Source organism: Cellulosimicrobium protaetiae (genome assembly GCF_009708005.2).
GTDB classification, from domain to species: Bacteria; Actinomycetota; Actinomycetes; order Actinomycetales; family Cellulomonadaceae; genus Cellulosimicrobium; species Cellulosimicrobium protaetiae.
Genome location: NZ_CP052758.1, coordinates 57672 through 115052 on the forward strand (window position 1 = coordinate 57672; position 57381 = coordinate 115052).

Genomic DNA, 57381 nt, shown 5'->3' on the forward strand with positions numbered 1-57381 from the left:
CGATGTTCCCCGCCCGAAGAGCGCGGCGAGGTCGCCGATCGCGAGGATGACGAGGTCTGCTTCGCCCGCCGCGCGCACAGCGGCGTCGATCCCTCGGGGATCGGGGTCGAGGATCGGCACGCCTTGCTCGTAGCGGATGTCGGCGAACGGCAATGTGTCCCTCAGCCCGTCGAGCAAGGAGGGGACGTCGACGCCGAGGTCGTCGTCGCTGTGGTGCACCATCACGTGGTTCGGGAAGGAGTAGCAGCCCAGGAACGAACGTGGCTCGTCCGCGGTCGGCCCGATGATGGCGATCCGACCCGCGAAGCGGTCGTTCAGCGGGAGCACCCCGTCGTTGGACACCAGCACGATCGACTTCTCGGCGACCTCACGAGCGAGCCTTCGGTTGTGGGCGCTGTCCAGGTTGATCGCGGTGCCGTCACCGGTGTGTGCGGGTACGGGCTCCCAGCCCGGGTCGAGCAGTCCAAGCCGGGCCTTCTGCGTCAAGACCCGCAGGACCGCGCGGTTGACGTATCGCACGTCGAGCTCGCCGCTCGCCACGGCCTCGGCGAGCCTGGCGTACCCGTCCGCTTCGGGAAGCTCGACGTCGATTCCGGCCACGAGGGCAGCAGCCCCGGACTGGGCGCGGTCGCTCGTGACCCGATGCATCAGGTCGAGGAAGGCCACGGCCCAGTAGTCGGAGACGACCGTTCCCTCGAACTTCCAACGATCGCGCAGGATCGTCGTGAGCAGCTCTGCCGAGGCTGCTGCGGGAACCCCGTCGAGGTCGGAGTAGGAGTTCATGACCGATCCGACCTGCCCTTCGCGCACGGCCATCTCGAATGGCATCAGAATGACGTCTTGGAACTCCCGCGGTCCGATCGAGACCGGTGCGTGGTTCCGTCCTGCGCGCGAGGCGGAGTAGCCGGCGAAGTGCTTGAGCGTCGCGATGACACCTGCCGACTGCAGGCCGCGCACGTAGGCCGTGCCGAGGGTGCCGACGAGGTAGGGGTCCTCGCCGATCGTCTCTTCGACGCGTCCCCACCGGTAGTCGCGCACGACGTCGAGCAGGGGCGACAACCCTTGCTGGATCCCGACTGATCGCATGTCGGTCCCGATAGCCGCCGCCATCCGCTCGATCAGCGACGGGTCGAACGTCGCCCCCCACGCGATCGCCGCGGGGTAGACCGTCGCACCGTAGGCGGTGAACCCGGTGAGGCACTCCTCGTGCGCGACGGCGGGGATGGAGAACCGTGAGGCGCTCATGATCTGCTCCTGCGCGCTGCGCAGCGCCTTGACGCCTTCCTCGGGCGATACGGGCGCGGTGCCGAACACGCGGGTGAGCTGGCCGAGCCCGTTCTCGATGACCGTCGCGAAGGGACGGTGGGCCTCGTCGAACGCGTGCTGCAGCGGGGCCACGTCTTGATGCTCGCCCTGCTCTGCGGTGTCGGGGGCGGACGTCGCGCGGTCCCAGTACCCTCCGAGCTGGGCGAGCTTCTCGGCGAGGGTCATCGCCTCGACGAGTGCGGTAGCCCGCTCGAGCGGGGATGCGGTGGTGTCGTGCCAGGGCGCGGTGGTGCTCACGGTGCTCCTCGAGAGTGCGGTGTTACTTGCCGAAGCCGGCGGTCAGCCCGGACACCAGGTGGCGGCGACCGATGATGTAGGCGGCGAGGATCGGCAGCACGGACAGCACGACGGCCGCCAGGACTGCGGGGATGTTCATGGTGAACTCGCCCTGGTAGGACCACAGGGACAAGGGGATGACGCGGGTCTCGGCGCTCTGCGTCAGGACCAGAGGGAACAGGAACCCGTTCCACACCTGCAGCGCGTTGTACACGCCGACCGTCACCACTGCCGGCTTGGACAGGGGCAGGACGAGGTTCCACAGGGTGCGCATCTCCCCCGCGCCGTCGACGGTCATCGACTCGAACAGCTCCTTGGGCACGTCGCGGAGGAAGTTCGTCAGGATCAGGACGGACAGCGGGATGGCGAATGCGATCGAGGGCAGGATCAGCGCCGCCAGGGTGTCGTACAGGCCGAGCTGGATGATGAGGTAGTAGACGGGGATGATCGTGGCCTGGATCGGGATCGCGATGCCGAGCAGGAACGCCTGGAAGATGCCGCGCGTGCGCGCGGTGTTCGAGCGCACGACGACGAACGCCGCCATCAGGGACACCGCCAGGATCGCCGCGACCGACGTCAGCGTGACGACCACCGAGTTGCCGAAGTAGCGCAGGAAGTCGTTCTCCAGCACCTCCCGGTAGGCGTCCAGCGTCGGGTTCGCCGGGAACGCGAGGGGGTTCTCGGCGTAGTAGTCCGAACGGGGGCGCAGGCTGGTGACGAGGATGTAGTAGATCGGCACGATGATGATCGCGAGCCACAGCCAGCCGCCGATGCCGGCGAGGACGTTGGGCCTGGTGGTCGTGCGGAGCATCATGCCCCTTCCATCTGGCTGTCCATGCGGTTCGCGCCGGAGAGCCGGTTGAGTCCGAGCGAGATCGCCAGACCGAGGACGACGAGGAACACGGCGACGACGCTGGCCGTCCCCATGTCGTAGCTGCGAAAACCACGCAGGTACATGTCCAGGGGCAGGATCCGGGTCGCGTTACCTGGGCCGCCGCCGGTCAGGACGAAGATCAGGTCGAAGTACGTCAGCGAGCCCACGATCATCAGCGTCGAGGAGGTGATGATCGTGTACTTCAGCTGGGGCAGGGTGATGTGGAAGAACTGCTGTACCGTCCCTGCACCGTCCAGGCGCGCCGCCTCGTACATGCTGACCGGGATCTGCCGCACCCCCGCCTGGTAGAGCAGCGAGTGGAACGGGACGAAGCACCAGGCGATGACGAACAGCACAACCCCGAGAGCCAGGCTCGGGTCTCCGAGCCAGTCCTTGGCCAACCAGTCGACCCCGAGCGCAGACCCGACCCCGAAGTTCGGGTCCAGCAGCGACTTGAACGCGATCCCGACCGCGGCCGCGGAGAACAGCAGCGGCAGGAAGAACAGCACCGACAGCACCGCGCGGTACCGCTGACGCCCAGCCATGAAGACGCCCAGGAGCAGCGAGAGCGGCGCCTGGATGAGCCAGGAGAAGACGGTGACCTTCACCGACAGGACGAACGCGTTGCGAGCCACCGGGTCGGCGACCACTGCGCTCCAGTTCTCGGTGCCCGCCCACTGCGGGGTCCCCAGCCCGTCCCACGACATGAACGACAGGACGACGACGCCGAGGAGGGGGACGAGAGCGAACAGCGCGAAGAACGCCAGAGCGGGCGCCGCCAGCCAGGTCGACGGACCGCGTCGACGAGCGCGCCGAGCAGGCCGGCCCGCGGCCGGGCGCACCGAGGCGCCCGGCCGGGACGTGAGGGACGTCGTGCTCATCAGCCGAGGGTGGCGTTCATCGCGTCGACGAACTGCTCGGGGCTGATCTGCTTGAGGAAGACCTGCGAGAGGTTGTCCAGCAGCGCCTGCGCCTGGTCCGCCGGCAGCGCCTGGTCCCAGGACAGCTGGAAGTGCGGCGCGACCTTGACGGTGTTGTAGACGAAGCTCAGGTACCCCGAGTCGTCGTCCGCCTCGGCGATCTTGTCCTCGAGACCGATCAGCGGCGGGACCGCACCCACCGACAAGAACTCGTCCACAGCCTCGTCGGAGTACGTCTCCTCGACCAGGTAGTCGACCGCGGTCTTCTGGGCTTCGGGGGACGCCGACGCCGAGACGGACCAGAAGTTCGCCGGGTTGCCGACGATGTTCGCCGGGTCGCCCTGACCGCCCTCGACGGCCGGGAAGTTGGCGAAGCCAAGCTTGCCCGACTCGACGAACTCCGGCGCGTTGTTCAGGAAGTCCGGGTACACCCAGCTGCCCTGGAGCACCATCGCGGCCTTGCCCGTGTGCACCAGAGCCGTGTCGGCGCCGGCGTCGGCTGCGACCGACCCGAAGCTGTCGCCGAACGCGCCAGCGTCCACGAGCTCCTGGATCTTCGTCAGCGCCTCCAGCACAGCCGGATCCGACCACGCGTCCGGCTCACCGTTCACGATGCGCTGGAACACCTCCGGCCCACCGATCCGATCGGTCAGGTACTGGATGTACATCAGCTCAGGCCACTTGCTCTGACCCGCCAGCGCGATCGGCGTCACGCCCTGCGCCGACAGCTTCTCGACCGCATCGAGCAGCTCGTCATACGTGGTGGGCACAGAGACACCGGCCTGGTCGAACAGCTCCTGGTTGAAGTACAGGAGCACCGGCTGGCTCTGGTTGTTCGGGACCGCGTACCACCCCTCGCCGCCAGACGGGTCGACAACAGACCCGTTCGAGGCGACCGACGGAAGGATCCGGTCGAGCAGCGGCGCCGCATCCTCGCTCAGGTCGACCACGGAGTCGTTGGCGACGTAGTCAGCCAACGTCCCGCCCGCCCAGGAGAAGATGAGCGTCGGGGCGTTGCCCGACCCCACCGCCGTGCGGATCTTCTCCTTGTACGCGTCGTTGGCGAACCACTCCGAAGAGATCTGCGCGTCCGGGTTCGCCCCGTTCCACCTCTCGAACGACGACCGGAAGACGGACTCGCTGCCGCCCGTCAGGGCCCACGCCGTCGCCTCGCCGCCACCGCCACTGCTACCGCCGTCCGGTCCACCGGGCTGGGCCCCGCCACCGCACGCCGCGACGGAAACCGCCAGGACACCGGTGACCAGGACGGCCAGTGACCGTCGTGCTGCGCTACGCCTCATTGCCTTGCACCTCTCACGCCGTTGTTGGAGGCGGATCAAGCGAAAACTTTTCCCCGGCTCGATCCGCGGAATGAGCGTGCTTGACGGCCGACTTTCGCGTCAAGCGAGGAGGCCTGGTTGGAAAATGTTTCGCATATAGGGGTTCTCACGTCGAGCCTCAGCGGACGTTTTGTACCGTTCGTCGTATGCTGCGTGGCACCTGAGGGCGCAGATCGTCGCCTCGGCGTCGTAACGTGTGCGAGGATCCACGGCAACCACATGAGCCGATCGCGAAAGATTCTCTTCGTTCGATGGTTGGCTGGAGTGTGTCTCGCGACGCTGAGAGGTCGATGGTCAGGGAGATGCGTGTTCATGAAGGACGGTCAGAGTTGACGCTCGGAGTGAGCGCGGACGTCGTGCCCGGTCCGTCGACTCGTCCAGCACCGGCCCTGGGGACGCATCGCGTCACCCTCAGCGCCGTCGCGAACGAAGCCGGTGTCTCCATCGCGACGGTCTCCAAGGTCGTGAACGGACGGTCGGGCGTCGGCCGCCAGACGCGTGCGCGGGTGGAGGAGGCAATCACGGAGCTCGGCTATGTGAGCCTGGGCGAGCGGCAGGCCTCGCTGCACGCCGCACGCGAGATGAGCGTCGAGCTGGTCGTCGACCCTCGTGATGTCTCCAACCCCTACCTCTCGACCTTCCTGGGCGGCGCGATGGAAGCGGCGGCGCTCCACCATGTGGCGCTCGTCCTGCGCAGTCTGGACGCGGCCAACGAGGCGAGGCAGGTCTCCTGGGCTCAGGACCTGGCCAGGGCTGGTCGAACCGGTGTCATCGAGGTCACCAGTGCTTACTCCGCCGAGCGTGAGCGAGCGTTGAAGCGAGCCGGTCTGCCCATGGTCCTCGTCGATCCGATCGACGTCCCACGAACGTCCACCCCCAGCATCGGAGCCACCAACTGGGCGGGGGCGTACGCGGCCACACAGCACCTGATCGAGCTCGGGCACACCGATATCCGCTACATCGGTGGCCCGCCGGGGGCGCGGTGTGACGCCGTCCGCGCGCACGGCTGGGCAGCTGCGATGACCGAAGCGGGCCTCGTCGCCGACATCGAGGCTGTCCCCAAGGGCTCCTACACCTTCGGCCACGGGCTGGAGGCGGCCACCGCGCTGCTGAGCCACGACGCACCGCCCACCGCGATCTTTGCCGGCAGTGACGCGTCGGCGACCGGAGTCCTCGAGGCGGCGCGCCGCCTCGGACTCGGTATTCCCGCTGACTTGAGCGTCGTCGGGTTCGATGACACCCTTCTCGCTCAGACCAGTGCCCCTCCCCTGACGACCGTCCACCAGCCCATCGCGGACATCGGGCGCAACGCGGTCTCGACGATCGTCCGCCTGGCCCGCGGCGAAGTGCTCGCGACCAAACGGGTCGAGCTCTCCACGCATCTCGTCGTGCGGGATTCGACGGCGCCTCCCCGCTGACGGGAGCCGCGCCCTCCGAGCGCTGACGGGAGCCGCGCCCTCCGAGCGCTGGCGGGTACCGGGAGGACCTGAACCCTTGGCCGATTCCTCAGCGAGCTGCTCGGGCGGCCGTGGGAACGGTGTAGGGTCGGCGCCCTGGCAGGCGCCGACCCTACAAGCCTTCCGCCCGCGGGGGCGGGCGGTTCACCTCGTTCGTCTCCCGCGCTCACCCCGCAGGGCAAGTCGCCGCGCCCCCCGAACGAGCGGTGTCACCCGCATGTCAGGGCGGCGTAGGACTCCTCGTAGGACTGAGCCTCTCCTGCACCGGCGGCTCCCGTGACCGTGACCGTTCCGGGATCGACCGACGCGGCACGCACCGCGAACGACTGGTAGGCGTTGCCACCGGCCGCGACGGACGCCACGGTCCTGGACCCGTACGCGGTGTCGAGCGTGATCGACACCGGGACGTCGCCGGTGTTGGTGGCGCGCACAGCGACGTACGCCTTGCCGGCCAGGCACCGCGGTGCGACCTCGACCTGCAGAGGCACGTCGGGTGCGGGGTCTGCCACCTGGACCGTGGCGGTCACGACGACCGCGGTCGTGCTGGACAGGACCTTGTCCTCGGCGCGGTAGTCGGTCGAGGCCGGGTTGCCGCCGTACGTGCCGGTCCAGTGGTTCTCGTTCGCCCCCAGGCTGCGCACCGTGCCGCGCACCTGGTGCTCGCCCGGACCAGCGGTGTCGAGGTCGGCAACGTCCCAGTCGACGGGCAGCGTCGAGGTGCCCCGACCGTACGCCAGGTTCACGTCGGCCGTGGCGGGCAGGGCGTCGCGGACGACCTGTTCTCCCGCACCGACCGGCACCTCGACCGCTCCGAGGTCCGGCTCGACCGCAGACGTCGCGTCGCCTGCCCGCACCGCGTCGTACTGCGCCGTGGTCAACGAGATGATCCCGCCGTGCTTGGTGTGCGGGGGCATGGAGAAGCCGGTCAGGTCGAGCTGGCTCCACCCGGCGTCGAGGTCTGAGGTGACCATGGGCCGGTACCCGGTGGAGGGGATCACGTCGACGTACAGGTACCACTTGTCTTCGGTGTTGCTCTTGAACGCGGCGGGCCCTTCGACGCCGCCGGGGTTGCCTCCGGACCACGCCGCTCCGATGCGTTGCTGGACGAGGTTCCACGAGGTGTCCGGCTGCCACCACGTCGGTGAGGTCGTGGACTCCATGTAGATGCCGGTGCCGCGTCCGTTGTCCTTCGAGATCCGGTACGTGGTGCCCTCGTTCTGGACGATGGTCGTGTCGATGACGTTCGCGCCGTTGTCGATGAACGTCCCGCCGTAGGCGTAGTCGGCCTGTGTGAAGTCGGTGGTGGCACCCCACAGGACCCGGCTGTACGTCGGGCTCGTGTGTGCGGTGTCGCCGGCGGGGTAGACGTTGGAGGACCAGTACAGGACGAAAGCGCCGCGACCGTCGCCGTAGTAGTTCTCGACCCAGGTGGCCTCCGGGGCCCACGCCATCCCGAGCTCGACGGCCTTGCGGCCTTCCTCGTCGAGCGCGACGTCGAACTGGCGGACATCGCTCCACGTCACCAGGTCGGTGGACTCCCACACGTTGAGCAGGGTGCTGCCCTTCGAGGACCAGTGGCACCATCCCGTGCACCCGGCCGTACCGGTGTCCCCGCCGAAGACCCGCAGATCGGTGGCGATGATGTAGTACGTCCCGGTCTCCGGGTTGTACGTGAGATAGGGGTCCCGCACCCCTGTGGTCCCCAGGTGAGAGGCGAGGATCGGCTTGCCGCCGTTGAGCGGCTCCCACTGCTCCGGGTCGTCCCCGCGAGAGACGTCGAGGTAGATCTTCTCCGCGTACCCGGCGGAGTCCTCGATGAAGTGGACCATGAGGTAGCCGTACGGATCATCGGCTGCAGGGCGCGGCGGCACCGTCGCCGTGACCTCCTTGGTCACCGTGAGGCCGCGCACCTGCGCCGTGGCCGTGAGCGCCACCTCGTCGGCCGGTTCCCCGGCCACCGGTGCCGTCACCGTCGCGGTGAGACCGTCGTCGCCGATCCGCACCGGCCCTTCCGTCGGGGCCGACCACGTCAGCGTCCCGCCGACGTCCGGCAGGCGCACGGTCGCGTCGGTCAGGGACAGCGTGTCGGGGACCGAACGCAGCACCTGCTCCTCGAGCGCGGCACGGTGCACCACGGCGTCGGCGTCGGAGACGGCGGCGACCTCGTCCGCGCTCAGGGCACGGTCGTAGACGCGGAAGCGCGACACGGCGCCCTTGAGGAGCGGGTCGGGGAACGGTGCCCGGCCGATCGTGTTCAACGACTGGTCGGCGATCGACCCGGGTTCCCAGCCGCCCGTGCTGGTCTGCCCGACCTGGACGCCGTCGACGTAGAACGTCAGGGTGTCAGCCGCACCGTCGATGACCGAGGTCACGGAGTACCAACGATCGGCCTGGTAGGCAGGAGCCGCGGACTGGGCGAACCGCTCGGCACCGGTTCCGACCTTGAGTCCGGCGCGTGTGCGCGCGTCACGCATCGAGGCGTACCAGTACGAGGCGGTGTTGTTGTCGGCACCGATGTTCCACAGGAAGTGGAACGACGACTTCATCGAGGCATCGATCTTGACCTCGGTCGTCACGGTTCCCGAGGTCGCGCCGGCCAGCAGATCGTCCGGGAGCTCGACCCATGTCCCGGTGGAGTTCTTTGCGCCACCGGAGAATACGAGCGCGTCGTCCGACCAGGCCGCACCGGCAGGATTGCGCACGGTTGCCGCACCGAGCTGCGTGCCGGCACCGTTCGGGACCGTCACCCCGTCGCTCGGGCGGGTCGTGAGGTCGTAGTCGACGACGAGACCGTCCGTCGGTACGACGGGATCGGCTTGGGCAGCACCGCTCGTGGTGAGACCGACCGCCGCGGCCAGGGTGAGGGTGAGCAGCGTGGCAGCGCCGCGTCGCGCTGTCGCTCGGTTCATGGAGGGACTCCTCTTTCAGTCGTTCAGGACAGACCGAACCTCTGGCGTTTCCTCGACGAGGCGACTTCTCACCGAACACGGGGCATCGAGGATCAGCAGCGACTCATAGTCGTGTCCCAGCGCGAGGAGAGGCAGGTGACGGCAGCTGGACGGCTGCTCTGCACGAGGCGCTGCCAGGCGTCGAGACCCCATCGCCAGCTCTCTTCGTCGAGACGGGACGGATGCCGCCAGTGGCACCCGACATTGCGGCCGGGCAGAGCTGCCGGACTCTGCCCTGGGCCGTTGTGGACAGCGAGACGCTGTCACTCGGCGGACCAGATGTTAGCGCTCACACGATCTGGCGTCTACCCCTACCCTTTTTGCCAGCAAGAACTCGTGACCTCATTGTGAACGCTCACATCGCGTGCTAGGTTCCTCGGCGAGGTCATCGACCCGACGAAGGAATGACTGCAGGGCAAGGGTGCCTGACGCGATTCCCGGTGATTCGCGAGGCGTCTGTGCCGACGTCGATCACTCCCCTGTTGTCGGTGGCAGACCACGTATTCGGCACGTCGGCGCACGCCGCTCGGCCGGGCCGGGCGACCACGTGCCGCCGCGCAAGTTCGGCGATGACGCCGAGGAATGGAGACAAGGATGATCAGGAACGCCCGCACCCGCGCTGTGCCGGCCTCGGTGGGACTGCTCGGTGGCCTGGTGATCGTCGGCGTCGGTGGCGTCGCCGTCGCTGAGGAGACCGGATCCGACGGAGTCGAGGTCGGTGTGACGATTCAGGAGCGTCAGGCCGGAGCCCTCTCGCTCAGCGTCGCCGCTGGCGACGAGACCCTCGTCGAGGTCGACGGCGCCTCTGACGACTACCGCGAGTTCACCGGCGTGCTGCCCGACGTGACCGTCACCGACACCCGGTCCGCAGCCCCCGAAGGCGTGTACTGGTACGTGACCGGGCAGGCGAGCGACTTCGTGGGTACCACCGGTCAGGATCCGATCACCCCGGACCACCTCGGCTGGGCACCAACCCTGGTCACCGAGGGCAACGGCGAGGTCGCCGAGGGTGAGGAGGTCCTCACCTCGATCGACGAGAGCACGAACCCGTCGGTGCCGAACAACGTCGGACTCGCGGGCGAGGAGCTGCTGCAGCTCGCCCTCGACTCGGAGGACGCTCGGGCAGCGAACGGAACGTGGACGGCGAACGCCGCGCTCACGCTGAAGACGCCGAACGATGTGGAGCCCGGCTCGTACTCCTCGACGCTCACGCTGACGCTGTTCGAAGACACGTACTGACGGGAGTCGGCGCGGGCGGGCCCACGGCTGGCCTGTCCGCGCCCCCTCGACCGCCCGCGCGACCGTCGCCGGCGACGCCTGCTCGATGACGAGAGAGAAGGAAGGCGAGAACGTGTCGAGACCGAGGTCGGCTCGCGCCGTCGCCCTTCGCAGTTCCGCACTGTTCGCCGTCGCCGCGCTCACGCTGATCATGCCGATGCCGACCGCAACGGCGGCACCGGACGGGGACGATGCTCCTGCCGTGCGGTGGTCGGTCGCGCCCGCCGACGCGTCAGGCGAGGACGGACGGTTCTCGATCCAGCACGAGGTGGAGCCCGGGGAGACGGTGACGGACCACATCACCGTCCAGAACCTCGGCGAAGAGGAGCAGACGTTCACGCTCTTGGCTGCCGACGGGTTCACCACGCGCAACGGGCGGTTCGACATGCTCGCCTCCGATGCGAAGTCGGTGGACGCCGGCACATGGATCGCCCTCCCCGACGAGGTGACGGTCGCCGGCGGAGACAGCGTCGTCGTCCCCTTCGACATCAGGGTCCCCGAGCGGGCCGAGCCGGGCGACCACCCGGCAGGTATCGCGGCATCCGTGGTCACGAAGCGGTCGGCCACCGACGGAACAAGCCTGGGTGTCGAGAGCCGCGTCGGGGTGAAGGTCATCACCCGCGTGGCAGGAGCGCTCACCCCGGCCCTGACCGTGGACGACGTCGACACGGACTATCACCCGTCCTGGAACCCGCTCACGCCCGGCGAAGCCACCGTGACCTTCACGGTCACCAACACCGGCAACACCAGGCTCGCCGTCACGGGACACGCGAGGGCCGGCACCGGTGAAGCGTCGTTCCCCACCCCGGACCAGCCGATCGGCGACCTGCTTCCAGGAGACACCCGCCAGGTCTCCGTGCTGATCGGCGGTGTCATCCCGCTCTTCTACGCCCCGGGACAACTGGTCATCACACCGCAGGCGGCCGCTCTCGAGGGGCCGCCGCCACCCGTCGAACCGGTCGCCGTCGACTTCGCCGTCGCTGCCGTGCCGTGGTCGCAGCTGCTCGTTCTCGTCGCGGCAGCGCTCGTCGTGCTCGCCCTGACGGGTTCCCGGCGGCGTGCCGAGCGCCGTCTTCAAGCCCAGCTCCGCTCGGCACGCGAGGAAGGTCGACGCTCCGCCCTCGTCGACGATCGCGTGCGCACCGGCAGCACTCGCTGATCCATCGATGCGCGCCAGGCATCGCCGCCTGGCAGCGCCGCGCGGCTGCACCGTCGGCCGCCCGAACCTAAACAAGGAGATGACGATGAAGCTTCTCAGAACGGCCGTTGCCGGGCTGGCCGGTGCCGCCCTTCTCGGGGCGGGTCTCGCCGGCCCCTCGGCAGCCGACGAGACCTCGGACGAGGGCCTTCTGGCGAACTTCACCTTCGAGGAGGCAACGGGGACCGTCGACGGCGGCGCGGCGACGGCCGCCGTGCACGGCACTGTGAATCTCGTCGACGGTCCCGACGGCAAGGCCGCGCGGCTCGGCCGCGACTTCTGGCTCGACGTCACGAACCGCGACGGCTCACCGGTGCTGGCCGGTCATGACGCCGTCACCATCTCCTACGACAGCAAGCCCGACAGCGCGGGGAACACCGGCTGGACCGTCTTCGCCGCGTCCGGCCCAGGAACCCAGACCTACGGCTCGGAGCACTATCTCGGGTACCTCGACCGGACGACCGGTCTGACGGTGGAACGCTATGCCAACACCGGCGGGCGAGACAGCACCGGGAACCTCACGAGCACGCGGCAGAACGACGGGTGGAAGCACGTCGACCTCGTCCTGGACGGGACGGAAGCGCGACTGTACGTCGACCAGAGGCTCGTCACCATGAACCGCGCGGGCAAACCCCTGACCGAGATCCTCGGCGATGCGGGCGGGATCCTCCAGGTGGGCAGAGCAAACTGGGGAGCCGGTGAGTACTACTCGGGGCTGCTCGACAATCTCCGCGTGTACGACAGGGCGTTGACGTCCGCCGAGCTGGGCGTCCCGCCGGCTCCCGTCGACCTGGCCGCGGCCATCGCGATCCCGTCGTTCGTGACCGACGACCTCCCCGCCGAGGTCCTGGGTCGCGAGGTCACCTGGAGCGCCACCGGGGAATGGGCGGACCTGGTAGCACCCGATGGGACGATCACCCACCCCGAGACCGGCTCTGCCCATGCCACCGTCACCGCGCACGTGGACGGCCTGGACGACCCGATCACCGGCGAGATCGAGATCCTCGCCGTCGGCGGTGCCGTCGCCTCCTACGTCAAGACCGTCACCACCACGAGCGGGGTGAAGGACGACCCCCTCGCCTACAACGATGATCGCCGCGCAGACGCCTGGTACGTCGCCGCACGCGCGCGGGGCGCGGAAGCGTGGGAGCCGTTGAACCGCTCCCAGGCGATCCTGTACGCCGCCTGGGCAGGAGACCAGGGTGCGCAGCCGAACGCGCAGCTCGGCTCGCCGACACCCCTCCGGTTCGCCGACGGCAGCCTCGGCGCCGTCGCAGCGCAGAACAACGCCACCGACTCGATCTACGTGTGGGACAGCCCTGACGGCGCCACGTTCACCAACCAGCGCACGGTCCGCGTCTCGGCGGACGGATCGCCCGTGAGCGACCCCAGGATCGTGCACGACGCAGCTGGCGGCGTCTACAAGGTCTTCTGGAACGACCCGCTGGACGGTGGTGGGCGCGTCGCCACCCTGGCGGACCTCGACGCAGACGCGGTCCCGTCGCAGGCCTCGCAGGCCGATCCGCGGCAGATGGGCGTGACCGGACCCGGGCTGCCGGCGTTCGCGGCGCAGGACGAGGCGAGCACCTTCTCTCTGACGCCGCAGGAGTACGACACGTTCGTGACGAACTACGTCGATCTGCGCAACACCGGTGTGGTCGAGCTCGACGACGTCGCGGTGGACAGCGGCCAGGACGTCACGGCCGCAGACCTTCCGGCCACCGCTCGGATGACCTACACCGACGGCTCGACCAAGGACCTGCCGGTCCGGTGGGACCAGGAGCAGCTCGAGGCCCTGGACTCCTCGACATCCGGGGAGTACGTGATCGAGGGCGCCGTGCAGCAGACCACCGAAGCCATGGTCAACGACGCGCGGGCCGACCCGCACCTGTTCTTCAACGACGACGACGGCTACTGGTACCTCACGGGCTCGCACTACTCGATCCCGTCCGACGCCCCCGACAGCCAGATCCATGACCGGAACGCCTACCGCAAGATCGGCCTCAAGCGGGCCCGGACGATCGAGGGACTGAGCGACGCCACCGAACAGATCGTCATCGACCCGGACGACGGCACCGTCGGGCACGAGGACCAGTACCCGAACACGTTCTACGGCTGGGGCGGCTATATCTGGGCGCAGGAGTTCCACAAGATCAACGGCACCTGGTGGATCGTCGCCGGCATGAACCGGGGCTACGCCCCCACCGGAGGCTGGTGCGACAACACCGTGATGATCCCCTACACGGGCGACGAGGCGTCCTTCGCCAACGGAGGATTCCTGAAAGAGGAGAACTGGGGCCAGCCCGTGGTCCTCGAGGGAGCCGCCTTCGACGTGTCATACCTCGAGCGCGAGGAGGACGGCGTGACGCAGGGCTACTGGGTGATGCCCCGCAACGCCGAGCTCTGGGTGGCGAAGGCGACCATGGGCGAGACCGGCACGGTCCCGCTCGTCGACGGCGCGATGAAGCGCATCTACGCCATCCACCAGCCCTGGGAGTACGGGAAGAGCGCACCCACACCCTCTGACACCAACGAGGGACGCGACCAGGGAATCGTCGAAGCCCCGTTCATGATCGAGCACGGTGACCACGTCTACCTCACCTACTCCGGCGGCACCGTCGACAAGTACTACGACCTGGGCCTCCTGCGCGCGCCGAAGGACGCCGATCTGCAAGACCCGAACAGCTGGACGGCGGTCGACTTCCCCGTGCTCGACGCGAACGACACCGCCGACGGGCAGATCGGCGGCGAGGCGCACGCCGGCACCGGGCACAACTCCTTCGCGATCGACGACACCGGCAACCTCGTCCTGGCCTACCACGCCCGCCCCTATCCCGAGCAGCACGGCGGCAACGGCGCAGGCGGCCTGTTCGACCCTGACCGCAACTCGTGGTTCAAGGCCGTGAACGTCCGCGCCAACGGCATGCTCGACCTCTCCCTGAGCAGCGAGCAGGAGGTCGCCCCCGAGAACCGGACGGTGCGCGTCACCGTCGTCGTTCGCGCTGCGGCACCCGTCGTGACCGTGACGGCCACCACCCGCTGCGTCGCGGGCAAGAACGTGCTCGCCGTCACGACCAGCAACGACGGCGACGGGCCGGTCGGGCTGACGGTGCGGACGCCCTTCGGGTTCCGCGAGGTCACCGTGCCCGGCGGCCGGTCCACGACCACGTCGTTCACCACCCGCCAGGTCAGTGTCGACGCGGGCGAGGTCCTGGTCTCCGCCGACGGCGGCGACTCGACGTCCACCACCTACCCTGCCGCGTCCTGCGGCTGAACGACCACACACTCGATGAGGAGAGAGCACATGACCCAGCGATGGATGAGAGCGCTCGCGGGGGCGATGGTCGTCCCGCTCGCGCTGTCGCTCGCGCCGGCCGCAGCCACGGCCGCAACCAGCGAGGCTCCGACGAACGGGCTTCTCGCCGCGTACGACTTCGCCGACGGCTCCGGGACCGCCTTGACCGACGTCAGCGGCAACGGCGTCGACGGAAGCCTGGTGGCAGGCGGCCGGTGGCGGGCAGGGACGCTCGCCTTCGACGGCGGGAACTACGTCAGGCTGCCCGACGGCGTCCTTCAGGGCAGGACCGCGGCGACGGTCACAGTGATGGCCAAGCCCGACGCCACCGCGCTGGGCCGCAACAACTTCCTCTGGAGCTTCGGCGGCTCGGGAGACGCCGCGACCGGCCAGTTCTTCCTCGGCACGAACTCCCATCGCGCCGCCATCTCCCCGACCAACTGGCGTGGGGAGCAGCAGGTGGCGTGGGGCGCATACCAGGCAGGCGTCTGGCGCCAGACCACCGTGACGATCGAGCCCGACGACAACGGCACCTCGACCCTGACCGCGTACCTCGACGGGGTGCAGGTCGCGCAGAAGACCGGATCGACCGTCAGCCTCGACGACCTCACCACCCACACCAACAACCTCATCGGCCGCTCCTCCTACAACGGCGACGCGGCCTTCACCGGCGAAATCAGCAACGTGCGTGTCTACGACCGTGCGCTGAGCGCCGACGAGGTCGCGCAGGCCGCCGCCGCCGACGCGACCGAGGCCGCCGACGAGGCGGCATTCACCGCCGCCCTCGACGCGCTCACGCTCGGCGACACCGGCAACGTCACGGCCGACCTGGAGCTCCCGAGCGAGATCTCCGGCGCTCAGGTGACGTGGACCTCGAGCAACCCGGCCGTGATCACCGACGACGGCAAGGTCACACCGAGCACCGACGACGCCACCGTGACCCTCACCGCTACGGTCACCCTCGGCGGATACTCCGCACAGAAGCGCTTCACGGTGATGGTTCCCGCACCCATCGAGACCGCGGAACAGGCAGCCGCCCGCCTCGTCCTGCCCTACGTGCTCACCGCAGGCACCACCCTGCCCACCGAGGTCGCCGGGGCGGACGTGACGTGGGCGTCCGACGACGAGAGCCTGGTCACCGCCGCGGGCGAGGTCGTCGGCGCAGCAGAAGGGCTCGCCGACGTCGAGCTCACCGCGACCGTGACGCTCGGCGCAGCCAGCGCCACCAAGGTGTTCCGCCAGAAGGTCTCCGAGGCCGACCCCGCGTTCGTCGCCGGCTACACCCGCAAGGCGCTGGGTGGACATGAGGCGATGCTCGACCTCAGCATGCACCTCGCGCTGAGCACGGACGGCACCCCGTTCCGCGCACTGAACCTCAACCAGGGCGTGCTGTGGCCGGAGGCCGACTTCGAGGCCGAACCACGCAGCGGCGTCACCAAGCAGCTGAGCGACCCCTACGTCTTCCGGATGAAGGACGGCTCGTTCGGCGTCATCGCCACCCAGACGAACCGCGACGGGGCGCACGACGAGACCGCGACGGGCAAGGCTCTGCTGTTCACCTCCGACGACCTCGTCCAGTTCGAGCAGGCTGACGAACTGCTCGACCTGCGCACCGACGAGCAGGTCGTCGAGCCGGCGGTCGACTTCGACGGCTCCGCGGGCGAGTACCGCATCACCTGGCGCACGCCCGACGGTGCGACCTTCGTGAACACGACGGCCGACTTCTCCGAGATCTCCACGCCGCGCGCGAGCTCGGTCACGAGCGCGTCGGATGCTCCCGACGCGAACATCGACGACGCCGTCCTGCGCAGCGAGGCGGTGCTCACGAGGTCCGAGGCCGACGTGCTCTCGCGCCGCTTCACACCTGTGACGAACACGGCGATCGACGCCCCGGCGGACCTCGAGCTCGCCGTCGGTGACGACCTGCCGAGCACCGACGACCTGGCCCGTGCGGCGCAGGCGCAGGCGACCTACTCCGACGGCTCCGGCGGGGACATCGCCGTGGACTGGGACGCGGCCGACCTCGCCGCCGTCGACACCACGACGCCGGGCACCTACGAGGTCTCGGGAACGGTCCGCACCGTCGACCAGCTCCCGCTGCGCAGCGAGGCGAAGGCCGACCCGCAGGTCTTCATGTGGGAGGGCAAGTACTACTTCCTGGCCACCACCGAGGACGACCATCAGCGCAGCCTCTACCTGTACGAGTCCGAGACGCTCGAAGGGCTGGCCACGGCTGAGCGCCACATCATCTACGACGACTGGGACAACCTCGCCTGGGCGCCGGAGGTGCACGAGCTCGACGGTTCGCTCTACCTCAACTGGGCCCGCGGGAGCACGTGGGACCGCGTGACGTCCACGGTCGCCAAGCTCGACGAGGGCGGTGACATCCTCGACCCGGACGACTGGGGCTTCGACGAGGCGCAGCCGGTGGTCCGCGAGGACGGGACTGCGCTGAAGTCCGACGGCATCACGCTCGACATGACGTACTTCGAGGCGAACGGCCAGTGGTACGCGATGTGGTCGCAGCGCACGACGCGTCCGTACATCGACTCCGCCGACCTGTGGATCGCCACGATCGATCCCGCGCAGCCGTGGCGGCTCACCTCCGACGCCGTCACGATCGCGCGCCCGACCTACGCGTGGGAGCGCTCGACCGAGGTGGTCGAGGGTCCGTTCGCGCTGCACCACGACGGCAAGCTCGTCATCACGTTCTCCGGCGCGGGTACCGACCGCACCTACATGGTCGGACAGCTCGAGGTCGACGAGGACGCCGACCTGCTCGACCCGACGTCGTGGACGAAGCTGAACGCCCCGCTGCTGACGTCGGCGAGCGTTCCCGGCCAGTTCGGGCCCGGGCACAACGCCTACTTCACCGACACCGACGGCACGCTGATCACGTCGATCCACGCGCGCGTCAATGGCGGGCCGCGGGTCTCGGGCGTCCGCGCCGTGCGATGGGGCGAGTTCGGCAACCTGCTGCTCGACCTGACCGCCGACCGTCAGGCGCTGCCCGAGAACCGCGACGTCACACTCACGATCACGGTGACCGGACTCGCTGAGCCGATTCTCTCGGCCGCGGCCACCACACGCTGCGTGGCGGGACGGAACGTGCTGGTGGCGACCCTCACGAACCACGGAACGGCGCCGCAGACGGTGACCGTCACGACGCCGCACGGCGTGCGGTCGGCGATCGCCATCGGCGCCGGAAAGTCGGTGTCGACGTCGTTCGCGACCCGTCTGACCGACCTTCCCGCCGGCACCGTGACGGCGCAGGCGCACGGCTCGGGCGACGAGGCGACCGCACACTACCCCGCCGGATCCTGCCGCTGACGCGGCCCTGGACGAAAGGAGCAACGAGATGACCAGAACCACACGAAGCCGACGGCCCCTCGCCGCGCTGGCGCTGCTGCCACTCCTCGCCTGCACGCTCCCGGCGGTCGCGGCACCGGCCTCCGCGATCGACGGCACGACCGACGGGCTGCTCGTCGCCTACGACTTCTCCGAGGTCGGCGGCACGGTCCTCCACGACGTCGCCGACGCCGGCGGAAACCAGCACGGGACGGTCACCGGCGGCGCTGCATGGCGGAACGGGGCGATGACTTTCACCGGGAGCAACTACGTGACGCTCCCCGACGCCCTGCTCGCCGGCCGGACCGACGCGACCGTCGTCGTCGAGGCACTCCCCTCAGCGAGCACCCTGACGTCGAGCGCGTTCCTCTGGAACCTCGGCGGGTCGGGCAACGACCGGACCGGACAGTTCTTCGTCCACACCCAAGGACACCGCGCCTCGATCTCGCCCACCAACTACGCAGCCGAACAGACGGCGCAGGCACCCCAGCCGTTCGCCGCCGACCGGTGGCAGTCGATCACGGCATCGATCTCGGCGAACGACGACGGTGCGACGTCGACGCTGTCCCTGTTCGTCGACGGCGTCCAAGTTGCGCAGAAGACGAACTCCACCGTGGGGCTTGACGACCTGAGGACGCACACCAAGAACCTGATCGGCGCGTCCGCCTACTCGGGGGACGCGAAGTTCACCGGAGCCATCAGCAGCTTCCGGGTCTACGACCGGGCGCTGAGCGCAGCCGAGATCACCGATCTCGCGGCCGCTGACGCGGCGACGTCCGCCCAGGAGACGCTCGCGGGGATCGACCTCGGGGACACCTCCGCCGTGTCGCAGGACCTCGACCTGCCGACCAGCGGTGGGGTGACGTGGACGACGTCGAACGCCGGCGTCGTCGAGGCCGACGGCACGATCCACCGGATCGAGACTTCGTCGCAGGACGCGACGTTGACCGCCACGGTCGACGTGCGCGGCGAGACCGCGCAGCGGATGTTCCCCGTGACGGTCGCAGCGCTGCCGCCGGCCGCCGAACGCGCGGCAGCCGATCTCGACGCGGTCGCACTCATCGGCCTCGACGACGTCCGTGACCACCTCGCGCTCCCCCTGACGGGGGAGGAGTACGGCAGCGCGATCACCTGGTCCGCGGAGCCGGCCGGCGTCGTCTCGACCGAGCGCGAGGGTGAGAGAGCGCCGGGCTTCGTGACCCGACCGGCCTTCGGTGATCCCGACGTGGAGGTGGTGCTGACGGCGCACGCCGAAGGTACCGACGTCGTCCGGACGTTCGACGCCACGGTCAAGGCACTGCCCGCACCCGAGGACCCCTCGGCCTACCTGTTCGCGCACTTCACCGCGGGACGCTCACCGAACGTGAGCAACGAGCAGATCTACTTCGCCACGAGCGAGGACGGCACGAGCTGGACGGACCTGAACGACGAGAAGCCGGTCCTGACGTCGACCGTCGGTGAGACCGGCGCCCGGGACCCGTTCCTGGTGCGGGCCCCGGGAGGGGACAAGTTCTACCTCCTCGCCACAGACCTCTCCACCGCCAAGTACGGCTGGCACTTCACCCCCGACAACCCGGGCAGCAAGAGCCTTGTCGTATGGGAGTCGACCGACCTGGTGAACTGGTCGGCACCGCGCCTGGCCGACGTCGCCTCACGGATCCCGAATGCCGGTGCCGCCTGGGCGCCCGAGGCCACCTATGACCCGGCGACCGGTGAGTACATGGTCTATTGGGCGACCATCTCGGGAGCACCTGCCGACCACCCCCTCGGGAATACGCTGGGCGACCCGATGAACATGTACTACGCGACGACCCGCGACTTCGTGACCTTCTCCGACCCGGTGAAGTGGATCGACCGCCAGACCTCGATCATCGACACCACGATGCTCGAGGTGGACGGGGTCTTCTACCGCGCCTCCGGCGACGGTCAGATCACGATCGAGCGCAGCACCGATCCCTACGCCGTGACGATCAGCCCTGGCGCCATGGAGGAGAACCCCGGCGGATGGGAGCGCGTGAGCACGCTGCGCGACATCTTCGGCAATGACGGGTACTCGGGAAACCGACTGGAAGGACCGGAGCTGTTCGCCTACAACCCCGAGGACTGGCAGACCGACGGGTCGGGCGCGAAGGTCCCCACCTGGGGCCTCATCGCCGACCGGTACAACAGCGGCCAGGGGTACATGCCGTTCCGTTCGACCGACCTCGCGGGCGACTCCCCGCTCTCGGCAGGCGGAGCGTGGTCGGTCGGCGACGACATCGACTTCGGCGCCGTCCTCAAGAGGCACGGAACCATCCTGCCGATCACCCAGAACGAGCACGACCGGCTGCAGCGCGCCTACGGGGACGCCCCTGCGCTCACCGTCACGGCGACGACACGGTGCGTCGCGGGCAAGAACGTCGTGGCCGCCACGATCACCAACGAGGGAGAGGCCGCAGCGACGGTCTCGGTGTCGTCCAGCTACGGCGAGCGGACCGGTGTGGTCATCGGCGCAGGAGCGAGCAAGACCCAGACGTTCTCGACCCGACTCGCCGAGGTGTCGGCCGGGTCGGTGTCGGTGTCGGTGGACGACGGTGGAGCGGTGGTTGAGGCGACCTACCAGGCGTCTCACTGCGGCTGAGTCTGAGCGAGTACCGCTTCCGGGTGCCCCGTCGGTCTCGACGGGGCACCTTCCACTACACGAGCGGCTTGGCTGCCACGTGAATCCGGGCGACACCCGATTGAGGAGATCCTGTTGCAAGTCAAGTCTCTGGGTAGACGCACAGGAGCCTCCCGGAGAGGATCCCCGCGCGTGCGCGCCTCCCAGCGTCAGAACCACATCCTCACCAGACTGCGTGCCGATGGCGCAGTGCGCATCACCGAGCTCGCGGCCGACCTCGCTGTTTCGGATGTGACGATCCGACGAGACCTGGGCGAGCTCGAAGCCCAAGACGTCCTTCGAAGGGTTTACGGCGGGGCTGTCCTCAGCGCACAGCGCGGCACGCTCTCTCGAGAGCGCCCGACCGGGCCGGACCACGTACCTCGCACCTTGCGATCGATCGTCGCGGTGGCTGAGCAGTTCATCACGCCTGGGACCTCGATCGCACTCGGAGACGGGAAGATCTCAACTCTTCTCGCCCAGCGCATCGCCGCGAACCCGGGCCTGCGTCCACTCATCGCGGTCACCAACTCGCCCTCATTGGCACGCGTACTCGCCCAGGGTCCTCAACCTCGAGTCCAGATCGTCCGCACCGGCGGATCTTGTGTACCCGCCGCCCTTGCCCCACGGGTGGCACACGCGGGTACCACGGCGACTCTCACCGCACTGGCGTTCATCGAGGTCGCCGCTGTCTCGTCCGCTCGAGGACTCGAAGCAGCGTCGCCCGAGGCGGCCGAAGCGAACCGAGCCCTCCTCGATGCAGCCGCCCGCACCATCGTCCTGCTCAGCTGCACGAGCGGCGAGCACGGACCGGGTCTCACGACATTCGCTTCCGTGAAGAGCGTCGATGCGATCGTCACCGACGCACATCCTCCGGAGCTTGATGAAGACCGTCAGGTAGCAGAGTTGATCATGACCGACGTTTCCTGCAGACGAAAGAGGCGAGGCGCGGCAGCAGACCCGGCGATCCGCATCGCCGATGAGTTCGGTCCGGTTCGCCGCTTCGCCCGTTGACAACGCTTGCGCCACACGGCGTAGCGACGTCGCCATTGCGACGTCGAGCGTCTCGTGGACTGTGTGATACCCGACTCGACACAGTGCGGCCCCCGCTGATTCGTGAGCCGGATCGATGAGCACGTGCTGGCAGACGAAGCGAGGTCCTGCCTACCGTCTGCGGAGACCAGCGTCGGGTCGAGCGGGAACGGCGGAGATCGGGCTGCAACGGGCACCAGACCTCCGCCGCTTCGCGCGACGTGGAAGAACCGTTCACCTCAAACGACGTAGAGCCTGCGCTCGTAGAACACGTCGCCGTGCGAGCCGGCGGGCGCTCGTGGTCAGCAGGTCAGGTCAGTGGCGTCGACGAAGGTCAAGCCTCGTGTGGTCGTGTTCTCTGCGCAGGGCATCTCCCGAAGCACGGTGTTGCGCAGGGTGAGGTTTTCCAGGGTGATGTTCGTGGAGTTGGGACGGTCCCAGCGCGCCGCGAGCCGGAGCTCGCCTGGGCCAGACACCGTTCCGCCCTTGATGGTGACGTTGTGGCAGTTCTCGAGCAGGATCGCGTGGTTCCCGGTGTCGGCGATGTCGACCTCGTCGATCACGAGGCCGCCGCTGTCCGAGACGCAGAAGACGCCACGGCCGCCTCCACGTGCGACGACCTTCTCGACGTGGATGTTGCTGGGGTAGCCCTCACCGATGCGCCCGTTGCCGTTCGCCGTGCGGAACGCCGCGTAGCCGGTGCCGGTGCCGGCGTCGATCGCGTCGACCAGCCCGATCTCAGCGTTCGTGGTCGCGTTCAGCAACAGGCCGGAGCCGCCGACGCTTCGCGCGACGACCGACCCGACGACGAGCCCATCGACGCCGAAGGTCTCCACACCATGGCTGCCGGCGGTGACCCGCACGTCGTCGATGCGCACGTTGCGCGTGGGGACGCTGCGGTTGCCGTAGTTGTCGATCCGGATTCCCAGGCCTCCTGCGGGCATGTCGAGGTCGATCTGCCCCAAGGTCACGTTCTCTACGCTGCGCAGGAAGATCCCGTACATCGGGGTTCCGGTGACCTTGAGGTGCTGGATCTCGATGTCGGTGACGCCGCGCGCGAAGATCGGCGCGGTATCGCGCGCCCCGGGACCGACTGCGTCGATCGTGCCGCACACGTCCAGGATCGTGAAGCTGGGCATCCTCAGCTTGGTCGAGGCCGGCATCGTGCCCGAACCTCGCACGACGACACGCTGCTTGCTGGTGCGCTGAGGGTCGAGGCTGCCGATGGCGCTCGCCATGGCGGTGAGCATGTCCGGTCCGGTGTACAGCACCTGCTCACCGCGGCGCGCGGTCCAGGTCTCTCCGTCCTTGACGGCCTCCGCATCGAAGGTTCCGGCACCACACACCGGGACAGGCGAATCGGCTGCTGTGGTCGGTTCACCGGGTCGAATCGCGGCTCCTCCCCCTGGGCTGGCGGGACCGTCGGTTGCCACGTCCGCGGCACCGGCGTCCGGCACGGCGGCGTTCTGCGGGGTGACCGGGGTCTCCCCCACGCCACCCCCCTGCACAGACGGCGCGTCTTCGTTCGCCGGATCAGCTCCGCGCCTGTCACCGTTCTCGGTGCTGCTCTCGAGCTCCGCCCGCGCGGAAGCTTCCCCCTCAGCCGCCTCGACTGGTGGCGACCCGGAGCCCTGGGCGACGACGCCTATCAGGTCCTCCTGGCTGTTTCCGCTGCCCTGCACGGCCACTGCTCCACCGATGAGGGCCAAGGAAGCGACGCTCGCGATAGAGATCGAGAGCGCCGTTCGTCGGTTCCAGTCTCTCTTGACGTGTCGCACAGGCCATTCCTCGTTTCAGGTCATCGGACGGAGATTGGCCGCGAAGACGCAGCCCAGGAGCCGACGGCGCTGCCCACGGGAGGGGGAAGTCCCCCGGAGCAGCAGCCGTGCGACCCAGTTAGGGGACTGCGCGCGCGAAGGGCAATGTCAGTCTTCCGTCAGGCAATGCTGTGATCCACATCACACTGCTTCGCCTGTCCGGCCCGAGTTGTGACGCCGCCTGAGTGACGCTCCCCGGGTCAGTGCTCCAGCGGGGCCACAAGCTCGAAGGCCGCGCTCTCTTGAAACGTCTCCCCCGGCTCGTCGGGATCGAGGAAAAGTTGCCCGTCGCGATACCTGACGACGTGGTCGGGGTAGTTCACCGACCGCAAAGTCACCGCGCCAGTTCGACCGGCAGGTCTGAGGCAGAACGTGGCGTCCGCACTGAAGAGGCTGCTTCCGTCATCCGGGCCGAGCCGCACCCGAAACCTCTCGTGGCGGAGGTACTCGTCCCCTCGCGTGCGCAACGAGTAGCAGGAAGAGTCGGCCAGACCGGGGACGAGTTCGAACGTCGCCACCTCACGAACGACGCGCGGGCTGTCCGACCGGACCTCGACGAGGATCCCGATCTTGCCGGGGTATGCGGCAACGAACATCTCGGGCTGCGCGGCGTACCGCAGGGAGCGCGCCCCGAGCGCCGGGTCCGGCGATGGTTGCTCCGTCGCCTCAGGAGTCGACGACGGCTCCGCGGGCTCGGGCGCCGGGGCGACCGAGCGTTCGGGTGGCGGGGGCGCGGACGAAGCCGAGGCAGAGGCGGTCGCCGTGGTCGCCACAGGTTCCAAGCCGGGCTCCGGCTCCAGGCTCAGCAGAGCTACCAAAGCGACCACCAGCACACCGCCCGCGACGGCGCCCGGCACATACCAGCTCCCCGAGCGTGCCGCGGTGCTCACCTGACCTGACGAAAGTGCCGGACCGCCGACATCGACACCATTCCCTCGAGATGCATCACCAGCTGAAGCTGAGCGCACAGCCGTCGAGTCAATGACCTGCGCGGCCAACGCCGCAGGAACCGGAACCATGCCGAGATTCCCAAGGAGACCTTCAAGGCGGACCATGCCGGACACGGCCGGCTCGCACTGATCGCAGTCGCGCACGTGCCGGTGCAACCTGTGGCGCCATCGAGAAGCGGGCCGACCGTCCCAGTGCCGAACCAAGGAGTCCAGGTCCGCACACCGTGGAGACGCGGCCAACGCCCGGACCACTTCACGCGCCGCATTGAGTCGTTCCTTGACCCGCTTGACCCGGACCGCCGCGCTGGCGGGCGAGAAACCACCAGCATCGACCCACTCGGACCGGCGCACCTGCCCTGCGGCTTCCGACCACCACAGGGCGAGAACCTCGCGATCCTCCGCATCAAGCCATCCGCTGGCCTCCACCGCCTCCCGACGCTGGGCACCGAGCTCAAGATCGAGCACAGCAAGCCCTTGCACATCGGGCCCCGGTGCGGCCTCTTGAACCATCACGTCGTCGGATGTCGGCTCGGGCCGGCTGCTCTGGAGCGCCCCCCATGTCCGTACCTGGCGGACAGTGATCGCTACCAGCCAGGAGCGGAAGCGCGCAGGCTCGCGCAGCTCGCGCAAGTGGCTGACCGCCCGGAGCATGGACTCCTGGACCACGTCATCGACATCGGGATGTCCGCCCATCGCTCGGCCGGCGATGTTGTAAACCAGAGGCAGGTAGCCGGAGACGAGCTCGTGCAGCGCAGCGCCGTCACCCCCCCTCGCGGCGACGACCACATCCTCGCCCGGCATCACCTCGCTGTGGGCAGGACCCAGCCTCTTCGACACGTCCCCACCCTAGGGACTTCCGCACCGTCCCGTGCGTGGATCCCGCGTCGGGCTCGCTCTGCAGCGTCAATCCACCCAGCCTCCACAATTCGCGCAGCGCCTGCTTGCTCTCCACTGAGTCAGCCGAGGTGCTCCCACAGCCACTCGAGTAGAAAGGCACGGAACTGTGCTGCGGCGGCAGACGGAGAGAGCCCAGCACGTGCCAGAAGCAGGTGGTGGGAGGCGCCCACGACACTGAAGCGGTGTGCTTGTAGTAGGGGTCGTTCACGGCTAACTCCGGATTGACTGGATGGAGGATCGGTCACATCAGGCTGCATCTCGAACGTGGTGTGCGAGTGGTGTGAGGTCGTTGACAGTCCACTGCCGCCCAACAGCCGCGGCGCTTCGCCCAAGCAAGCTCCGAGCACCCGTCCTCATGCGGGTTAACTAGAGGGAGGATCGGGCAAAGTAGCCCACGGACCACTGACGGGCGGTTGACGGAGCGTTGGCCGCTTGACGCGCCTCCTAGACTCGACTGCGTCACTGCAGGTTCGCCTGCGGTTCTGCGGAGGCGAAGTCGAATCTTCGTCGGCTCGCCCGCTACTCCCGATCCGGCAAGACGGCCGGAAGCCTCGCGAGACCATCCCCTCCGCCCCCTCAGCGGCACCCTCTCTCAGGGCGTTCTCGGCCGGCCGCACCCCGAGCAGTACCGTGCTGTGAATCACGGATGATTCGAATCGCGTTCCACCCGAAGGTGAATCAGATATGAGCACTGTTGCCCCGTGGTTCCGCGCGCGCACGCCTTCCGCACTGGGTGCTGCGATCCGGCGCCTGCGCGAGGTCGCCAGCCTCTCCCAGGACGATCTTGCGCTTCGTGCCTCGACGTCACGGCCAACGGTGTCTCGCCTCGAGCGGGGGTCAGCCGTGAGCAGCTCGACCCTCCTCGACGTCGCGACAGCCTGCGGCTACGAGATCGTCGTCGTCCCGCGAGGTGCTCGGATCGTCGTCGAAGCGCGTCCTAGCGGCAGCGCGGTTCGCGAGGGTTGGACCGCGACAGCAGTCCCAGAAGACCCGAACGCCGTGCGGTACGCCCCTCGGCACTAGACCGGACTGCGGCCCAGCCCGGGCTGCGCATGACCTGCAGCCCGGGCCGCGCAAGGCCGGACCGGTACAGCACAGGTCCCCTTGCCCGATCGGTCTGGGCAAGGGGACCTGTTGGTCTGCGATCCGTGCGTTGGTCTCTTGCCCGCGCGGTCTGGGCAAGAGCGAGGGCTCAGCTGGCCTGGCCGGCGAGCTCGGGGACGCGGTCCGCCGCACGGGCGAGCAAGGCCAGACGGGTCGCTCGGGTGGCTCCGCACCGCAGCGCCGTCTCGATGGTCCGCCGGCTGACCGGACCGGTGTCGGACTCGGCGTCCAGGCGCCGGATGACCTCGATCGCGTCGTCGTCGCTGAGCTCGTTCGCGGGACGGTGCGCACCGGTCCGCGCCGTGGCCTGGACGGCGCGCGACGGACGACCTGCGGCAGCGGTCCGCGCCGCGACCGGGCCGGGCTGGCGCACCTGCGCCTGGTCCGGGGTGTTGGACGACGGGGCGACCACCGCGGCGACGGCGGGCTGGACCGCGGGCTGCGAGGCGGCGCTCGCGGGCACGGCCTCCGCGACCGGGCTGGGCTGGGCGGCCTGCGGCTCCTGGCCCGGGGTGTCGGAGGACGGGGCGACCACCGCGGCGACGACGGGCGCCGGCGCGGGCTGGACCGGGACGGGCTCGTGCGCCGGCTGTGCGGTGGGCTGGGCGAGGGCGCGGTGCTGCGGCGCGGGGGCCGCGACGACGGTCTGCTTCTCGTGGGTACGCGCCGGGGCCGGGGCCAGGCCCTCGGCTTCCGCGTCGCGCTCTTCGCGGGCCCGGCGGCTCACGGCGGCGATGACCTCGATACCGAGGGCGAGGGCGATCGGGGGCCATGCCGCGATGAGGCGTGCGGTCAGGGTGGGCTCGGCGGAAGCGATGTTTGCTCCGAGGCTCGCGATCAGGCCCAGGATGAGCATGATCCATGCGAGCACGGGGGGCTTGCGCTTCGCCTTTGACTCCGCGAGGACGACGGCGGCCGCGGCGGCGATCGCGCCGTCGACGCTGAGCGGCAGGAGCAGCGCGGCGAGCTCAGTCTCGCCCGCTTCCTGGGCGAGGTGCTGGACGTGGGTGAAGCTGATGACCGCGGCGGTGATGGCGACGATGCCGACACCGAGGTTGGCGGTCAGTCGCCCGGGCTCGCTCTTCTTCTTCCTCTTCGGCCCGGGATCGCTCGTGCTCTTCGACCTCTTCGACACTGGGTGTCCTCTCTGGCTCGCGTGGATCGCAGTCACCCATGGAAGGTGCAGATCGGCCGTGTCTGTGACGCCCCTCTTGCCCGATCTGTCGTCAGCGGCCGTTGCGAGGGGCCCGCGCACCCCGGCCGGTGGTAGCCCGCGACTCTCGGAGCGCCGTTCACGACAACGACCGATTCGCCCGCGCATACACCGAGCAGGTCGCGCGCGAGGCCAGGGGCCGCTGTCCATCCGGGCGGCCGCAGAGACGTGCACAGCGCGACCTCGCACGCGACGCCCGCCTCGACGCACTGCGCGGACTGGACCGCCGGACCACCGCCTCCACCGGGTGCGCAGTTCGCGAAGACGTCGGCCACGTAGACCGCGTTTGCGCGCTCGAGCGAGGAATCGACTCGGCGCCTGCCAGGAGCGCCGGTGCGGGTCTAGTTGTCGAACGGCCGGCCCGCGAAGAGGGCTCGTTCGAACTCGTCAGCTGCGATCGGCTGCCCCGCTGTCGCGGAGGCCGCGGCGGCCCAGCCGGCGAGCAGGCTGCAGTAGGCGACGTAGGTCTGGGTGTACCAGTTGTATGTCCCGGCCGGGATCGTCGACCAGCCCGCTGCGTGCAGCGATGTCGCGACCCGGGCGTCGAGGATCAGGCAGGCGTGCTCGGGGCTTCCGCCGCCCACGAAGTAGAGGAACTTGGTGAAGAACGCCGGGCCCAGCCCAGGAATCGTGCCGCCTCCGCGGCGGATCAGCGTCCCGTACGCCGTCGCGGTGTCACCTTCGCGGGCCGCCACCGTGGCTGCGCGGAGAAGTCCTACTCGCTCTTCGCGGGCCGTCGGGTCGGCGAAGGCGGCGATCCGCTGGAGGTTGTTGCGTCGCGACGTCCCCGATCCCCAGGCCAGGACGTGCCAGAGCAGGGTGAGGTACTCGTCGTCGGGCGAGCTCTCCTCGATGTTCGACGCCAATACGAAGAGATCGCCACGGGTGAGGCCCGGTGCACCGCCCTCCCGGGAGATCGGCCGTACCTGGTGGTCCGTCATGCCCGCCGCCGCGAGGTGCTCGTTCCACCACGTTGGGAGCAGCTGGTCGGAGGTGAATCCGTGGCGGACGATCAGGGCCTCTCGGCGACCGAGCCAGCTGCCGGTCCAGGTCGGCGGCTCCAGATCAGGTGGGGGCTCGAGGTTGCGCTGGGCCATGCCGCAACAGTGCCAGTCGCTCGGGCTGCCGAGCAGGAGCGACACGAGCCGCGCGACTCCCCTCGGGGCACGGCGGTCTTGCTGCTGATGATGAGGTGATCTAGGGCGCCTGGGTTGCATCCCCGCGCGAGGTCGTCGACGTGCGGCGCAGATTGCACAGACACGCCGGCGTACCTTGCGCACGACCGGGCGTGTCGCGGTGGTTGCGCAATGTAGGTGGCGGCGGCGCCTACGGTGCCGTCTTCATCGCGGTCGTCCCCGACCCCGGACGTGGGGCGCGAGCGCGCTGACGTTGCGCGCGCTCGTACGCCGCCTGGCGCTTCAGGCCCGTCGCCGTCTTGCTCCACCGTGGCTGTGTGCCGAGCTCGCGCGCGATCTCCTTGAGCCGGGTCCGACGTCGCCGGGTCGGGTCGTACCGATCCGCGGCCAGGGAGGCGAGCACGAGCATCGTCAGGCTGGTGCCCAGCCAGGCCTCGTGTGCGCCGGGTCGCGGATCCGGGGACAGCGCGACCCCGGATTCGGTCCCGGTCCGTTCGGCGATGTAGCGGTCCGCCACGGCGGTCGAGGCGTGGCTCTCGCTCGCGGCGATCCTCCAGAACGAGTACAGGCGCAACCCTCCTTCGAGATCTTCGCAGCGCTCGCGGAACTTGCGTCCCGAGGACTTCATCTCGTCCTCGAGCTCGGCCAGGTACTGCTGGGTCGTAGCTCGGGCGTCCTCGTCGACGTCGCCACCGCTGTTCATGAACTCGGTGAAGGTCTGCTGCCGGTTCTGGGCGTGCTCGCTCATCAGGGCGCGCGCGGCTCGCACCCCGTAGGACTCGATCCACAGCACTGTGACCGCGCACTCGATCAGCTGCCGCACGAGCGGTACGGCCGCCTGGTGCAGGCCCGCGTCGTCCAGGGCCCGGATCGCCCGGGCGAAGTGGTGGCAGTGGCTGACGAGCCCGAAGACGATGATGCCGAGCATGTGGTGCTCGCGCGTGCGCAGCGAGATCGTGCCCGCGTCCATCTCCCACGACGCGAGGATCTCGTCCATCCGTGACCGCACTGCCTCGGGCTCGATCGCCATCCCGGGAACCTACCGCGGACGCACGAGAAGCGGTCGCGCGGCACGTCCGCGCCTCCCGCGTCGACGTCGACGACGATCTTGCTGGAGATGATCGAGCGCCCCGAGCCGCGCAGGGGGTCCGCGGCTGGGGCGCTCGATGTGGTGGTGAGCGTACCCGCACCCACCGATAACCGGGTGCGGTGTGGGTCAGGCGGTGGTGTAGCGGCGGATCGACCAGGCCATGGGCTCGTAGTACGTCGAGCCCTGGAGCTGGACGACCTCGACGTTCTTGCCGGGCCGCGGTGCGTGGATCATCTTCCCGTCGCCGAGGTAGATGCCCACGTGCCCGTAGGAGCCGGGTGCGCCCGATCCGTCCTGGCTGAACGAGATGACGTCCCCGGGCTGCAGCTGGGCCCAGTCTCGCGGCACGGGGGTGCCACGGGAGTCCTTGCCCTGCGCCTCGGCCGAGTGCGGCAGCGTGACCCCGGTCGCGTGGTGCACGGCGTAGATCACCAGGCCCGAGCAGTCGAACCCGACCGTGCTCGTGCCGTCCAGGCTCGCGCTGGAGTAGATCCCGGTCGTCGGGCCGGTGGTGTCCCCGCCACCCCAGCTGTACGGGGTGCCCAGGTAGTGCTGCGCCGCGGCGACGATGCCCGCCCCGGTGCCGTCGCCCGGTCCCGAGCCCTCGCCCTGGCCGCCGTCCTGGCAGCCCTGCACCGCCCCGCCGGCGGGCAGGTTCGCCAGCAGCTGCGGGTCGTCGGTGAGGGTGGCGACCATCTGCACCGCGTCGGGCCACCGGGACTCGTAGTGGTACGGATCGGCGTTGCGCTGCGCCTTGTGCGCCGCGATCGTCGGCTCGAGGTCGTGGTACCCGGGCACGCGCAGCAGGTAGTCGTAGAAGATGTTCGCCGCGCCGCTGGGGTCCATGCGCTGCTCGTATGGGCCTCGCTCAGGCCCGTTCTGGAAGAGCCCGATCGTGTCCGCGCGCACCGCGTCCCCGTGGGCCACGTTCGTCAGGCTCGACTCGGCCATGGCCGTCATGACCGCGACGGTGATCGTCCACACGTCCAGCGACCGCGCCTGCCCCGCCTTGATCACGTACGCCGCGTTGGTGACCTGCTCGCCCTTCCACGCCCCCACCTGCGCGGGCAGCGAGGAAACCACGGGCCGGGCGGTGCCGAGGTTGTCGTCAGGCGTCAGCGGTGCCGGGCCGATCTGCCCGCCCACGACCTGCCCGACCTCGCCGGCGCCGGCGACCTCGACGACAGCTGGCGCGAGCCCGCTCCCGCCCGGCGCCGGAACGATCAGGCCCTGTGCGGTCAGCCACGGCCGCGGGTCCACGGGCTTGCCGTTGACCTCGACCTCGAAGTGCAGGTGCTCCCCCGAGACGTTCCCGGTGCTGCCTTCGACCCCAAGCTGACGCCCTGCCCAGACCTGGTCACCGGTCACGACGCTGCGTGAGGCCAGGTGCAGGTACTTCGTCACCAAGCCGCCGCCGTGATCGACGACGACCATGTTCCCCCCGCCCGTGCTCGTCGGGGTCGACGAGACCACGCCGGCGCTCGCGGCCACGATCGGGCCGCCGACCGCGACGGGGGCGAGGTCAATGCCGGCGTGCAGGCGGTACTGGCCGTGGTTGATCTGGCCGGGGTTGTGCCGCATGCCGAACTCGGAGGTGACCTTGAAGGCACCGGTCACGGGCATGCGCACCGGGCCGCCCGCGGGCATGACGGTCCCGACGGGCGAGTAGCACGCGCTCTGGCTCGACCCGCCGGCAGACAGGGTGATGACCGACATGAGCGCGAACAGCGCGTACACGCCGGGCAGGAGCAGCGCGGCCGCGACGACGGCGGCGATCGCGACCCTCTTCACAGCGCACCCACCGGGGCCGGCTCCGGGGTTGCCCGGGCGACGCGGACCCCTTCGGGCCCGGTCATCATCTCGACGAGGTAGACGCCGGCGTCGGTCTGGACGCGCGCGATCGTGAGCAGGTGCGCGGGTGCGTCCGTGGGCACGATGCCCAGGCTCGCGAGCACCTGGGTGTAGGGCACGGCCTGCGGGTCGACGCCGGCGTAGTCCTGCTGCCCCTGCTCGGTCAGCAGCGGTTCTACCCGAGCCCACCACTGCTCGGGCGTGACGTCACCGTTGGGGCGGGCGAACGCCTCGAGGAACGCCGCGGCCGCGCGCTCGTACGTCGCGAGCTCGGCCGCTTGCCGCTCGTCGCGCGCGACGACGCTCTCGCCCGGGGCCACGGGTTCGCCCTCGCTCTCCCCCAGCTCGAGGTCCTCCTGGGCGTCCTCGAGCTCGGTGTCGGCGCTCGCGGGCGTAGTGGGTTCGGGTGCTGTGGTGGGTGGGGCCGGGTCGGCGCTGGGTGTGGGCGTAGTGGTCGGTGTCGGCGCCGTGGTGGGCTCGGTGGTGGGTGCGGGGTCGGCGGGTTGGGGTCGCAGGAGCCACCAGCCCAGGAGCAGCAGGGCGGCGATGAGGGCGGGGACGAGCAGGCGGCGCATCGCTGGTCACCTCCCGTCACGGCGCGCGGCCGCGCGACGGCTGGGGTCGGCGAGCTTGGCGCGCAGGCGCGCGGCGGCGTCCGTGTCGACGGGCCGGTGCTCGATCACGCGCGGCGCCGTGGCGCGGGGCGCGGCGGGCGCCGGGGCGGGGCGGGCGGGGGCGGCGGAGTGCCGCCCGGGAGCCTTGCCCGGTGCCGTGATCCTCTTGCCCGCCGTCGCGGGCCCTGCCTTGCCCTCGGTGTAGACCGGTGCGGCGGTGGCGCGCGGCGGTGCTGCGGGACGGGCCCGGGTCACGGTCCGCGCACTGCCGCCGACCATCTTGGCCTGCAGGGCGACGCGTCGTGCGGTGCGGGCGGCGTTGACCGTCTTGGCGGCGCCTCGCACGAGCGTCGAGGTGCCGCCGCTGGCGTAGGCCAGGACGGCGTTCGTCCCGGCGCGCGCGAGCCCGCCCATGGCCTTGCGGCCCTTGCCGGCAGCCTCGATGCGCTTCATCTGCGAGCTCGGGCCGACGGGCAGCTGGGCCTGACGGCCCCGCTTGCCGACCGGTAGCGCGTCACGCTGCGCGCCGACGGGGAGGCCGTCGCGCTGGGCCCCGGTGCCGAGCTGTGCTCGCTCGTCGCCCGCGGGCAGACCTCGGCGGTTCCCGCCGGGCAGCTGAGGCGCACCGCTGGGTCCCGGGCCGCCATCCTGGCCGGGCGGCACCTGCGGCCCGGGAGGCCCGGGCGGGTTCTGCGGGTAGATGTCTCCGGCGTCGACGGGCGGGCGGGGGCCGCGCGGGACCCCGCCGAGCACGACCAGCTGCTGGCGCTGATCGATGAACGTACGCGCCGGCTCCTGGGGCGCGGGGACCGGACGGCGGCGCAGATGCGCGAGGGACGACACGGCCGACGCGGCGGTGGCGGCGGTCAGGCCGGGCATCCGCTGCGGCATGCGCGTCGGCCCGCCACCGCCGGGCCGCTGCGCCATCCAGGCCGCCATGCGGCTGCTCATGTCCTTCATCCGCGCGTTCTGGCGCCAGTACACGACCAGGCCGGCGACGATCACGATGTCCGCGATCACGAAGGCGCGCGCCGCGCCGCCGCCCGCCTCGGACGCGAACAGCGACTGGATCACCATCAGGAAGATCGACAGGAAGATCGAGGCGAACACGATGATGAGCAGCGACACGATCGTCTCGGCCGCACCCAGCATGAGCGACCCGCGACCTCCGCCGGGCAGAAGCCCGGTCACGAGGGTGACGATCGACTTCGCTGCCTGGTACATGGCCCGCACGCCGGCGGTGATCACGCCGCCGCCGAGTACCAGGCCGAGCAGGAGCACGACGAAGGCCGCGGGCATGACGACGACGGCCCCCAGGGCCATGCCCGAGGATGGGCTGCCGGCGTAGTCCCCGAGCGTGTCGTCGCACTTGCCGACCGCGTCACGGATGTCGGACTTCCCGCCGTACGGGCCTGCGCGCACGATGTCGTTGTACGCGGCCTCGCACGGTCCCCCGTCGAGCACCTCGCCGAAGTTGATCATCTGGGTCGGCTGGCGCACGAACGTGTCGACGAGCGCCCCGGTCTGCGCCGCCCGCAGCTCGTCGGGGCTCTGGCCCTCACCGTCCCCGGTAGCGAGCTCGGCCGCGAGAGTCTGCCCCATCTGCCCGGCCTGCACGATCAGCCCGTCCGGGCCCGCGACGAACCGCACCGGCTGGGCCAGCACTCCAGACGCCAGGGCTGCGATCACGCAGGCGATTAGGACCTCGTACACCGCGGTCGACGTGCGCCCGCGGACCATCAAGAACATGGCGAGCAGCGCCGTGATCGTCAGGAAAGTCGGCACCGGCCCGATCTGCTTGACCACCTGCTGCATCGCGTCACCGATCGTCAGCAGCGGTGCCGCGATCGTGCTCACCCAGCTGAACGAGAGCACCCAGTCCAAGAACCACAGCGCGAGCGCGCAGTACCCCCGGTACAGCCCCCAGCACCCGTCCGTGATCGAGGCCCAGAAGAACTTGTCCGGGCTCGTGATCCCGCCACGGTTGAGCGACAGCTCGAGGTTCCACAGGTTGATCCCGCGGCTGTCCAGCAGCTCGATCCACGCCAGCGCCCCCGGAGTCTGCGACCCCGGGTTCAACGGCGCCGCGCTCGCGGCGCTCGCGGGCACCACGACGAGCGCGACAACGCCGGTGATGACGCTGGCGAGGAAGGTCAGGGTGCGGTGGAGGCGGGTCATGCGGCGTCTCGCTTGGTGCGTGCGGCGGTGCCGCCGGCGGTGATGGCGGCTGCGCGGTCGGCGCGGGCCGGCAGCAGGATCTTGATCCGCCCGACGTTGCCCGACATGTCGCGCATGGTGGCCTCGCCCCGGCGGTGCTCGGGGACCTCGCGGCCGTCGGCGCCCAGGGGCGAGGTGTCCTTGGTGACCATCTCGATGAGCTGCTCGTCCTCGGGGTCGAGGTCGAGCCAGGCCAGGCCGCGCTTGGCCAGGGTCACGTCGCGGTGCCGCATGAGGATGCGCGTGGGGATCAGGCCGCGCAGCGTGGGCGAGCCGAAGTCGGCCTCCGGGTCGTGGGAGTCGAGCATCACGATGGCGCGGTGCTTGCGGCCGTCGCGGACGAAGTCGACGATCTCGCGCTCGCCCTCGAAGGAGATCGTCATGGAGTGCGCCTCGGAGACGACGAACCCGGCCAGGCGGGAGGTGTCGGCGAAGCAGATCTCGCGGGCGAGCGCGGCGATGAGGGCGTTGAGGGCGCGCCCGAAGAGCTTCTCGAGGCTGAGCTGCTTGAACAGGTGCTCGTGCTCGAGTTCCTCGCGCGAGGGCAGCATCAGCGTGTGGGTGCGGATGACCATCGCCGGGGTGCTCAGGTCCAGGGGCGGCACGTCGCCGTCGAAGATGACGCGCCCGATGTCCTTGCGCGCGAACACCTTGATCAGGCGCGCGAGATCGCTCGCGCCCGGAAGGGTGCAGCCCTCCTCCAGGTGCGTCAGGAGCGCGCCGGCGGAGCCGAGCTGGTAGCGCTGGAGGTACTTCGGGTCCAGGACCTCCGAGAGCAAGATGCCGAGCTCGTCGGTGGGGCGCACGTTCAGCAGGGGGGTGAGGAACGTCTGCATGACGCGGCTGCCGAGCACGGGCCCGAAGACGCGCAGCGGGTCCAGGGACACCAGCGGGTCGGCGACGTTGACGACGACGGCGCTGGTGCGCCCCTGCGTCCACGACGCCCACTCGCCCTTCGCGGTGCGGTCGGCGATGACGAGCTGTCCGCCGCGGTCGATGACGTCGCCGGCGAGCTTCATCAGCGTCGCGGTCTTGCCGGCGCCGAGTTCGCCGGCGACGGCGAGGGACCCGGAGATGTTGCGGTCGGAGGCGCCGTCGAGGTCGTGCAGCACGACGCTCGTCGGCCCGCAGGGAACGTTGGGCGCCATGAGCGGGCCGTGGGCGATGTTCAGGCCGAGCGCGCTGCCCTTGGAGTCACCGAGTCGTACGGAGGCGAACGGGATCGTTGCGGCCAGCGCCTTGCTGGTGGTGATCTGCGCGAACTCGCGCACGACCTGGGTCGAGGGGACCCCCGGGTGCATCGCCCACCACAGCTCCTCCTGGGCGCCGAGCGGGATCGCGAGCTTGTACCCGGTGTCGGCGAGGTAGCGCGACAGGGCGTGCGCCTGGATGCGTGCGGAGTCCGCGGTGGGGCCCGCGACGGCGAACAGGATCGTCGCCTGGGCCTCGACCTCGTTCTTGTCGCTCTCGAGCGTGGCGACGTACTCGGCGAGGTCGCCGGCGACGCGGTCGAGCATGTTCAGGCCGTGGCTGACCTCGCCGTCGCGCTGGGTGTACTGCTCGTTGAGGTTGCGCAGCGCCTTCTGGTTGCGGCTTGCGACCGCGGTCGAGGCCTTGATCGACAGGCGGATGGCCCAGTCGACGTCGAGGCCGGACTCGTCGATGCGGCCGATGATCTCGCTGCCGGGGAATGCCATGCCGGCGTCCGGGACGTCGCTGATGGCGGCCAGGCACTGGTAGCTCGCCTCGACGTCCTCGGCGGCCGTCGAGTCCACGATCTTCAGGAAGCGGCGCTTGACCGGGTTCGCACGCGCGAGCGGGTTCGTCTGGTCGCTTTGCCCACCCTCGTCCAGCAGCGGCGACCCCAGCGCGGCGCCCGACCTCGGGACGAGCAGCTCGCGCGCCACGACGTCCTCGGCCTCGGGCAGGTCGAGGTCCTGGAACAGGCCGCGCCGCAGCGCGTGCTGGTGCAGCCAGACCATCTGGGCCGGCGTCGCCGGGCGCGCCTCGAACGGCCCCGGGATCCGCTCGGCGATCTGGGCGGCCTGCACCAGCCGGCGCTCGACGTCCGCGGCCCGCATCGCCGCCCGCGGCAGCCCCAGCATGTCTCGCAGGTCCGCCGTCGCCGCCCGCACCGGCTCCACGACCCGGTCCGTCGCCTTGTCCACCCCCAGCGGCACCGACAGCCAGTACACGCGCTGCCCCGGACCGATCTCGTCCAGCGAGTCCAGCGTCGCCTCGCACTCGGCCACCCAGTCCGGGCACCGCTCGACGTCGACGTCCTCGAGCATCTTGGACACGATCACCGCCGGGTCCAGACCAGACCTGACCCCCAGCAGCAACGACTCACCGGGCAGGCCGCGCAGCAGCGCCGTGTGCAGCGCGCGCACGCCCCGCTTGTCCTTCGTGGGGCGCAGGCCGTACGGCAGACCGGTCAGGATCCAGTCTGCCCAGACCGTGCCGGACCGGGTCCAGCGCAGGTTCGCGGCCATCGAACGGGTCGGGGTGCGCATCAGTCGTCCTCCTGCTGGTGCGTCGAACCGGCAGAGGCCAGCAGCTGCTGGACCCCCGTGAGAGCTGGAGCTGGTGCCTGCACGGCACGCGCCGTCGCCGGCGTGGGGCGCAGCGGGCCCGGCCGACGCACCAGCGTCAGCGGCCGCTCAGGCTCGCGTCCGCGACGACGTCGCCGACCACCGCGCCGCTCAGGCGACCTCGAACCCAGCGCCGCGTCGTCCACGTCGGCAACCGGGGTGCAGCGGTTGACGACCACCCGCGAACCCACGACATGCGGGGGGCGAATACGCAGCGCCGTCCCGCCCAGGACACCCTGGGCGGGACGCGACAACGCCCGCACCGCACCCGCCGCCATCGACAGCGGGTTGCGCATACCGACCGGCAGCTTGCCGACCAGCAGAGTCACCCCGTACGCGACACCGAGCACCACCACGGCGTTACCGATCAACCCGAACTGGCCCCACAGCCACGTGGTCTTCAACCCCACGACCAGGACCAACACACCGGCGCCGAGCTGGGTGTACGTGTACGGCCCGCCCCAGATCGTCCCGCCACTCGGCGTCTTCCCGATCAGCTGCGGGAACTTCCGGGCACGCGTATACCACCGGACCACCTCGTAGCCCGGATCCTCAGACCGCGGAGCGCTCGCCATCGCCCAACCGACCTAGACGTCGAAGTGCAGGGACGGCACCACCTGCACCTGCTCCGACACGACACCGACGGCCAGGTCCTCGTCGACCATGTCCTTCACCTTCGTGACGTTGAAAACGCCCCAGATGAACACCCCAGCCGCCAGCAGCGAGATGACGATGCGGGCCATCGCACCCCGCGACGCGAGCGCCTGCCAGATCACGAAGATGATGCCGAGCGTGATAGCCACACCCCGCGCCAGAGTCTGCGCGCTCGTGTTGAGGTCAGTCGCCTTCCCGATCAGCCCACCCCCGTCCTGCGCCGCCATGACGACAGCACCGGGGTCGACAGACGCGACGTGAACAGAGGCCTCCTGGGCCAAAGCCATGAACGTAGACATGTTGTCGTGCTCCTCCTACGGGGTGGGCGCCGGCGAGGCCTCGCCGGTCGCATCGGTACTCGGCGCGCCAGAAGACGGCTCACCACCCGGCGCCACCACGGCGCCGGAATCCTCAGAAGCAACCGGGACCGGCTCAATCGCCGTGACCTCCCACCGGCCAGCACGAGCCGTCAGACCCAGCGCATACGTCACCGCCGCCACCTGCTCCTGCGACACCACGGCGCTCGCGGACGCCAGCACGTGGGCGGTCTCGCCGTCGGCCGGTGTTGCACCGTCCTCGGCGAGCTGCGTGGTGCTGCGCAGCTCGGCGAGCTTGACGCTCGTGTAGGGCGGCGGGGTGACGGGCAGGATCGTCGAGCCGGGGGTGACGTACCTCGAGACGTCGCCGGCGCCCGTGAGGTAGGCGGACAGGAACTGCGTCACGGTGTCCGCGACCGGCGAGTTCATCGCGATGTGGGTGCGGTAGGCCCCGGTCGAGCCGCCGACGACGACCGGGGCCGCAACCGCGGCCGGGAGCGTGAGCGCGCTGAGCGCGCCGGCGTCGTCGACGCGCACGGGCACCTGGTAGTAGCGGCGCGCGGTCTGCTCGCTGTCGTCGGTGACCGTCGCGGCGACCAGCACGGACCAGGTCCCAACACCGCCGGGGGTGATACCGGCGACGTCGACGTCGCTCACGTCGAACGGGACATTGGAGAGGGTGACGACGGCGGCGTCCTTGACGAGCGCCTGCAGCGCGTCGGGGCTGTCCTGGGTGCTGGTGAGCCAGACCGTGACCACGCGCTGGGCGAACTCGCCCACCGCGGCGCGCTCGTCGGAGAGGTCCTCGACCGGGGCCACGGTCGCGACCGGCCCGGTGGTCTGCTGGTTGAGCAGGATCGCGTAGGCGGCGCCGGCGGTCCCGACCGGACCGAGAGCGAGGCAGGTGAACAGGCCGAAGGTGGCCAGGCGCGTGGACCATGTCGAGACGACCTGGTCCGTGGCCGAGGCCACGGGGAGAAGGTCTTCGGTCTGCTCGTCGACGACATCGTCGGGTTCGGGCTTCGCGCGCCGGAGCGTCAGGGCGGGGCTCATGCTGCGTCACCACCGGAGGCGACCGCGAGCACCGGTGCCGGCAGCCCCTGCGGCCGCGGCCGCGCACGGTGCTCACCCAGGGCCGGCACCACCATCAGCGGGGGGCGCGACTCCCCGGGGCGGCGCATCCGACGCACAGCGCTGCGTACCGCCGGCGACTGCGCGCGCTCGAGCGCGGACCGCATAAGGCCGGCGGCGTCCTCGTCGAGCGGGCTGGCCGCGAGCGGCCCCAGCGCCTGAACGATCTCCTCGCGCGCCGCGTGCACGGCAGCGGCGTCGACAAGGTCGCGCGGGGCGCGGTTCGTGCTGGTCATCTTCGGTCTCCTCGAGCGACTAGGCGTCATCGATCCACCTGTGGAAGGTGCGCGAGGAGGTGCCCCTGTGACGGACGATTCGCGACCGAGTTCGCGCGCCAGGATCAGGCGACGTCCGATCCGGGGCACCGACGCCACGGCGCAGCGGGCAAGAGCACCCCGGGGCCCGAGATCCCTTGCCCCGCAACGAATCTCGACCTGGCTCCGACTGGGCAAGAGACCCGGCAAGGGGCCCGGAGTTGGCTGGTCACAGGACGCAGGAACACCGCGCCGACGACCCACACCAGGTGGACGCTTCGCGGCAAGTGTTTCTACGGTCCAGGCAGAAGCGCACGACACCCAAGGGGGCCCACCGTGACCACGAACACCCGGCTGTTCCGCCAGCACAACACCGCGCCGCAGAACGTGAAGTCACGCCTGCTGCAGCAGCTCACCCAGGAGTGGGCGGCACTCCACGCCCAGCCGTCCACGACCCGGATCGTGCGCCGCTGGGCCCGCGACGAGCACGCCCTGACCGGGCTCACCCGCCCCGGCGACATCGTCGACGCGATCGACGCCGGCGACTACACCCGGACCAACGAGCTGCTCCTCGCGCTCATCCGCCTCTTCCAGAACGGGCAGCAGCTCGCCGGCCGCACGATCCTCCAGGCGATGCTGCCCAAGCTCACCCGCATGGCGAGCGCCGCACGCGACGACAAGGTCTCCCCCATCGGCGCCGGCCACGACTCCCACGAAGACGGCCGACACATCGTCATCGCCGAGTTCTGGGACGTCATGGCGCACTACCCCGTCGAGCGCCGGGCGACCCGGGTCGCGGCCAACCTCGCACTCGACACCCTCCATCGCAGCACCGCGCAGAAGGACCGTGGCAAGCTCCAGGAGATCCCCATCGCCCCCGACGACCTCTGCTCCACCACAAGCGCGATCGCCATCGAGACCCGCGCCCACCAGCCCTTGCTCGGCCAGAACCCGACCGACCCGAGCGACCTGCGCGAGATCACCGAGGAGTCCGACCTGCTCCAGGTCATCCACTGGGGCATGGCCAGGAACGTCATCACCCGCGGCGAGGCGCAGCTGCTCGCCAGCACCTACCTGCCGGACAACCTGCGCGCGCAGATCCCCGCCGTCGCGAGGGAGCTCGGCATCACCGAGGACAACGTCCGCCAGCGGTGCTCGCGCGCCAAGCGCAAGCTCACCCAGGCCGTGCGCGCCGAGATGGAACAGCCCATCGACCTCACCGCGGCCGCGCCCGGCGCGCGCGCTGCGTGACGGCCCGCCGAACACCACGCCGAAGGGATCCGCCATGGCCGCCACGACCAACCCGCACCAGACGATCGCCCGACCTCGCGTAATCGTCGAGCCCATCAACCCGAACGACCGTCACACGCTCTTCCGCGCACGCTGCGAGCACTGCCCGTGGGTCTCCGGCAAGTCCGTGAAGACCTGGGTGGAGGGCACCGAGGCTCGCCTGCAACCGCATCGCCCACCGCGCCGGCAGCTGGCCCTGGCCGTCGAGGTCGTGCGCGAGAACCCCGACGTGACCGGCGCCCGCTTGGCCGACGAACTGACGCGACGTGGCCGCCCGGTGAGCACCCGGTCCGGCCAGCGCTATCGCGCCCGCGCACTCGACGCGCTGGCCGAGACGCCGGTGTCTTGACCGCTGACCGGACACACGTAAGCCCTCATCTGCGTAACGGCGTAGATGAGGGCTTACGTATTTACGCGCATCCGCGCTGGCTGCTCAGATGATGCGCGGAGAGGTGACTGGAGGGAAAGCGTTCCGTGGTTCCGTTTCGAACCCGAAGGCCTTCCCGTGTGGACCGAATGCGCCGTGCATCCCTGCTCGAACGATCATGTGCCACCACCCGACCACCGAGTCTGCCAGGCGTCCGTGGACGACTCGTAGGTACTCGTCCAACGCGTCGATTGGGCCGGTTCCGACCACCTCGCGCTCTCGGGCGCTCAGGTCCGCGTGGTGCTCGATGCAAGCGCGTTCTGCTTCGTCCCACATGTCCGACGGCGACTCCCATTCCTGCGGCTGCGATCCCAGGGTGTCGAGGTAGTAGAAGCGCCCAGAACGCCCGTAGGCGTCGAGAGTGCGCGAGAGAAGTGGCCACACGGGGTCATCGTCAACCGCTGCGACGAGGGTGCTCACGTAGCTCTTGCCCTCTGCGGCGGTCCATGTGCGCAGGTAGTTGCGGAGCTCGGCGTCCATCGCGTCGATCTTGTGGCCCCAGCTCTGGCTCATCTCGTTCTTGGTAGGCCACGCGCCCGCATCGTCGAGGGCGCGCAACCCTAGTGCGACCTTGAGCATCTTCTCGACACCGATCGACAGGGTGGTCAGTACCGCATCCTTGTCCCGCGAGAAGTACAACGCTTCTTGCAGCGTATGGACTCCATGCGCCAACAGTTGGCGTGCCGACTCTTGCTCGAACAGGAGCGCAAATCCTTGCTGCTGGGTGAGGGCGTCAGGCTTGGGCGTCATGCGCCGTGACCCTACGCGTTGGGTCGCGCCTCAGTGGCCGTCCTCGCTCAGCCACGCCATCGTGGCCGCGAGGTCCGCCATCACCTGCTGGCGGTTTGCCGTGTACGTCGTTCCGTGGGGCTGGTCTTGGCTGGTGGCCGTCGTATGCGGTGGAAGTTGAAACGTGACGTAGCCGGACCTGCGGCAGTACATGGCCGATCGGCTGCGTCGGGGCGATAAGCGCCCCGCGCTGCTCATCGTCGATGAGTTCCCCCAGCTCGTGACCGAGGAGACCGACCCCGGCGACGTCGCGGCCGCGCTCTTCGAGACCGCGCGATCCGCCGGACTCGGGCTGATCCTCGCCGGGCAGTCCGTCGCCGGACTCTCCGGCGACGAGGCCATGCGCCAACGCGCCCTGTCGTCGGGCGCAGGGCTCATCGTCGGCCGGTCTAAGGACCCTGAGGCCGTCGTGCAGCTCGCCGGCACCGTGATGCGTATGGAGGCATCCGGTGAGGCGCACAGCGGCGAGCTGCGATCCGGACGCGCCCAACACACCTACGTCATCCCGCCCCAGGTCGTCCGAGAGGCATGGGACGGGCGATTCTGGCTCATCCACCGCGGCGCTATCGCGCCGTTCCGGGTCCTCCCTCCCGCTCCCGCTCCCGACCAGGTGGAGGCGACGAACCAGGAGCCCATCCCCGCCGGCGCGCCGGCACCAGCGGGGACCGTCGTCGAGCCGGTCCCCGGCGGCGACGAGCTGCACGACGACGACGCGTCCGAGGCGGCCGCCGTGGAGGCCCTGGCGGAAGCCGGCGAAGCGCCGGCGCCGGCGGTTCAGACCGACGAGCCCGTGGCCGCGCCCGAGCGCGAGCCTGAGCCCATGGCCGCCGCGTCGGCGCCGCGGCCCGCACCCCGAGGATTCAGCGCCGCGCGACGCACCACGACGAAGCAGGGAGGTTGACGTGCGTTTCTACGTGCACGCCGGCCGGCAGGTCCAGGTTCGTTACCTCGACCCCAACGGGCGCGAAGGGTGGGTCTGGCTCTGGGCCGATGCCGTCGAGCGTCGCTGACGAGCGTCCGTCGGTAGGCTCCGCCCGTGCACATCACCCTTGCGGCAGCGGCCGACACATCCGGCGGCGAAGCCTGGTGGTTGGCGCCGCTCGTGGGGATCGTTGTAGGCGCCCTCGGATTCTCGGGCGGACTGCTGGTCCGGCGCCACGAGGCGCGACAGGCCAGAGACGAGATGACGCGGCGCGCGGCCGCCGACGTGATGAGCGCGGCGGTCGCGGTTATGCGCGCCGCGGTGGTGGCGTACGAGGCGGGGCAGCCGGAGGTCTGGAAGTACCAGCCCAGACGCCGCGCGAAGCGGAGCGTTTACGACCGGTACAACGATGCTCTTGAGCACGCTCACAGGTGCCGCGGTGTCCTAGCGATCTGGCGCCCGGAACTGAGGGAGCCAGCTGAGGCGCTCATCCTCGCGTACATGCACTTTGATCCTGCCACCAGAGATGAGGACGACGACGCACGTATCGCCGCCGAGAACGCGTTTCTTGCGGCCGTACGGCGGGTGCTGGACTAGACGCCCCCGGTCGGGTGCTTGGGCGCGTGGCGGGCCTGGGAGACGGACGGGCTGCCGCCCTCCGCTGCGCTCCGGTTGCCACTGAGAAGCCCGTGCACGAGCCCGCAGTAGCGCGGCAGTACGAGCGCGCCGGTAGCGTGCGCCCATGGAGGCGTTGAGCCAGTGGCAGGGTCTTATCGGCGTAGTTGTCGGTGTTGTCATCACGGGTGCTCTCGGGCTCCTGACCACGTTCATAACCCAGCGCTCACAGAGCGTCGCGCGTGAAGAGGCACGACGAGAAGCGCGCGCGGATCTACGACGGCGGGTCTACGCGGACTACCTGGTCAAGGCTCAGAAGCTGGGCGACGAGAGCGCGAGCTGGGTGGACAGTCGCGGGAAGAAATACCCGGACGACGCCGTGCGAGTCGCCGCGTATTCCAGGGAGGTGGGCACCACAACGCACGAGTACGACGCCGCGCACCGTCATGCGATGCTGGCCGCCGGCCCCCAGGTGCAGGAACCCCTAGCGATCTACAACGCGTGGCTGCGACACGCGGTCGCGGAGACCATCGTGGAGCGCGGTCTAGGACTTGAACGATGGGATGACCACGAGGCCCCCCTAGTCGACGCGATGCGCACCGAAATCGACGCTGACACGATCATTCGTGACCGGCCGGCTGCTCCCGGGCGGGCTGCACCTGGGCCGGTCGCTCCCAGGGAGACCTCTCCTGGGGCCGCCAAACTGTGACGCCCGTTGGTGGATGCTGCCCCCAGGCGTGGAGTGTCCCGTGGGTCCGGGCCTGTATCGGAGGCAGCACGAGAGTAGGGCCAGGTCCGGAGGCGGTTAGGCCGTGTCTCCTTACTCCCGTGCGACCGACGGTGGAAATGCGCGCATGCTCGTCCCGTCGGCGAACAGCGATGCAGCACCGACCGATTCTCGGGCGTGCTTAGCGGCTCTGTCAGGCGTCCCCGCCGCCGTTCGCCTCCCACATGAGCGACATGGCCGTATGTGCCGCGAGGCCAGCGAGTGTGACGGCCTCCTCAGCCTGCTCTGCGGTGATGCCAGCGCCACCACCGACGACCCCGGCCTCGTCGTCCACGTCAACGTACAGACCTGCCATCCGGCTGAAGAAGTCGTCCTCGGCGTCGTAGTCGTGCATCTCGGAGAACCAGTCCTCAATGTTCACGACTCCGCTGCGGACACCTTCGGCGAACGCCAGCATCTGACGGGCGGCAGCGATCTTTACCTCGTGGCGATCCTTCTTAAACGGCTTCGTACTGTCGTAACGCAGACGGTCATCGGTCAAGCGCGCCTTGCCTGCCTCCTCGATCGCGAAAGTGCCCAGAGCGAAGGCCCGGGCGTAGCGCCCAGCCTCGAACAGGATCATGGCGTCACTCGCGAGTTCGTGGGCGTTGCGAAGCGTTGCGACGATGTACCGCGCGCCCAGCGAGGCGGGATCACGGCTGAACTCGGGCGTGCTCTCGCGAGAGGTGTCGGCCATGAGCCGAGAGTGTAGAACTGCGCGGTGTCCGGTAAAGGACGCTGAGCCCCGCGTCGATACTGTCGGATCGCATCGCAGAACCGACCGTTTGTGACCACGGCCCCCGCTACGGTCCGGACGCAGCGAAACGCCGTGTCAAAACCCGTGGTCAAAACCCCGTCGCACTCACAACTCTCGACGGGGGTTTTCGCTACGGTCAAGGCCATGGCGCACACCTACGGCTACGCCCGGGTCTCGACCACTTCACAGAACCTCACTGCCCAGATCGACGCGCTCACCGGTGCCGGGGAGGTGGATGTCCGCGACGTCGTCGCGGAGAAGGCCTCCGGCACCCGGGAGGACCGGCCCGAGCTCACCCGGCTGCTGGCCGGGCTGCGTGAAGGTGACATGCTCGTGGTGACTAAGCTCGATCGGCTCGGGCGGTCCGCCGCACATGTTGCCCGGCTCGTGCGCGAGCTCGACGAGCGCGGCGTCACCCTTCGGTCGCTGACGGAAACGATCGACACCTCGAGCGCGGCGGGCCGGCTCATGGTGCACGTGCTCGCCGCCGTGGCGCAGATGGAAGCAGACCTCGCCCGCGAACGAACCCTGGACGGACTCGCCGCTGCGCGGGCCCGCGGCCGTGTCGGTGGCCGGCCCAGCGTGATGACTCCCGAACGGCTTGCGGCCGCGCGCGCGTCGCTCGCTGGCGGGCAGCCCGTGCCTGCCGTTGCGCGCGCGCTCGGGGTTTCCCCGGCCACGATCCGGCGGCATATGCGCATCGGGGGTGAGAGCTCGTGATGGACGAGTTCCTGCGCTGGGTTCCCATCGGGATCTCCGCGGCGGCGCTGTGGGTGGGAGTCGTGAACTGGCGTCGCACGTCGCGTCTGGATCGGTGGCAGCACGCGGGGTCAGTGACGGTGTACGAGACGTGGGTTCTCGGCGAGATCAACGCCGAGAACCACCCCGAGGTTGTCGTGCGTAACGACGGAAACACGACCGTGCAGCTCCTCAACTTCGGACTCGCCTACGGCAGCTGGTGGGTGACTGATCGCCATCGGCCCGAGACGTGGGCGGTGCTCCCTCTCCCGCTGCATGGTTCGATCCGGCCCGGTGAGGAACTGCGATGCCCGGCGCCGGACCCGATCAGCTTCTACGACCGGTCGTTCCCTTTCAGCGACCTTGGCCCAGTCGCGACGATCGAGGACGTCAACGCTCGACGCTGGGTCATCACACGAGTAGATCGCCGGCCTGCGCCCAGCCCTCACCGTCCGCCTCGACGGCGTGACGCGTGGTTCGAACGACAGTCGTGGTGGGAGCGATGGGACGAGCGGTTGACGACCCGGGCCATGCGCGCTGTGGAGAAGTCACCCGGGCGCTGGCACCCCGTTCCGATGCTCATCGACTGGGTGTGGGGGTGGAGGCCTGGATCGGAGGAGCCCACGATGGGTCCGCTGAAGCAACCACGCGCCTGGCGCTACGCGAACGGCGCCGAGTGGCGGGTACCGCGCATCGACACCGTGCCGCACTACACCTGGCGCGACGGACTGCCCGCGGTGCCGACGCCTCCGCCCCCACCCCCGGCAAAGTAGGACCAACACCCGATTTACGTATACGCTATTGCCATGAGCGGTGAGCGGAAGGTGCGCGGGAAGGACGTCGACGACGGCCAGATCCAGGCTTGGGCCGACGAGGCCGAGGCCGGCTATGACGTCAAGTCGTTGCGTCGACGCGGACGCCCAGCCGCCGGAGACGGGCCCGGGGTTGTCGTGACCGTGCGCCTGGACGCCCCGACACTAGCCGCGCTCACCGAGCGGGCAGAGGCCGAAGGGCTGCCAAACCGCACAGAGGCGATCCGGGCCGCGGTCCGCGCGTGGACGCACGTCGCGTGAAGCTCCACGCCTCGGCACGTAAGCACTTCAAGCGGGACAGATTGAGCGAGACCGGGGTCCTCCTTGCTGCGCAGCAGCCTGCCTACCGTGCGCCGCTCGACGACGAGGACGACCCTCGCCGCTGGCTCTTGCTCGGGTTCGACGACACCGGCCGACTCCTCGAGCTCGTCGTGCTCATCTTCGACTCAGGCGACGAGCTGCTGATCCACGCGATGAAGGCGCGCCAGCAGTACTTCGACCTCCTGGGCTAGTGAGAGGACGCCTTCATCGTGTAGCCAACACCGAGAGAGACCAGGCTCACCGCTGCGACGGCGGCACAGACCCACGTCCAGCCGTTCGGGGGAAGCGCGGTAAGCCAGAACGTCAGGAGACCTCCACCACTGACGCCAAGGAAGCCCCACCCTGCTTCAGTTAAGAACCCCGCCATCCGTGGGACGCCTCGTCCGATTCTCAGTTGCTGGGCGGCATGTTCAACATGGCGAGGCCCCACCGTGTCGGCAGCGGAACGGTCAGCTACTCGCTCTGCGGTGGCGAAGAGCTCCTGAGCTTCCTCGTCGAGTGCTTTCGCAGCCGCCGCTTCCGCCCCTGCCGACCAAGTGAACGGCTTAACCATCCAGGGCCGCCCTTCTCCGGCGCATGTTTGAGTGCCGAGTCCATGCATCGAGCGCTGCACGAGAGGCCCGCTCACGCCGCTTTCGTCGCGCCCGAGACCGTTTGCTGAACCGGATGACCGTCACCACGAGCATGAGAAGCGCGACCGCAACCACGAAGCCCGTCACCATCACCAAGGCCGACTTTTGGTCCGTGAAGTCGACAGAGTCCCCCAGGCCGAGAGCAGTCAGCACGCCAGCTCCGAGGGCCAGGGTGGACGTCAGGAACGTCGCCGTCCACTCCCGGAAAGCTCTGTACCGGCGCTCAGAGCGTGCCGTCTCTGTGAGCTTCGTTCGGAACTGATCGACGTCCTCAACAGGGCCCTCTTCGAACTCCACGCCAAACCCCAGGACCTGCCATGATGATTTGCGCCTGGTCATGTACGAACGGTAGTCCGTGCGGACGAGGCCGCTACGCGGCGGGGTCGTCGAGGCGGGAGAGGTCGACGCCGGCATCCCGGGCTTCTTTCAGCCGGGTGGAGACGAGGCCAGGGCTCACGCTGAGCTGACGCGCGATCGCGCGCACACCGAGGCCCCGACGGTGTAGCTCGATGATCTGTGCCCGCCGCTCGTCGGCGCGGGCTTCGTAGACGCGCCGATCCTCCGCGACGGTGTAGCGGATCGTGCGCTCGGAGACACCGAACTTGCGCGCGAGCTCAGAGGCTGTGCCCCGTCGTTTGGGGCGGACTGGGGTAGTCATGACTCCCCCAGGATCGCAGCTGCACGGGCCGCTACGCGCGCTTGACGGGTCTCAGCGGACTTCCGCCCACCTTTCCGCCCGCGGGCGGATTGGATCGCGACGAACGTGGCTCCGTAGACCGCCTCACCGTCCGCCCACATGGTGATCCAACGGTGGATGCTCGCGGCGATCGCGCGCGCTTCTGAGGCCGGCAGCGGCTCGGAGAACTCGACGTTACGCGCGTTGACCTCCGCGTGGATCGCGGAGGCAAGGCCCTCGGGGTCCCCGAAGTGGTGGCGCAGAGCGCGGTAGGCCCAGTGCCGGGCGGACTCGAACAGGGAGCAGTTACGGCCGAGGCCGACGACCTCACCGCGGCGCTTCGTGCCCTCACGCCACCGTGGCGGCGGCATGTGGTCGCCTAACTCTTCTTCGAGCTGCGCCAGGTCCCACGTGTTCGTGTGCAGCCACTCGGCTTCCCACGAGTCGTGCAGGGGGTTCTTCGTCATGAGGCCCGAGTAAGCCTTGTCACCGTCGAGCGCGCGGCGCAGGCCCTCGGTCACGGCGGCCGCGTAGGCGAGCGGCTTGCGCCGCGCGTACTCGGTGCGGGTGACTGCCTCAGCCAACGTCCAGATCGCGTGCGCGTGGCCGTTGCGAGGGTTCGAGACGATCGCGTTGGGCAGCGGGTGCGAGCCGACCGACGACAGCGCGCGCAGCGCGGCGTCTGGGTGGTCGACGTCGACGACCAGGAGGTTCGACATGCCGGCGGGGTTGGTCTCGATGTAGCGGTGACCGAGCGCGATCGGGCGCGGACGACGGTAGATGCCGGCGGCGAGGTCGTTGGTCGAGTAGGGGAACAAAGGAAGCCACATCTGCTCCCACTGCTCGCCCGTGGTCGCGGTGGCGTCCTCGGCCGCGCTCGTCGTCATGGCGGCAACACTCTCGCGCCGACGTCCAGATGCCGGCGCGACACGTCGCGGGTGTTCAAGGTAGGACTCGGAGCGGAGCGTAGGCCCTCCCGGCACCGGGAGCCGCGCCCACCGAGCTACTCGTCGCGCTTCGGCGCGGTCGCGGGGCGCCTTCGTGCAGGATGAGTGCCCATGAAGTCACCACCCGTCCGCCGGGGCGGCGACATCGACCTCGGGCACCTCCTGCTCGCCGCAGGCGTCGAGCTCGACACCACCATCGTCATCCGGCACACCTACAACCCCGACGGGCTCACCGGCCCCCACGACCTCACCACGCAGAAGGTCCACGCCTACACGCGACGCCAGGGATTCCGGAAGTTCCCCGCCGCCCCGCCCAAGCACTGGCTCATCTTCGTGACCGACGGCGGCTTGCGCTCACGCTTCCTGACTGCCTACGACAACCGCGGCGAAGTGACCGCTGAGCGGACTGCGACCCACCGCAGCTTCGACCTCGAACCTTCCGACCTGCTCACTACCCTCCGTGGGCGCCTCGTGGTCCAGTGGTCCAAGGACGCCGTGAACTGGGTCAAGCAGGGCCGCGCTGCGGCGCAGTTCACCGTCCTCGAGATCGCGGATCCCGCCGAGGTGACCTTCCCTGGCTTCGACAGGCTCGTGATCGACTACGCCACCCTCCTCGACGTCGTCGAGAGCTCGCGCTACCGCTCCTGGCAGGCGGCGCTCGCCTCCGTCCAGGCCATCTACCTCATCACCGACTCCCGCACCGGCCAGCACTACGTCGGCAAGGCCGACGGCGGCGAACGACTGCTCGGGCGCTGGAACACGTACGCCCGTACCGGCCACGGCGGCAACGTCGCCCTCACCGCGCTCGCCGGCCTCGACCCCGACCACGTCCGCGACTTCCGGTTCAGCATCCTGCGAGTCTTCGGCCCCGACACGCCTCGCGTAGATGTCGACACCGCCGAGGAGCACTTCAAGCGCGCCCTCATGACCCGAGAGTTCGGCCTCAACCGCAACTGACCCACCCCGCCGCTACCGTCGTCGTCATGCTCGACACCAGCGCCCTGCCTCTGCGCGAACTCCTCGCCACGTCGATCGCGATCTCCACCGAGCTCCGGCGTCGTGGCTACGTCCGCACCGGCACCTCGCTCGCCGGCGAGCTCATGGAGCACGTCGTCGCTGCCGCGTACGACGCCCGCCTCGAGGCCCCTATCAACGCAGGCTGGGACGCCGTCACGAACGACGGAACGCGCATCCAGGTCAAGACCCGGTTCCTCGAACCCGGAGCCCGCCGACCCTTCACGTTCAAGACGCTCGACTTCGACATCGCCGTCATCGTCTGGATCAACGCCGCCAGCTTCACCATCGACTGGGCCCGGGAGATCCCCCGCGTCGAGCTCGAGGCGATCGTGGCACCGCACTCCGCGGGCTTTCGGCTCTCCGCCTCCCGGACGATCGCCCACGAGGCGGACGTGACCAGTCGACTCCGCGCCGCCTTCGACGCGTTGGCGTGAACGCGCCACGCGCGGGCACTCTGCAGACGACCTACCGACAGGGCTGGACGGAGCCCAGCAGCAACGCCGCGACAACGCTGCGTCACCCCCACTCCCAGCGCGCCCGACCTACCTCATCTCGTCAGCACGCCAACGACCGCATGCAGCATCGCCCACCCCAGCGCGACGAACGCCCACAGGCGCGCGCGCCCGATCAGCGCCGTCGCGCCCGGCTCCCGGTCCTCGACACCAGCGTCGACCTTCTCGACGTGCCCCATCACGCGCCGGATCTGGATCCGCGCGACGAGCATCATCACGAGCCAGACGCCGAGCCAGACCCCCTGCACCACCTGGCCGACGCTCACGACGTGGCATCCTCCGGGTCCGACTCGGCCTGGACCTTGCGCAGGAGCGCGCGCCCCTCAGGGTCGCCCTCCGTCGCCTGCTCCAGGAGCTCGCGCACGTACGCCCGCCCCTCCTCGCCCCGCAGGATCCGCTTCCCGCGCCCGATCTGCCGCGCGTCGGACTCGGCCCAGGCCGATAGCTCGTCGTAGTCGACCATCCCGGTCAGCTCCTCCCCAAGGGTGCGGCGATCGAGCCCAGCCTCTCAGACCCCGCCCACGACACCCGGAGGCTGGCCTCTCGGGTGTCAGCGGCGCCTGGCAGGGTGCGAACGTCCGTTCCAACAAGCAGGGGAGAGTCACGATGGCAGACGAGAGCAGCACCAGCCAGGCACTGCTGATCCTGGAAGCCCTTGCGCGGGTGCTCGAGTCCGCAGAAGACGGCCTCACCGGGATCGAGGACGCGAAGCTGCACGCCGGCTACACCCGCGCGGCGGCGGAAGCCGTCATGCGCGACGCCGGGATCACCGCCGAGCAGCGCAAGGCCGCCGAGGAGTGGGGGCTGAACGAGTGGGTGAACTCGCTCATCACGATCTTGTACCCGGGCGAGCAGGTCGAGGCGCGCCACGCCCAGCTGCTCCAGCAGCAGAGCTGAGCGCCACCGCAGCTGATCTGACAGGCTGTGTACCGGACTGTAGGCATCTGTTGCGTATTCACAACAGGTGCCTACAGTCTTGAACCATGGACCTGGTGACCAACCCGTACACGCCGTCCGCCGGGCGCCGCCCGCTCGAGCTCGCCGGCCGCGACCGCGAGCTCGACGAGATGCGCGTCCTCGTCGCCCGCGCGCAGGTCGGCACAACCGGGCGCGGGCTCGTCCTGAGCGGGCTGCGCGGCGTCGGCAAGACCGTCCTCCTCCGCGAGCTGCATGCGATCGCGGACGACGCGGGTTGGCTCACCTCCGAGATCGAGGGCTCGCGTCTCACCGGCGCGAAGGCGAGGTCACGGGCGACCCTCGCTCGTGACCTCGTCGCCAGCGCGCGGCGGCTGCGCTCGCGCACGACCGTGCTCACCGACAAGCTCCGCAGCGCGCTCGAGACGATCGGCGCGTTCTCGCTCAAGCTCGGCGTCGCCGGCGTCGAGCTCGGTGTCGAGCGGCGCGAGGGCCGCGCTGACACCGGCGATCTCGGGTTCGACCTCGAGGAGCTCATCACCGACGCCGCGCCCGCGCTGAGCGAGCAGGGCATCGGGATCGCCGTCTTCGTCGACGAGATGCAGGACCTGGACGCCGAGATGCTCGGCGCGCTCCTCAGTGCCCAGCACCGCGCGGCGCAGCGCGACATCCCGTTCTACGTCGTCGGCGCCGGTCTGCCCAACCTCCCCGGGGTCCTGGCCGAGTCGAACTCGTACGCCGAGCGGCAGTTCGACTACCGCACGATCGCCGCCCTCTCCCCCGACGAAGCGCTCCAGGCGCTCGTCGCGCCCGCGGCCGCGCGCGGCGTCACCTACGAGCAGCGCGCCGCCCAGCTCCTCATCCACGTCACGGACGGATACCCCTACTTCATCCAGGTCTACGGCGACCAGGCCTGGCGGCTGTCGGTCGGCCCCGACACCATCACGTACACCGACGCGCTCGAGGCCCACGCCGCCGGCACCGAGGCCCTCGACTTCGGGTTCTTCACCTCCCGCTGGGAACGCGCGACCGACGCCGAGCGCCGCTTCATGCGCGCCATGGCGCAGGACGACGGCCGCTCCGTCGCCAGCGAAGTCATGACCCGCGTCGGCATGCCCGGCACCTCCCCCGGCCCGTACCGCCGCAGCCTCATCGCCAAGGGACTCATCTACTCCCCCGACCGTGGCCAGCTCGCGTTCACCGTGCCCCACATGGCCGACTACATCTCCAGGCGCCTCGACGACGACTGACCACCTCGTGTCAGAGGCCCCCGCTACCCTGCGTCGACATGGGCACCGAGGGGGCACTCACCCACCGCGTTGTACGCGTGTGCCTCGACGACGCCGCCCTCACCCCCGACCAGCGCACGCTCCTCGACCGGCATGCCGGCACGGCGCGCGCCGTGTGGAACTGGGGCCTGGCCGCCCGCAACGCCCAGCAGGACGCGCTCATGGCGCACGTGCGCGCCATCGCGCTCGAGCAGGCCGACGGCGACGAGACCGCGGCCGCCACGTTCCTCGACGACCGCATCTGGCGCACCGCCACCATCAAGGCCGCGCCCGACGAGCTGCGCCGCCCCCTGCGCGCCGCCACGCTCGGCCGCGCGTTCACCGCTGAGACCCGCGACCCCGACTCCCGCTTCGCCTGGTGGGCCACCGAACGGCACGGCGTGAACCGCTTCGCCGTGTCGTCCTCCCTCCAGTCGCTCGACGCCGCGTTCGACCGGTACTACCGCGACACCGGCGGGCACCGCTCCGCGCGTCGCGCACGACCACGCAAGGACGGCCGGCCCGCGGCCTGGCCGCGGTTCAAGAAGCGCGGCCGCGCGACCGACGCGTTCGCGCTGTTCAACCTCGTCGTCGCCAGCCAGGACCCCTGGCGCGTCATCGACCGCGCGCACCGGATCAAGGTCCCCTCGCTCGGCTCGCTGCGCGTGCACGAGAACACCAAGCGGCTGCGGCGCCTCATCGCGCGCGGCGGCCGCCCGACGTCGGCCCGGTTCACGCGCACCGGTGGACGCTGGTACATGTCCGTCGTCGTCGCCCTCCCCGCTCCGGCCGCCGGCACCGTCCTCTCCCCCGCTGGCGCGCCCCGGGCCGCGGCCCCGACCCGCGCCCAGACCCGAGCAGGACTCGTCGGTGTTGACCTCGGCGTCAAGACGCTCGCCACGATGTCCGACGGCACGCTCATCGCCAACGCCCGCCACGGACGCGCCGCCGCGCGGCGACTAGCCCGGCTCCAGCGCCGCGCCGCACGCCAGCAGGGCCCGCGCAAGGGCATCGCCCCGTCGAAGGGCTGGGTCACGACCCAGCGCGCGATTGCACGCCTCCAGCACGACGCCGCCGCCCGACGCCGCGGGCTCGTCCACGAGCTCACCAAGACCCTCGCGGCGAGCTACGCCGCGGTCGCGATCGAGGACCTCAACGTCGCCGGCATGACCGGCACCCCCGCGGCCCGCCCCGACCCCGACAACCCGGGCGCCTTCCTCGCGAACGGGCGCGCGGCGAAGTCCGGCCTGAACAAGGCCCTCCTCGACGTCGGGTTCGGCGAGTTCCGACGCCAGCTCACCTACAAGACCCCGATGTACGGGGCACGACTCCTCGAGGTAGCGCGGTTCGCGCCGACCTCGAAGACCTGCTCGACCTGCGGCGCTGTAAGAACCAAGCTGCGCCTGGACGAGCGGACCTACCGGTGCGAACACTGCGGCCTGGTCATCGACCGGGACCTCAACGCCGCACTGAACATCGCAGCCCTCGGCCACCAGGCCCTGGGCACGTCGCCTGCGGACGCGGGAGACACGAAACGGCGAGACCAGAAGGACGTCGACCGTGAGCGGTCTGTCGTCCTGGCCTCGCAAGACCTCGGCCCGCCGAGGTCAGCGGAGCGGGCAACCGACTCCTCACCCCCCACACGCGCGGCCTGACCGATCCGGAACAACGCCAACCCGGCGCAACGTCCCAGGTCATCGAGTGTCCGGCCCGTACGCGCAGGGGTGGTCCCGCAACGAGCCACGGCCCGTCGGGGTACTCGTAGTCCGGCCCGTACGCGCAGGGGTGGTCCGGAATCCAGCCAGGTCAACCGCTCGACGCCGAGGTCCGGCCCGTACGCGCAGGGGTGGTCCCCCCTACCGGCAGTCCATGGCGGCGCTCCTGGAGTCCGGGCCGTACGCGCAGGGGTGGTCCCAGGGTGTAGGGGCCGCGGGCTTCGGGCCGGCAGTCCGGCCCGTACGCGCAGGGTGGTCCCCGGCCCCGTCCGGACGAAGAGCGTGTCCGGCCGTCCGGCCGCTCTCGCCCCATCTGAGCTACTCCGCGGCGAAGCGCGGGGCTCCTAGACGTTCCGGGGCGCCCGCGCTTCGCTGGGTTGGCTTGCAGCTGGAGCTACCGGGTGAGGACCTGCGCCTCGCCCATCGTGATGTTCGTCGTGTTCGCGAAGTCGAGGTTGATGACTCCGGTCTCTCCGATGCCAGCCCACTCGACGCTCCAGTAGGAGGTCGCGGTAACCGGGTACTGCCCCTGTCGGGTGTAGGTGTGGCCGCACGTGGGCGAGGAGCTCTTGCCGTACTTGTCCGCGTACGGGGTGCCGGCGCCGTTGCAGGTGACGGTGGTGCCGTCGCCCATGTCCCAGACGATGCGGGTGACGCGGGCTGTCGCGGTGACGGTGTACCCGCCGGACGAGGCGGTGCGAGTGATCGGCCCGATGGTGTTCTCGCCGGGGTTCTGGGCCCACATCCAGGTGGGCATGCCGACGACACCGATGCGCCCGGGCGCGTCCTCGGGCACGACGCCGATGTCGATCGCGCTCAGGCCCATGGTCTCGATCGCCTGGCGAGCGAGGTCGGCCGGGTCCGGCGGGGCCGGGGCGGGCGGGCCTGCGGCCCAGAAGAGGATGTCGATGGTGTGGCCACCACCGATCGCGCCACCGCCGCCACCGCCGCCGGGCCAGGTCGCGCAGACGTGGATCGCCCCGTCCTCGTGGCCGGCCCAGACCGGGTCGGTCTTCAGCGGCTGAGGGTCGGCGAGTCCTGCGTAGAGGCACTCGATGCCGTTGACGACGATGACCGGGCTGGAATGCCCGCCACCACCGCCGCCACCACCGCCGCCACTGCCGCCGCCCCCACCGGTGTCACTTCCGCCGCCGCCCCCGCCGCCCCCGCCACCGCTTCCACCACCGCCGAAGAGCTTGCATTCGCCTGTGCGGGGGTCGATCTCGATGCAGATGGGCGCGTCGGCGCGCGCGGCAGGAGCGAGCGCGAGCAGCAGCCCGACGCTGACGAGGGCGGTGAGGATCCTTCTCAGCACGTCTCGCCCTCCTGGTAGTCGACGTAGGCCACGAGCCACGGCCCCTCGGGGTACTCGTAGTTCGCGACGCCGACGTGGGCGATCCCCCGCGGCGCACGGTCCGCGGGGGTCGTGGACTTGCCCTCGGCGTCGACGATGTTGAGCTCGCTGACGTCGTAGCAAACGTCCGCCTCGACGACAGGGACGACCGGCGGCGTTGCGTCGAGATCCTGGGTGAGGTCCACCGTCGGGCTGGTGATGCTCACGATCTCGGTCTCACCGATCTGGTGACGGTCCTGCATCTGCACCGACACGAGCAGGTTCTGCAGGTCGGTCAGGGCGGAGGTGATCGCGACCTTCTCGAAGTCAGCGGCGTTGAACGTGCCTGGGGACTGCAGCGCCTTGTCGGACGTCGCGAAGTACGCCGTGATCGCGTCCTCGGCGGCCGCGGTCGCTTCCTCCTCGGGCGTCAGCGGAGTCTCCGTGGGGGTCGGCTCCGACGTCGTCGGCGCTGGCGGCGACGACGTCGACGAGGGGTCGGTCGGGTCGGAGTCACAGCCCATGAGCAGGAGGGCCGTCAGTGCGACCAGGCCAACGCTGGTGGCGGCGTGGCGTGCGGTGCGGGACATCAGGGGTTCCTCCTAGAGTGCGTCGGCCATGAGCCGGTCGAAGTCGGCGCCGGGGTTCTTGAGGGCGGCGAGCAGGTGTTCGGTCTCGGGCTCGAGGTCGCACTCGAGATGCTCGGTGATGGTCAGGAGCCGGTCGATGGCCTCGGCCTCAGCGGCCTGGTTGCGGCTCTCGTGCGCGGCGAGGATCCGCAGCCGCCACAGGTTCTCCTGCGCCGGCTCGATCCGCAGCCCGACGACGACGGCCTGCTCGGCCGCACGCCAGCGCCCCTCGAGGAGGCGGCGGCGCGCGAGCTCGGACGACGCGTCGACGATCTCGCTGATCAGCCGCTGCTTGAGCGGCTCCGCCCACGCGTACCGCTTCCGGTGGGTGCCCTCGAACGGGATCCCGCGCACGAGCTTGAGCGCGGCCTCCAGGTCATCAGTCGAGGCGCTCGCGGGCGCGTGGTTCAGGAGCTCGTCCCACGCGTCGACGTCCGTAGTGACCTCAGGCAAGAACCCGTACCCACCGCCAGCCTGGTGCCGCGGAAGGTAGTCCTCCCCGTCGGGGGTCCGCCCGACCCAGCGACGCAGCTT

50 protein-coding genes and 1 CRISPR repeat array (2 of these 51 running past the window's edge) are annotated in these 57381 nt (G+C 69.9%); of the genes, 22 read left to right on the forward strand and 28 right to left on the reverse strand.

Annotated elements, in window-relative coordinates; genetic code table 11:
- The 4 genes in view from FIC82_RS20255 to FIC82_RS20270 are tightly spaced (at most 22 nt apart) and all read right to left on the reverse strand, a layout consistent with a single transcriptional unit that may run on beyond the window.
- A protein-coding gene (locus FIC82_RS20255) for a beta-xylosidase/alpha-l-arabinosidase (protein ID WP_472843489.1) crosses the window boundary here: on the reverse strand, nt 1-1563 show its 5' portion. 795 nt of this gene lie to the left of the window's left edge; 1563 of the gene's 2358 nt are visible here — the first part of the coding sequence; the start codon lies at nt 1561-1563; the stop codon falls past the left edge of the window.
- Between the two features lie 22 nt (nt 1564-1585).
- Nucleotides 1586-2416, reverse strand: a complete 831-nt coding sequence (locus FIC82_RS20260) for a carbohydrate ABC transporter permease (RefSeq protein ID WP_154800665.1) — start codon at nt 2414-2416, stop codon at nt 1586-1588.
- Nucleotides 2413-3357 carry a carbohydrate ABC transporter permease gene (locus tag FIC82_RS20265; RefSeq protein ID WP_154800666.1) on the reverse strand — a complete coding sequence of 315 codons (945 nt, stop codon included), beginning with the start codon at nt 3355-3357 and terminating at the stop codon, nt 2413-2415. Before FIC82_RS20265 ends, FIC82_RS20260 begins: the two co-directional genes overlap by 4 nt.
- Nucleotides 3357-4697: an extracellular solute-binding protein gene (locus FIC82_RS20270; RefSeq protein WP_154800667.1), complete on the reverse strand. Its 1341-nt coding sequence runs from the start codon at nt 4695-4697 to the stop codon at nt 3357-3359. The genes FIC82_RS20265 and FIC82_RS20270 overlap by 1 nt, the downstream gene beginning before the upstream one ends.
- A gap of 380 nt (nt 4698-5077) precedes the next feature.
- Between FIC82_RS20270 and FIC82_RS20275 the strand changes: the two genes are divergently transcribed.
- Complete coding sequence (locus tag FIC82_RS20275) at nt 5078-6154, forward strand: LacI family DNA-binding transcriptional regulator (protein WP_253691995.1); 1077 nt, start codon at nt 5078-5080, stop codon at nt 6152-6154.
- Between the two features lie 248 nt (nt 6155-6402).
- Here FIC82_RS20275 and FIC82_RS20280 read toward each other — a convergent pair whose 3' ends face one another.
- Nucleotides 6403-9102 carry a LamG-like jellyroll fold domain-containing protein gene (locus tag FIC82_RS20280; protein WP_154800668.1) on the reverse strand — a complete coding sequence of 900 codons (2700 nt, stop codon included), beginning with the start codon at nt 9100-9102 and terminating at the stop codon, nt 6403-6405.
- 633 nt (nt 9103-9735) lie between these two features.
- On the opposite strand from FIC82_RS20280, the gene FIC82_RS20285 reads away from it, so the two are divergent.
- From FIC82_RS20285 to FIC82_RS20310, 6 genes are all read left to right on the forward strand, one after another.
- Nucleotides 9736-10380, forward strand: a complete 645-nt coding sequence (locus FIC82_RS20285) for a hypothetical protein (RefSeq protein WP_253691997.1) — start codon at nt 9736-9738, stop codon at nt 10378-10380.
- Between the two features lie 196 nt (nt 10381-10576).
- Nucleotides 10577-11578 (forward strand): WxL protein peptidoglycan domain-containing protein, encoded by a 1002-nt coding sequence (locus tag FIC82_RS20290; protein WP_253691999.1) that lies wholly within the window; start codon nt 10577-10579, stop codon nt 11576-11578.
- Nucleotides 11579-11663: 85 nt separating this feature from the next.
- Complete coding sequence (locus tag FIC82_RS20295; RefSeq protein WP_168732368.1) at nt 11664-14891, forward strand: LamG-like jellyroll fold domain-containing protein; 3228 nt, start codon at nt 11664-11666, stop codon at nt 14889-14891.
- A 30-nt stretch (nt 14892-14921) separates the two neighbouring features.
- Nucleotides 14922-18242 (forward strand): family 43 glycosylhydrolase, encoded by a 3321-nt coding sequence (locus FIC82_RS20300; protein ID WP_168732369.1) that lies wholly within the window; start codon nt 14922-14924, stop codon nt 18240-18242.
- Nucleotides 18243-18270: 28 nt separating this feature from the next.
- On the forward strand, nt 18271-20880 hold the full coding sequence (locus FIC82_RS20305) for an immunoglobulin-like domain-containing protein (protein ID WP_154800673.1): 2610 nt from the start codon (nt 18271-18273) through the stop codon (nt 20878-20880).
- A 171-nt stretch (nt 20881-21051) separates the two neighbouring features.
- On the forward strand, nt 21052-21912 hold the full coding sequence (locus tag FIC82_RS20310) for a DeoR/GlpR family DNA-binding transcription regulator (RefSeq protein WP_154800674.1): 861 nt from the start codon (nt 21052-21054) through the stop codon (nt 21910-21912).
- A gap of 320 nt (nt 21913-22232) precedes the next feature.
- Here the strand turns inward: FIC82_RS20310 and FIC82_RS20315 are convergent, their stop codons facing one another.
- Complete coding sequence (locus tag FIC82_RS20315; RefSeq protein ID WP_154800675.1) at nt 22233-23708, reverse strand: ICP22 family protein; 1476 nt, start codon at nt 23706-23708, stop codon at nt 22233-22235.
- Nucleotides 23709-23947: 239 nt separating this feature from the next.
- Nucleotides 23948-25534 carry a sigma-70 family RNA polymerase sigma factor gene (locus FIC82_RS20320; RefSeq protein WP_154800676.1) on the reverse strand — a complete coding sequence of 529 codons (1587 nt, stop codon included), beginning with the start codon at nt 25532-25534 and terminating at the stop codon, nt 23948-23950.
- A gap of 744 nt (nt 25535-26278) precedes the next feature.
- Here FIC82_RS20320 and FIC82_RS20325 point away from each other — a divergent pair.
- Nucleotides 26279-26617: a helix-turn-helix domain-containing protein gene (locus FIC82_RS20325; protein ID WP_154800677.1), complete on the forward strand. Its 339-nt coding sequence runs from the start codon at nt 26279-26281 to the stop codon at nt 26615-26617.
- A 169-nt stretch (nt 26618-26786) separates the two neighbouring features.
- On the opposite strand, the gene FIC82_RS20330 is transcribed toward FIC82_RS20325, so the two are convergent.
- From FIC82_RS20330 to FIC82_RS20380, 11 genes are all read right to left on the reverse strand, one after another.
- Complete coding sequence (locus FIC82_RS20330) at nt 26787-27833, reverse strand: DUF2637 domain-containing protein (protein ID WP_253691967.1); 1047 nt, start codon at nt 27831-27833, stop codon at nt 26787-26789.
- 419 nt (nt 27834-28252) lie between these two features.
- A complete protein-coding gene (locus FIC82_RS20335; protein WP_154800679.1) occupies nt 28253-29008 on the reverse strand; it encodes an 8-oxoguanine DNA glycosylase OGG fold protein in 756 nt (251 codons plus the stop codon).
- A gap of 229 nt (nt 29009-29237) precedes the next feature.
- Nucleotides 29238-30077, reverse strand: a complete 840-nt coding sequence (locus FIC82_RS20340; protein ID WP_154800680.1) for a DUF5677 domain-containing protein — start codon at nt 30075-30077, stop codon at nt 29238-29240.
- Nucleotides 30078-30263: 186 nt separating this feature from the next.
- Nucleotides 30264-31928, reverse strand: coding sequence for a peptidoglycan DD-metalloendopeptidase family protein (locus tag FIC82_RS20345; RefSeq protein ID WP_253691968.1), 1665 nt, complete (start codon nt 31926-31928; stop codon nt 30264-30266).
- Nucleotides 31925-32563: a hypothetical protein gene (locus tag FIC82_RS20350; RefSeq protein WP_154800681.1), complete on the reverse strand. Its 639-nt coding sequence runs from the start codon at nt 32561-32563 to the stop codon at nt 31925-31927. Before FIC82_RS20350 ends, FIC82_RS20345 begins: the two co-directional genes overlap by 4 nt.
- Before the next feature lie 6 nt (nt 32564-32569).
- Entirely contained in the window at nt 32570-34780 is a 2211-nt protein-coding gene (locus FIC82_RS20355) for an integral membrane sensor protein (protein ID WP_154800682.1), read from the reverse strand.
- On the reverse strand, nt 34777-37332 hold the full coding sequence (locus FIC82_RS20360; protein WP_154800683.1) for an ATP-binding protein: 2556 nt from the start codon (nt 37330-37332) through the stop codon (nt 34777-34779). Before FIC82_RS20360 ends, FIC82_RS20355 begins: the two co-directional genes overlap by 4 nt.
- Nucleotides 37332-37985 (reverse strand): hypothetical protein, encoded by a 654-nt coding sequence (locus FIC82_RS20365; protein ID WP_154800684.1) that lies wholly within the window; start codon nt 37983-37985, stop codon nt 37332-37334. Before FIC82_RS20365 ends, FIC82_RS20360 begins: the two co-directional genes overlap by 1 nt.
- 12 nt (nt 37986-37997) lie before the next feature.
- Nucleotides 37998-38363, reverse strand: a complete 366-nt coding sequence (locus FIC82_RS20370; protein ID WP_154800685.1) for a hypothetical protein — start codon at nt 38361-38363, stop codon at nt 37998-38000.
- A gap of 15 nt (nt 38364-38378) precedes the next feature.
- A complete protein-coding gene (locus tag FIC82_RS20375) occupies nt 38379-39434 on the reverse strand; it encodes a conjugal transfer protein (protein ID WP_154800686.1) in 1056 nt (351 codons plus the stop codon).
- Entirely contained in the window at nt 39431-39748 is a 318-nt protein-coding gene (locus tag FIC82_RS20380) for a hypothetical protein (protein ID WP_216610089.1), read from the reverse strand. Before FIC82_RS20380 ends, FIC82_RS20375 begins: the two co-directional genes overlap by 4 nt.
- Before the next feature lie 354 nt (nt 39749-40102).
- On the opposite strand from FIC82_RS20380, the gene FIC82_RS20385 reads away from it, so the two are divergent.
- Together FIC82_RS20385 and FIC82_RS20390 are read left to right on the forward strand one after the other, a co-directional pair.
- Nucleotides 40103-41017 (forward strand): hypothetical protein, encoded by a 915-nt coding sequence (locus tag FIC82_RS20385; protein ID WP_168732370.1) that lies wholly within the window; start codon nt 40103-40105, stop codon nt 41015-41017.
- Between the two features lie 34 nt (nt 41018-41051).
- A complete protein-coding gene (locus tag FIC82_RS20390) occupies nt 41052-41405 on the forward strand; it encodes a hypothetical protein (RefSeq protein ID WP_154800687.1) in 354 nt (117 codons plus the stop codon).
- An 84-nt stretch (nt 41406-41489) separates the two neighbouring features.
- On the opposite strand, the gene FIC82_RS20395 is transcribed toward FIC82_RS20390, so the two are convergent.
- Nucleotides 41490-42233: a hypothetical protein gene (locus tag FIC82_RS20395; protein ID WP_154800688.1), complete on the reverse strand. Its 744-nt coding sequence runs from the start codon at nt 42231-42233 to the stop codon at nt 41490-41492.
- A gap of 190 nt (nt 42234-42423) precedes the next feature.
- Here FIC82_RS20395 and FIC82_RS20400 point away from each other — a divergent pair, with 190 nt between their 5' ends.
- The 3 genes from FIC82_RS20400 to FIC82_RS20410 all read left to right on the forward strand — a co-directional run bounded on the left by FIC82_RS20400 (nt 42424) and on the right by FIC82_RS20410 (nt 44518).
- Nucleotides 42424-43173: a type IV secretory system conjugative DNA transfer family protein gene (locus tag FIC82_RS20400; protein ID WP_171445745.1), complete on the forward strand. Its 750-nt coding sequence runs from the start codon at nt 42424-42426 to the stop codon at nt 43171-43173.
- A gap of 135 nt (nt 43174-43308) precedes the next feature.
- Complete coding sequence (locus FIC82_RS20405; RefSeq protein WP_154800690.1) at nt 43309-43791, forward strand: hypothetical protein; 483 nt, start codon at nt 43309-43311, stop codon at nt 43789-43791.
- A gap of 145 nt (nt 43792-43936) precedes the next feature.
- Complete coding sequence (locus FIC82_RS20410; protein WP_154800691.1) at nt 43937-44518, forward strand: hypothetical protein; 582 nt, start codon at nt 43937-43939, stop codon at nt 44516-44518.
- Nucleotides 44519-44729: 211 nt separating this feature from the next.
- Here FIC82_RS20410 and FIC82_RS20415 read toward each other — a convergent pair whose 3' ends face one another.
- Nucleotides 44730-45272 carry an AbiV family abortive infection protein gene (locus FIC82_RS20415; protein ID WP_154800692.1) on the reverse strand — a complete coding sequence of 181 codons (543 nt, stop codon included), beginning with the start codon at nt 45270-45272 and terminating at the stop codon, nt 44730-44732.
- A gap of 204 nt (nt 45273-45476) precedes the next feature.
- Between FIC82_RS20415 and FIC82_RS20420 the strand changes: the two genes are divergently transcribed.
- From FIC82_RS20420 to FIC82_RS20435, 4 genes are read left to right on the forward strand one after another with little or no spacing between them, the layout of a single operon-like run.
- Nucleotides 45477-46052, forward strand: coding sequence for a recombinase family protein (locus FIC82_RS20420; protein ID WP_154800693.1), 576 nt, complete (start codon nt 45477-45479; stop codon nt 46050-46052).
- The gene (locus FIC82_RS20425) at nt 46052-46843 is read left to right on the forward strand and encodes a hypothetical protein (RefSeq protein ID WP_154800694.1); all 792 of its coding nucleotides are present in this window, start codon (nt 46052-46054) and stop codon (nt 46841-46843) included. The genes FIC82_RS20420 and FIC82_RS20425 overlap by 1 nt, the downstream gene beginning before the upstream one ends.
- Before the next feature lie 33 nt (nt 46844-46876).
- A complete protein-coding gene (locus tag FIC82_RS20430) occupies nt 46877-47143 on the forward strand; it encodes a ribbon-helix-helix domain-containing protein (protein ID WP_154800695.1) in 267 nt (88 codons plus the stop codon).
- Nucleotides 47140-47394 carry a toxin gene (locus FIC82_RS20435; protein WP_171445746.1) on the forward strand — a complete coding sequence of 85 codons (255 nt, stop codon included), beginning with the start codon at nt 47140-47142 and terminating at the stop codon, nt 47392-47394. The genes FIC82_RS20430 and FIC82_RS20435 overlap by 4 nt, the downstream gene beginning before the upstream one ends.
- Nucleotides 47395-47748: 354 nt before the next feature.
- Here FIC82_RS20435 and FIC82_RS20440 read toward each other — a convergent pair whose 3' ends face one another.
- The 3 genes from FIC82_RS20440 to FIC82_RS20450 are packed head-to-tail and all read right to left on the reverse strand — an operon-like array spanning nt 47749 to nt 49398.
- On the reverse strand, nt 47749-48174 hold the full coding sequence (locus FIC82_RS20440) for a hypothetical protein (protein ID WP_154800696.1): 426 nt from the start codon (nt 48172-48174) through the stop codon (nt 47749-47751).
- Nucleotides 48175-48205: 31 nt separating this feature from the next.
- The gene (locus tag FIC82_RS20445; RefSeq protein ID WP_154800697.1) at nt 48206-48493 is read right to left on the reverse strand and encodes a helix-turn-helix domain-containing protein; all 288 of its coding nucleotides are present in this window, start codon (nt 48491-48493) and stop codon (nt 48206-48208) included.
- Nucleotides 48490-49398, reverse strand: coding sequence for a replication initiation protein (locus FIC82_RS20450; RefSeq protein ID WP_154800698.1), 909 nt, complete (start codon nt 49396-49398; stop codon nt 48490-48492). The genes FIC82_RS20445 and FIC82_RS20450 overlap by 4 nt, the downstream gene beginning before the upstream one ends.
- 171 nt (nt 49399-49569) lie before the next feature.
- On the opposite strand from FIC82_RS20450, the gene FIC82_RS20455 reads away from it, so the two are divergent.
- Both FIC82_RS20455 and FIC82_RS20460 read left to right on the forward strand, forming a co-directional pair.
- Nucleotides 49570-50415 carry a GIY-YIG nuclease family protein gene (locus FIC82_RS20455; protein WP_154800699.1) on the forward strand — a complete coding sequence of 282 codons (846 nt, stop codon included), beginning with the start codon at nt 49570-49572 and terminating at the stop codon, nt 50413-50415.
- 26 nt (nt 50416-50441) lie between these two features.
- Nucleotides 50442-50909 carry a DUF6998 domain-containing protein gene (locus FIC82_RS20460; protein ID WP_154800700.1) on the forward strand — a complete coding sequence of 156 codons (468 nt, stop codon included), beginning with the start codon at nt 50442-50444 and terminating at the stop codon, nt 50907-50909.
- A gap of 113 nt (nt 50910-51022) precedes the next feature.
- Here the strand turns inward: FIC82_RS20460 and FIC82_RS20465 are convergent, their stop codons facing one another.
- Together FIC82_RS20465 and FIC82_RS20470 are read right to left on the reverse strand one after the other, a co-directional pair.
- The gene (locus FIC82_RS20465; RefSeq protein WP_154800701.1) at nt 51023-51253 is read right to left on the reverse strand and encodes a hypothetical protein; all 231 of its coding nucleotides are present in this window, start codon (nt 51251-51253) and stop codon (nt 51023-51025) included.
- Nucleotides 51250-51450: a hypothetical protein gene (locus FIC82_RS20470; RefSeq protein ID WP_154800702.1), complete on the reverse strand. Its 201-nt coding sequence runs from the start codon at nt 51448-51450 to the stop codon at nt 51250-51252. Before FIC82_RS20470 ends, FIC82_RS20465 begins: the two co-directional genes overlap by 4 nt.
- A 143-nt stretch (nt 51451-51593) precedes the next feature.
- Between FIC82_RS20470 and FIC82_RS20475 the strand changes: the two genes are divergently transcribed.
- The 3 genes from FIC82_RS20475 (at nt 51594) to FIC82_RS20485 (ending at nt 54825) form a co-directional block, all read left to right on the forward strand.
- Nucleotides 51594-51884, forward strand: a complete 291-nt coding sequence (locus FIC82_RS20475; RefSeq protein WP_154800703.1) for a hypothetical protein — start codon at nt 51594-51596, stop codon at nt 51882-51884.
- 86 nt (nt 51885-51970) lie between these two features.
- Nucleotides 51971-53152 (forward strand): ATP-binding protein, encoded by a 1182-nt coding sequence (locus FIC82_RS20480; protein ID WP_154800704.1) that lies wholly within the window; start codon nt 51971-51973, stop codon nt 53150-53152.
- A gap of 38 nt (nt 53153-53190) precedes the next feature.
- A complete protein-coding gene (locus tag FIC82_RS20485) occupies nt 53191-54825 on the forward strand; it encodes an RNA-guided endonuclease InsQ/TnpB family protein (RefSeq protein WP_154800705.1) in 1635 nt (544 codons plus the stop codon).
- Nucleotides 54826-54873: 48 nt separating this feature from the next.
- Nucleotides 54874-55145: direct repeats of the CRISPR family, unit length 28 nt; unit sequence GTCCGGCCCGTACGCGCAGGGGTGGTCC.
- A gap of 134 nt (nt 55146-55279) precedes the next feature.
- On the opposite strand, the gene FIC82_RS21275 is transcribed toward FIC82_RS20485, so the two are convergent.
- The 3 genes in view from FIC82_RS21275 to FIC82_RS20500 are tightly spaced (at most 12 nt apart) and all read right to left on the reverse strand, a layout consistent with a single transcriptional unit that may run on beyond the window.
- Nucleotides 55280-56200, reverse strand: a complete 921-nt coding sequence (locus tag FIC82_RS21275; protein ID WP_154800706.1) for a PKD domain-containing protein — start codon at nt 56198-56200, stop codon at nt 55280-55282.
- Nucleotides 56194-56808 (reverse strand): hypothetical protein, encoded by a 615-nt coding sequence (locus FIC82_RS20495; RefSeq protein ID WP_154800707.1) that lies wholly within the window; start codon nt 56806-56808, stop codon nt 56194-56196. The genes FIC82_RS21275 and FIC82_RS20495 overlap by 7 nt, the downstream gene beginning before the upstream one ends.
- Nucleotides 56809-56820: 12 nt before the next feature.
- Nucleotides 56821-57381: the 3' portion of a LysM peptidoglycan-binding domain-containing protein gene (locus tag FIC82_RS20500; RefSeq protein WP_168732371.1), read on the reverse strand. 2829 nt of this gene lie beyond the right edge of the window; 561 of the gene's 3390 nt are visible here — the last part of the coding sequence; the start codon falls outside the window, past its right edge; the stop codon is at nt 56821-56823.

Bases quoted from the DNA above. Each gene is read 5' to 3' on its own strand.
- FIC82_RS20260 (WP_154800665.1), bottom strand. From the start codon at position 2,416: ATGATGCTCCGCACGACCACCAGGCCCAACGTCCTCGCCGGCATCGGC.
- FIC82_RS20265 (WP_154800666.1), bottom strand. From the start codon at position 3,357: ATGAGCACGACGTCCCTCACGTCCCGGCCGGGCGCCTCGGTGCGCCCG.
- FIC82_RS20270 (WP_154800667.1), bottom strand. From the start codon at position 4,697: ATGAGGCGTAGCGCAGCACGACGGTCACTGGCCGTCCTGGTCACCGGT.
- FIC82_RS20280 (WP_154800668.1), bottom strand. From the start codon at position 9,102: ATGAACCGAGCGACAGCGCGACGCGGCGCTGCCACGCTGCTCACCCTC.
- FIC82_RS20285 (WP_253691997.1), top strand. From the start codon at position 9,736: ATGATCAGGAACGCCCGCACCCGCGCTGTGCCGGCCTCGGTGGGACTG.
- FIC82_RS20290 (WP_253691999.1), top strand. From the start codon at position 10,577: ATGCCGACCGCAACGGCGGCACCGGACGGGGACGATGCTCCTGCCGTG.
- FIC82_RS20295 (WP_168732368.1), top strand. From the start codon at position 11,664: ATGAAGCTTCTCAGAACGGCCGTTGCCGGGCTGGCCGGTGCCGCCCTT.
- FIC82_RS20300 (WP_168732369.1), top strand. From the start codon at position 14,922: ATGACCCAGCGATGGATGAGAGCGCTCGCGGGGGCGATGGTCGTCCCG.
- FIC82_RS20305 (WP_154800673.1), top strand. From the start codon at position 18,271: ATGACCAGAACCACACGAAGCCGACGGCCCCTCGCCGCGCTGGCGCTG.
- FIC82_RS20325 (WP_154800677.1), top strand. From the start codon at position 26,279: ATGAGCACTGTTGCCCCGTGGTTCCGCGCGCGCACGCCTTCCGCACTG.
- FIC82_RS20335 (WP_154800679.1), bottom strand. From the start codon at position 29,008: ATGGCCCAGCGCAACCTCGAGCCCCCACCTGATCTGGAGCCGCCGACC.
- FIC82_RS20340 (WP_154800680.1), bottom strand. From the start codon at position 30,077: ATGGCGATCGAGCCCGAGGCAGTGCGGTCACGGATGGACGAGATCCTC.
- FIC82_RS20350 (WP_154800681.1), bottom strand. From the start codon at position 32,563: ATGCGCCGCCTGCTCGTCCCCGCCCTCATCGCCGCCCTGCTGCTCCTG.
- FIC82_RS20355 (WP_154800682.1), bottom strand. From the start codon at position 34,780: ATGACCCGCCTCCACCGCACCCTGACCTTCCTCGCCAGCGTCATCACC.
- FIC82_RS20360 (WP_154800683.1), bottom strand. From the start codon at position 37,332: ATGCGCACCCCGACCCGTTCGATGGCCGCGAACCTGCGCTGGACCCGG.
- FIC82_RS20365 (WP_154800684.1), bottom strand. From the start codon at position 37,985: ATGGCGAGCGCTCCGCGGTCTGAGGATCCGGGCTACGAGGTGGTCCGG.
- FIC82_RS20370 (WP_154800685.1), bottom strand. From the start codon at position 38,363: ATGTCTACGTTCATGGCTTTGGCCCAGGAGGCCTCTGTTCACGTCGCG.
- FIC82_RS20375 (WP_154800686.1), bottom strand. From the start codon at position 39,434: ATGAGCCCCGCCCTGACGCTCCGGCGCGCGAAGCCCGAACCCGACGAT.
- FIC82_RS20380 (WP_216610089.1), bottom strand. From the start codon at position 39,748: ATGACCAGCACGAACCGCGCCCCGCGCGACCTTGTCGACGCCGCTGCC.
- FIC82_RS20390 (WP_154800687.1), top strand. From the start codon at position 41,052: ATGGCCGCCACGACCAACCCGCACCAGACGATCGCCCGACCTCGCGTA.
- FIC82_RS20395 (WP_154800688.1), bottom strand. From the start codon at position 42,233: ATGACGCCCAAGCCTGACGCCCTCACCCAGCAGCAAGGATTTGCGCTC.
- FIC82_RS20400 (WP_171445745.1), top strand. From the start codon at position 42,424: ATGGCCGATCGGCTGCGTCGGGGCGATAAGCGCCCCGCGCTGCTCATC.
- FIC82_RS20410 (WP_154800691.1), top strand. From the start codon at position 43,937: ATGGAGGCGTTGAGCCAGTGGCAGGGTCTTATCGGCGTAGTTGTCGGT.
- FIC82_RS20415 (WP_154800692.1), bottom strand. From the start codon at position 45,272: ATGGCCGACACCTCTCGCGAGAGCACGCCCGAGTTCAGCCGTGATCCC.
- FIC82_RS20420 (WP_154800693.1), top strand. From the start codon at position 45,477: ATGGCGCACACCTACGGCTACGCCCGGGTCTCGACCACTTCACAGAAC.
- FIC82_RS20425 (WP_154800694.1), top strand. From the start codon at position 46,052: ATGGACGAGTTCCTGCGCTGGGTTCCCATCGGGATCTCCGCGGCGGCG.
- FIC82_RS20430 (WP_154800695.1), top strand. From the start codon at position 46,877: ATGAGCGGTGAGCGGAAGGTGCGCGGGAAGGACGTCGACGACGGCCAG.
- FIC82_RS20440 (WP_154800696.1), bottom strand. From the start codon at position 48,174: ATGACCAGGCGCAAATCATCATGGCAGGTCCTGGGGTTTGGCGTGGAG.
- FIC82_RS20445 (WP_154800697.1), bottom strand. From the start codon at position 48,493: ATGACTACCCCAGTCCGCCCCAAACGACGGGGCACAGCCTCTGAGCTC.
- FIC82_RS20450 (WP_154800698.1), bottom strand. From the start codon at position 49,398: ATGACGACGAGCGCGGCCGAGGACGCCACCGCGACCACGGGCGAGCAG.
- FIC82_RS20455 (WP_154800699.1), top strand. From the start codon at position 49,570: ATGAAGTCACCACCCGTCCGCCGGGGCGGCGACATCGACCTCGGGCAC.
- FIC82_RS20460 (WP_154800700.1), top strand. From the start codon at position 50,442: ATGCTCGACACCAGCGCCCTGCCTCTGCGCGAACTCCTCGCCACGTCG.
- FIC82_RS20470 (WP_154800702.1), bottom strand. From the start codon at position 51,450: ATGGTCGACTACGACGAGCTATCGGCCTGGGCCGAGTCCGACGCGCGG.
- FIC82_RS20475 (WP_154800703.1), top strand. From the start codon at position 51,594: ATGGCAGACGAGAGCAGCACCAGCCAGGCACTGCTGATCCTGGAAGCC.
- FIC82_RS20480 (WP_154800704.1), top strand. From the start codon at position 51,971: ATGGACCTGGTGACCAACCCGTACACGCCGTCCGCCGGGCGCCGCCCG.
- FIC82_RS20485 (WP_154800705.1), top strand. From the start codon at position 53,191: ATGGGCACCGAGGGGGCACTCACCCACCGCGTTGTACGCGTGTGCCTC.
- FIC82_RS20495 (WP_154800707.1), bottom strand. From the start codon at position 56,808: ATGTCCCGCACCGCACGCCACGCCGCCACCAGCGTTGGCCTGGTCGCA.